Here is a 57,265-nt window from a genome sequence, read left to right as displayed (position 1 = left end):
ATCACGATGCAGCGGTCCGGCCCGAGTGCCGCAAGCGGCGTGTCGTCGGCCAGGAAGCCGTAGACGGCGTCCTCGATGATGGTGAGGTCGAGCTTCTCGGCGACGCGCATGATGTCGGCGCGCCGTGTCGCGTTCATGGTGACGCCGAGCGGGTTCTGGATGATGGGCTGGAGATACAGCGCCGACAGATGTGCCTCGCGATGCGCCTTCTGGATGGCGTCGGGGCGCGCGCCAAATTCGTCGATCGGAATCGGGACCAGCGTCACGCCGAGCCGCGCGGCGATGCTCTTGACGTACGGATAGGTCAGCGCCTCGACGCCGCAGCGGCCGCCGGTGGGGACGAGGGCTGCGAGGGCTGCCGCGAGCGACTGCTTGCCGTTGGCGGTGAAGACGATCTGCTCGGCCTGCGGCGCAAAATCCTTGCGCGCGAGATAGGCGGCGGCTGCATTGCGTGCACTCTTGGTGCCGATGCTGGTGGAGACGCGCAGCGCGGATTCAAGCGCGTCGACGCGCTCGAGTCCCGCAAGGCTCTTGGCGATCATCGCCCATTGCTGCGGCAGCAGCGGGTAATTGACCTCGAAATCGATCCGCGCGTCGCGCGGCTCGCTCAGCGCCTCGACCTCGCGCCTGATGTCGCCTGAGATGAAGGTGCCGCGGCCGACCTCGCCGACGACGAGGCCACGGCGGAGCAACTCCGTATAAACCCGGCTCGCGGTCGAGACCGCGATGCCACGGTCATAGGCAAAATTGCGCTGCGGCGGCAGCCGGTCGCCGGGCCTTAACGTGCCGTTAGAGATATCCGAGGCAATGGCATCGGCAAGCTTCACGTACTCGAACTTGGACATTATTGCACCGAGAGCAATGTTTTACTTGCTCCGAGCAGTGTACTGAAGCATTTAAGTTCCATCAAGGTCCACGATTGAGCCGAGGAGAGCGAGAGCAATCCGACGGCAAAATGAGGTGCAGGCGCTCGGGCGCTTGCGCCAACGGCATCCGCTTCGCCGCGTGGACAACAGGCCGGAGAAGGACAATGACCACGATCTCGCAGACTGCTGCCGGGCGGAGTTTACGCTCATCCTCGTCGGACGGATTTTTCCGCAAGCTGGCCAACGGCGCCTATGCGCTGTTCGACCGCCTGGAGCGCCGCTCCGCCATCAAGACGCTGAACGAGCTCGATGACCACGCCTTGCGCGACATCGGGATCACGCGCAGCCAGATCGAGGACGCGGTCTACGGTCAGGCCAAAGCAGAGCTGACGCGGTATTTGTAGCCGCTTTCGCTCTTGTCCCGGACGCGCTGCAGCGTTCTTACGCTGCTGCGCGGAGCCGGGACCCAGGGTGCCACGGCACTCGCTGACGCGTGGGCCCCGGCTCTGCAGCGCACCGCTGAAGTAGCGCTGCGCTGCGTCCGGGGCACGAGACCGTTGTTCATCGATAGACATAGCTGTTCATCCTCGCGGCTTGTTTCGCCCGAGCTTTGCTCGTCGCCTTGCCCTCTCATGAAAGAAGGCGCAGGGAAGACCGGGTGCCGGCTGGCACCCGCGGTCCACTGTGCGAAGGTTGCGCTACAAAAATCTGCACAGCGGCATACAGGTGAAGCCAAACAACCGGCCTTCCCTGCGCAGCGGTTTTACGGCTTATGCCGTGCTCTCCCCGGGGAGCGATGCACTATTGCCCCCGTCGCCTCACGGATGGCTGATGTGCGGACCCGGTCGGGCCGCGACATCACCGCAAGACTTGGCGCACAGACCCCGGGCGCCAGGACCACACGATTTTGCCGTACGCAGACCGCACCGGTCGTGTGCGCGATGTCTTCGCTCACGGTTGCCCGCCCTGCGAAGCCGTTCGCGCCGGTGTGGCCCAGCGTCCGCCGCCGTCCGGCCCGCGTTCGTGACGATCGCGATACGCCCCTCTTCCTTGGGCCGGGTTGCGGCGACACATACGCCGTTTCCGAATTTCGGTAAAGTGGAATATTTTCAGCGGCACGGATTGACCCAGTGCTCGCGTGTTTTGCCCGACAGGCAACGCCATATCTTGTAGCCCGGATGAGCGAAGCGACATCCGGGATTCGCGGCGCGAGTGGTCCCGGGTATCGCTCGCTCACCCAGGCTACGAGCTGCGCTCGCAATGACGGTGCAACGCTCAGTGCCTGACCACCAGCACCGAGCATTTTGCGTAGCGCACGACATGCCCGGCATTGGAGCCGAGGAAATAGGTGCGCATCGCCGGCCGGTGCGAGGTCATCACGATCAGCTCGGCCTTCATGTGCACGGCTTCCTCCAGGATCTCGTGGTAGATGCCGCCCTGGCGCACCACGCTGGAGATGCGAGAAGGCTCGATGCCGGATTCGCGTGCGACGATGGCGAGGGCTTCTTCCGAGGTCTGGCGCTGCTGTTCGTCGAAATCCGCCGGCACGTATTCGGCCAGCATCACTGGCGTCATCGGCAGCACGTTGAGCAGGCGCACCACGCCGTTCCAGGTCTGCGACAGCGTTGCCGCGGTCGCGATCGCCGGCTTGGCCAGATCGGTGTCGGCGAGGTCGATGGGCACGAGGATGGACTTGAACATCTGCGCCTCCAATCTTCCGGTCAGGAAGTCTTGTGACCAGGCTGGATCAACCGGTCGAGACGGCGCGCCCCGCGCGTCTCATTGCGATCGAAGCAGCCTGGGGCTGACGAACAGCACCAGTTTGCCGCGGCGGTAGGCCACGTCACCCCAATCCATGACGTCAAAGTCGAAGATCGCAAGCCCTGAGGTGGGCAGATTGTCGGCGATCGCCCTGGCTCCGGCCGGATCGCCGCCCCCCGTCAGCATCAAGGCGACCTCATGGAGGCCCGGATTGTGGCCGACCAGCAGCAACTGCTTCGGGTCGGCCGGGACGGTTGCAGTGCGAATGGTCTCCAGGATCTGCGCGGAATCGGCGCCGTAGAGTTCCGGCAGGACCTCGACCTTCGGCGCTGCGACGCGGCCCTTCATCGCCTCCCAGGCGATGTCCCAGGTCTGCCGGGCCCGGACGGCATGCGACACCAGCACGGTCTCGGGGAAGGGCGGACGGGCGGCGATCCAGTCGCCGATCTGCGCAGCATCCCGGCGGCCGCGGTCGTCGAGACGGCGATCCTTGTCACGGCCGCTCGGCGCGTTGGTCTCGGTCTTGGCGTGACGCAGCAGCAGCAAACGGCGCATGGCATTCTCGAATCGTTACGCGTCCAGGATAATGTACAGGCGCCGGTTGAGGACAAGGTGACAAGCGACCGTTCAGTCCTTTAAGGAAACGACATGAGCGAGACTTTCACAAGCGTGTCCCAGGAAGAAGCCGGCTTCCGCGACCGCACGCGGCTGTCGTTCGACCTCGATGCCGACATCTGCGTCATCGGGGCAGGGCTTGCCGGGCTCTCCATCGCGCTGGAGGCGGCCCGGCTCGGCGCCAGCGTCGCGGTGCTCGAGGGCCGCCATATCGGCTGGAACGCCTCGGGCAACCAGCTCGGCACCGTGATGCCGGGCTTCGCCCTGCCGCTCACCGACCTGATCGAGCGCATCGGCTTCGAGGACGCGCGGGAATTGTGGACGCTGTCGAAGGAGGGCGCCGAGTTCGTCCGGGCCAACGCCACGGAAGCGAACATGCCGGGGATCGGCCCGAGCGACGGCGTGCTGGAGGTCTCCAACGTCGATGCCGGCGACCGGCTGATCAGCCGGTTGCAGATGCTCACCGAGGATTTCGACACCGAGGTCGAGGGCTGGCAGGCCGATCGCGTCCGCGAGGTGCTCAAGACCGATCACTACTTCCATGGCGTGTATTATCCGAGAGCGTTCCAGGTCGACGGCCGCAAATATGTGCACGGCCTCGCGGCGCTGGCGCGACGGGCGGGAGCGCGCATTTTCGAGGATACGCCGGTCGTCAGCATCGATCATTCCGGCATCCGCAAGCGCATCGTCACGCCCTCGGCGCGGCTGCGCGCCACCCACATCGTGCTCGCCGGCAACATCCATCTCGGTGCGCCCTTGCGGCGCCTGTCGGAAACGCTGCTGCCGGTCTGGCGCTACGCCGGCATCACCGCGCCGCTCGGCGAGCGCGTGCACGAGATCATCGCCTTCAAGGGATCGGTGATGGATTCCGACGGCGTCGACCATTTCCGGATCGTCGACGGCGACCGCCTGATGTGGGAGAGCCCGGAGACCACCTGGGCGGCGCGACCGCAACGCTTTGCGGGCGCCGTCAGGCGGCGGGTCCGTGCCATCTTCCCCCAGCTCGGCAATGTCGAAATCACCGAAACGTTCGGCGGCGTCACCGGCCAGACCGTGCACGGCATGCCGCAGATCGGCCAGTTGCGCAAAGGCCTGTGGGTGGCAAGCGGATTCGGCCGCCAGGGCATGAATACCTCGGCCATGGCCGGGCAGATGATCGCGCGCAGTATCCTGTGGGGCGACGAGCGCTGGCGGCTGTTCTCGCCGTTCGAGCTGGTCTGGGCGGGCGGCGCCACGGGGCGCGTCGCGGGCCAATTGGTCGGGGTCTGGGGCAGGGCGAGTTCCGCCGCCGCAGGCTCGCTTGCCCGCTACCGTGAACGTGCCAGGGTCAAGGACCGGGAACGCGAGGCGCGTCTCGCCGAAGCCAACCGGGCCGCCGGCACCGGTCCGCGCCGTCCGCCGTCAGGCGTCAGGCCGCGGCTTGCCCAGCCGCCGAAAACTGCGGCCGAAGCCGTGGAACCGGCCTCGCACGACGACGGCGTCTCGCAACAGATCCGAGAAAAATCCCGCCCGGAAGTGTAACGTCGGCCGTTAGAGCCCGTATCTCAGGGCGTGGACGCTCCCGCACGGAGAATGAGATGTTTGATCGCCGCATCCTGTTGACGACTGTCGCCGGCCTGTTCGGCCTTGCGGCCTTCCGCTGGCTCAGAGCATCGCCCGCGGAGGCTGGAGAGAAAGCCGCGCAAAAATTCGAGATCGAGAAGACCGATGCCGAGTGGCGTGCCCAGCTCACGCCGCAGCAATATGAGATCCTGCGCAAGGAAGGCACCGAGCGGCCGGGCTCCAGCCCGCTGCTGAAGGAGCACCGCAAGGGCGTCTTCGCCTGCGCCGGCTGCGACCTGCCGCTGTTCGCCTCCGACACCAAATTCGAGAGCGGCACGGGCTGGCCGAGCTTCTACCAGCCGATCGAGGGCAATGTCGGCAAGACCGAGGACCGCACTTTCGGCATGCTCCGCACCGAGGTGCATTGCCGGCGCTGCGGCGGCCATCTCGGTCACGTCTTCGACGACGGTCCGAAGCCGACCGGATTGCGCTACTGCATTGACGGTTTCGGGCTGGTCTTCCATCCCGCGGCGGCGTCGGCGACGTGAGGCTCGTTATCTGACGCGTTTTCTTCATGCGAACCGGTCGCCACTTCGCTCGAAAACGCCATGAGATCCCGGCAATTGTTGCCGGCCCGGCAATTGTGCCCCGGTCATCCGACCGGGGCATTCCTGTTTAAGTCATTGATTTTCTGACGAAACCCGCATTGGCATAGCCCTTGCGACAGTCTCCTCCGACTGCGGCCATGGTCGACCGGCCGCCGAGATCGGATCTGGAGACAAAGTTATGGGTATCTTCGATGCAATGAACACCTCGGTGGGTGGCCTGCAGGCGCAGTCCTACGCGCTTCAGAACATTTCCGGCAACATCGCGAACTCATCCACCACCGCTTACAAGGGCATCGGGACCAGCTTCGTCGACCTCATTCCCGACTCCTCGGTGCCGAGCAAGCAGGTCGCGGGCGGCGTGACGGCCAACGCCAAGGCCACCATCACCACGCAGGGCACGATCTCGGGCTCCACCGTCGCCACCAACATGGCGATCACCGGCGACGGCTTCTTCTCGATCCAGAAGGCGACCGGCATCGTCGACAACTCGCCGGTGTTCAGCGGCGTCACCTATTACACACGGCGCGGCGACTTCCAGCTCAACGCCAACGGCAATCTGGTCAATGGCGCCGGCTACTATTTGATGGGCGTCACGGTCGACCCGAAGACCGGCAATCCGCAAGGCAACGTCGCGACGGTCCTGAAATTCCAGAACAACTTCATCCCGGCGCAGGCGACCACGTCGATCCAGTATGCGGCGAACCTGCCGACTCAGCCGAACACCGTGGCGAGCACGACTGCGGCGACCGGCACGCTGCTGGCCGCTGGCGGCCTCAATCCCTCCGATTTCGCCGCCAACCCGCTGCCGGTGGGCACACCGCCCGCGCCCTACACCAATGCGACGGTTTCCGGCGCAGCCGCCACCGGCAACATCCGCTCGGCCTATTCGTCGACGACGGGGACGGGCACTGTCCCGCTCCAGAACAACTCGTCCGCGGTGGCATCTGGCACCACTTCGCTCGACAACACGGTGGGCACGCATCTCGCCTCCAGCATCCTCACCGCGCTCAGCGGGCAGACGCTGACCATCAACGGCAACACGATCACGTTCAACGGCGGCACCACCGTCGCGACGGTCGGCAGCAACACCACGATCGGTCTCGGCGCGGGCACGACCGCGACGGTGGCCAGCATCCTGAGCGCGATCCAGACCGCCGGCGGCGCCGGCGTCACGGCCTCACTCTCCGCCAGCGGCAATATCCAGATCTCGAGCGGTACCGGCACCGACGTGGCGGTCAACAGCGGCACCGCAGCCACCGCGCTTGGCATCAGCAGCGTGACGCGCGGCGGCAACGTGCTGTCCTCGCCCGCAATCTCGGGCGCCACGGTGCTGAGCGGCAGTGCAAGCGCCGGCGGCGCCGAGGTGATCTCGTCGGGCTTTGCGGCCGGCGACACCATCACGGTCGACGGACAGACGCTGACCTTCATGGCTTCGGGTGCCTCGACTGCGAACCAGATCAACATCACCGACAACCTCACGACCTTGCTCGGCAAGATCGACGCTCTCTCCGGTGCGTCGGGATCGTCGGTCAGCACCGGCGGTGTGATCACCCTGAACACAGGGACGGTGTCCAACCTGTCGGTATCCAGCTCCAACAGCGCCGCTTTCTCCGCGCTCGGCTTCACCTCGACCATCACCAAGAATCGTGACGGCGGCGGCACCGCCGGTACCGGCGGTGTGATCGGCAACGATATCTCCACCTTCACCAAGGAATCGATCAGCGGTGGCGCCGTGACCGCCTACAACGCCGCCGGCACGCCGGTGAACCTGCAATTGCGCTGGGCCAAGACCGACAGCGCGTCGCTGGGCGCGGGCCATGCCGATACCTGGAACATGTTCTACCAGAGCGATCCGAATGCGACCGGCACGACGGTCGGCTGGGTCAATACCGGCCAGGCCTTCACCTTTGCCGCCGACGGCTCGCTCACTTCGCCGAGCGGCTCGGGCATTACCATCAACAACGTCAACGTCAGCGGCCAGTCGCTCGGCTCGGTCTCCTTCAACATCTCCTCGGGCGGGCTGACGCAATATGCCAGCACCAGCGGCGCGGTGACGATCAACACCATCACCCAGAACGGCTACGCCGCCGGTCAGCTCCGCTCGGTCGCCGTCAACAACAACGGCCTCGTGGTCGGCACCTTCTCCAACGGCCAGAACCTCGACCTCGCACAGGTCTCGTTGTCGCACTTCAACGGCACCAATTACCTCAAGGCGCTCGATGGCGGCGCTTATGCTGCGACCGAACAGTCGGGTGCTGCGATCGACGGCGCGTCGGGCAGCATCAGCGGCTCGTCGCTGGAAGGCTCGAACACCGACATCGCCGACGAGTTCACCAAGCTGATCGTGACCCAGCAGGCCTATTCGGCCAACACCAAGGTGATCACGACGGCGAATTCGATGGTGCAGGACCTCCTGAACGTATTGCGCTGATCGGCGCGTGACGTAACCAAAGGCGGCAAGTCAACATGGGTTTGAGTTCAGCCCTCGCCAGTGCGATGAGCGGTCTGCGTGCCAACCAGGCTGCGCTCTCGATCGTCTCCTCGAACGTCGCCAACTCGCAGACGCCGGGTTACGTCGTCCAGACGCCGAACCAGATCGAGGTCACCACCGGCGACTTCGGCTCGACGGCGATGACGACCGGCGTCAGCCGCGAGCTCGACACCTACGTGCAGAACCAGCTGCGCACCGAGACCGGCGGCAGCGGCTACGCCGACCAGATGGCCAACATCCTGAAGCAGCTTCAGAATGTCTACGGCACGCCCGGCAATAGCGGCACGCTCGAAACCGCGCTGAACAATTTCACCACGGCGTTGCAGGCGCTGTCGACCAGCGCGGGCTCGTCGTCGGCGCAAACGGTCGCTCTCGGCGCGGCGCAGACGCTGGCGCAGCAGCTCAACCTCGCCACCAAGGGCATCCAGTCGCTGCGCTCCAACGTCGAGCAGGATCTCGGCACCTCGGCGCTAGCTGCCAACGCGTCGATGCAGCAGATCGCCGACATCAACACCAGGCTCCAGGGCCTGTCGGCAAACGACCCCTCGGCTGCGACGCTGATGGACCAGCGCGACCAGGCCATCAACACGCTGTCGAAATATGTCGACGTCCGCGTCACCACCGACGGCTCGAACCAGGCCAACATCTACACCACCACCGGCATCCAGCTGGTCGGCGCCGGGCTCGCCTCGCAATTCACCTTTGCGTCCGCCGGCGCGCTGTCGGCGACCTCGCTCTACAACATCGATCCGGCCAAGTCCGGCGTCGGCGCGTTCAACATCAAGCTGCCGAACGGATCGTCGGTCGACGTCGTCGCCAACAACGTGGTGTCTTCGGGCCAGATCGCGGCCGATCTCAAGCTGCGCGACCAGACGCTGGTGCAGGCGCAGAACCAGATCGACCAGCTCGCCGCGACGATGTCGAGCGCGCTGTCGGACAAGACCACGGCCGGCAGCACGGTCTCCGGTCCGCCGGCGGGGTTCGATCTCGACCTCGCCGGGGCAGCGCCGGGCAACAGTGTCAACATCACCTACACCGACACGACCACCAACACGAAGCGCCAGGTCACGCTGGTCAACGTGACCGATCCGGCGGCGCTGCCGCTCCAGAACGCGACCAACGCCAATCCGATGCAGATCGGGGTGAATTTCTCCGGCGGCATGGGCGCGATCGCCTCGGCGCTCAACACCGCGCTTTCCGGCTCGCATCTGTCGTTCGCCGCCGCCCCGTCGCCGGCGACGGCCACCACGCTGCGGGTGACCGACGACAACACCGGCCTTGCCAAGGTCAATTCATCCTCGATCACCAAGACGATCTCGTCGCTGACCTCGGGCAATCCGCAACTGCCGCTGTTCACCGACGGCGGGCAGGCGCTCTACACCGGCGCGATCACGGCATCCGGTTCGCAGATGACCGGCCTTGCCGGGCGCATCGCCGTGAACACGCAGCTGACCACCGACCCGACCAGGCTGTCGGTCTACAGCACCTCGCCGGTGACGCCCGCGGGCGACACCACGCGCTCGGACTATCTCTATTCGCAGCTCACCTCGGCGGTGTTCTCCTATTCGCCGCAGAGCGGTCTCGGCTCGGCCAGCCAGCCCTTCACCGGCAGCGTTTCGAACTATCTGCAGCAGTTCCTGAGCATTCAAGGCAATGCCGCGACCCAGGCGACCCAGCTCCAGCAGGGCCAGAGCGTCGTGGTCTCAACGCTGCAGGCCAAGTTCAACTCGACCTCCAGCGTCAATCTGGACTCGGAAATGTCGAACCTGATCCAGCTCCAGAATGCCTATGCCGCCAACGCTCACGTCATGTCGGTGGTGCAGAGCATGATGAATACGTTGCTCCAGGCTCAAGTGTAACAAGTAACAGGGCTCTGAAACATGTCGATCAGCAGCATCAACTACGCCTCGTCGGTTCTCGGCTCGCAGATCCGCAACATCAACACGCAGCTCACCGACCTGTCGACGCAGCTCTCGACCGGCAAGCTGTCGCAGAACTATTCCGGGATGGGGACCAACGAGGGCTTCGCGATCGCCGGGCGCGCGCAGCTGTCCAACATCGCGGCCTATACCGACACGATCACGAACGTGAACGTGAACATCAACCTCGCCAACACCGCGCTGCAGGCGCTGACCACGATCCGCAACACCGTGCAGACGGGCTCGGCCAACACCGCGCAGGATCTCAACGTCAACGGCCAGACGGTCGCGCAGAACACCGCCGCCGCCCAGTTCGGCTCGATGGTCGGCGTGCTCAACACGCAGTCTGGCAACCGCTATCTGTTCTCCGGAACCGCCGTCAACACGCAGTCGGTCGCGGATGCCGGCGACATCATCAACGGCACCACGACGCAGGCGGGCTTCAAGACCGTCCTGGCGGAGCGCCAGGCCGCCGATCTCGGCGCCAACGGCAAGGGCCGTCTGGTGCAGACGCAACCGACGCCGAGCTCGGTACAGGTGGTGGAGGACAGCGCGACATCGCCGTTCGGGCTGAAGATCAGCGCGGTCTCCTCGACGCTGACGGGGGCGACCGTCACCGGCCCGAGCGGTTCACCGGTGTCGTTCTCAGTCGATCTCAACGGTGTCAATCCGAACAACGGCGACAAGCTGAGCGTCAAGTTCACCCTGCCGGACGGCACGACCGAGCAGATCGACCTGACCGCCTCGAGCGCGACGCCGACACCGCTCGGCAGCTTTGCGATCGATGCAAGTACCCCCGTCAACCCGACCAACACCGCGACGAACCTCAACAACGCGCTGGACACCGCGATCAAGAAGCTCGCCAACACCTCGCTCGTGGCGGCGTCCGCGATCGTCGCCGGCGACAATTTCTTCAACACCGCAAGCTCCGCGATCGGCACGCCCGTCAACAACCAGGCGGCGACGCCGGCGCCCGTGACCGGCGCGACGGCGCTGTCCGGCGCGAGCCCTTCGGACTCGATTTCGCCCGGCTTCGTCGCCGGCGACACCATCACCGTCAACGGCACCACGCTCTCCTTCGTCAGCTCGGGCGCGACCGGCAACCAGCTCAACGTCGGTGACAGCATCCAGACCCTGCTCGGCAAGATCGACCAGATCACGGGGACTTCGAAGCCCTCGACGGTCCATGGCGGCTCGATCACGATCAACACCGACGATGCGGCGAGCCTCGACATCACGAGTTCGAATACGGCAGCGCTGGGTTCGCTTGGCTTCGGTTCGACGCCGGTGACCGCCACGCAACCGCCGCTGCGCGTCGGCTCGTCGCCGGCAAGCTCGGCGACGACGCTGGTCAACGGCTCGGCCACCACCGTGAAATGGTACCTGGGCAATGACGGGCCCGGCTCGCCGCGCTCCACCGCGATGGCGCGGGTCGACGATTCCGTCACGGTGCAGTATGGCGCGCAGGCGAACGAGGACGCGATCCGCAAGGAGCTGCAGGCGGTCGCCGTGTTCGGGACGTTCTCGACCTCGCCGACCGGACAATATTCGGGCGGGCAGGTCGCTGCGCTGAGCCTGCGGGTGACGCAGTCGCTGACGAAGCAGCCCGGCCAGCAGCGCATCGAGGACATCCAGACCGACATCGCGATGGCCCAGAACATGATGAAGGACGCAAGCTCGCGCCAGACCCAGGCCAAGGCGCAGCTCCAGACCATCATCGACCAGGCGGAATCGGCCCCGCCAGACCAGGTCGCGAGCGAGATCCTGTCGCTCCAGAATGCGCTCCAGGCGTCCTACCAGGTGACCTCGAACCTGTCGCAGCTCTCGCTCGTCAAGTTCCTGTAAGCGGACGTTAAGGCGCCGTTAACCATGCCTCTTTACCTCTTGGTGAGGATTGGAGCGGGGCGGAGCTGCCGATGTCGGACAGGATGAAGCTGGTGGTGGCCACGCCATGTTTCGGCGGGCAGGTGACGAGCATCTATGCGAGCTCGATCTTCGCGCTCCAGCGCGCCGTGCACGGCATGGCCAATCTCGAGCTCAAGGTGCTGCTGCGCGACGGCGATGCGCTGATCACGCGTGCGCGGGCCAATCTGGCCGCGATGTTCCTGGACGATCCCGAGGCGACGCATTTCCTGTTCATCGACGCCGACATCGGCTTCAAGCCGGAGCAGGTGTTCCGGCTGATCGAGTGCGGCGCCGATGTCGTCGCCGGCTGCTATCCGATCAAGCGGGTCAACTGGGACAAGGCGAAGCGCGCAATCGAAGCCGGCCGCAGCGACGTGCCGGCCGCATCGCTCGACTACGTGCTCGAGATCGAGGACCCCGACCGCATCGTGGTGGTCAACGGCTTTACCCGCGTGCGCTACGCCGGCACCGGCTTCCTGATGATCCGGCGCCACGTGCTGGAGGCGATGTGCCGCCATCCGGACTACGCGGCCTTGCAATTCTTCCGCGAGCATTCGCACGATACGCTGGCCGCGAGCCAGAACCGGTTTGCCCTGTTCGAATGCATGATCGATCCGGCGACCGGCACCTATCTGTCCGAGGACTTCGCCTTCTGCAAGCGCTGGATCGACATCGGCGGCGAGATCTGGGCCGACATCCAGAGCTCGCTCGATCACGTCGGGCCGTCGGTGTTCCACGGCGACATCACCTCGCAATTCGCACCGGCGCCCGCGGCGGCGGCCGATGCGGCGTGAGCCTTTCGGGATGAGCGCCGGCGCATCCGGTCTGTCAGCCACCGAGCGCGCGCCCGACGGCAGCTCGCGCTACCGCCTGCGCGATCTCTTCACGCCGCTGGATACGCTGCTCGCCTCCGGCGGAGATCCGCGGCTGGCGCTCGATCCGAACGACCGTGTCAACGCCTATGGCTGCGCGGCCTCGCCGGAGCCGGAGCTCTGGAATTTCGCCTCTTCGACCGCGTCGACGATCTCGCAGATGGCGTACGACCGCGCTGCGCTGGCGCGCGAAGAGCTGATGCACAAATGCCTGTTCGACGAGGTCGAAATCGCCTTCGATGCGCGCTGCGAGGACATGCGCGAGGAGCTGCGCGGCCACCTTCAGCTCCCGTCGCGCGTCGAAATCGTGTTCTCGCCGTCCGGCACGGACTCCCAGCTTCACGCCCTGTTCGTGGCGCGTGCGGTGCTCGGCGCGCCAATTGTGACGATCGTGGTCGGCGCCGACCAGACAGGAAGCGGGACGCCGCATACCGCACGCGGCCACCATTTCAGCACGATGACGGCAGGCGGCATTGGTGTGCGCAAAGACGGTGCGGTGACGGGGCTCGCCGGCGACAGCATTGCGGTGCCGCTGATCGACATGGCGGCCGGCATTGCGATGCGTCCGGATGCCGATGCCGCGGTGCTGCGCGCGATCGAGACCAGCCTCGCGCAAGGCCGGCGCGTTTTGTTGCAGATCATGGATTCGTCAAAACTCGGTTGGCGTGCCCCAAGCGAGGCCTGTCTCGATGAGATCGCGCGGCGCTGGCCGCGCAAGGTTCAGGTCGTCGTCGATGCTTGTCAGGCGCGGCTCGGCCGCCGGCGGCTGCGCTGCTATCTCGACCGCGGTTACATGGTGCTGATCACCGGCTCGAAATTCTTCGGCGGACCCGCTTTCAGCGGTGCGCTGCTGGTGCCGAAAGGCCTGTCGCGGTCGATCGACCGGATTGGCGGGATCGCGCCTGGTATCTTCGACTATGCCGGCCGCTGCGACTGGCCGGCGGCGTGGACGGCGCTACGCGCGCGTTTCGAGCGCCGGCCGAATTTCGGCCAATGGCTGCGCTGGGAGGCGGCGCTGGCCGAGATCGGCAACTACTATGCCGTGCCCGGGGCATTCCGCGCAAAAGTGCTGGCCGAGCTTGCCGCCGGCATCGAGAGCATGATCGCGTTGTCGCCGTCGCTTCGCCCCGTTCCAACTGCGATCGAGACAACCGGCGCGGACGACGAGGAATTTGCGCAAGCCACGATCTTTCCGTTCACGCTGCTGCGCGGCGGCAAACCGGTGTCGATCGCCGAGACCGGCGCCGTGCATCGGGCGCTGGCGCGTGACATGAACGAGGAGATCAGCGGCAGCGCGGCAGACCGGCAGGTCGCCGTGCAGCGCTGCCTGATCGGTCAGCCGGTCCGGCTGGAGCGGCAGGACGATGCGCCGCAGGGCGTGTTGCGCTTGTGCGTCGGCGCACGGCTCGTGACCGAGATCTGGTCGCCGGATACAGTGCAGGCGCAACGCAACGTTCAACACGTTCTCGATCGCATCGCCCATGTCCTGGCGAAGATCGAGCTATTGCTTGACCGTGGCGCGGTCGCGGCCGTGCCGGCAAAGTCCGCGTTCGAGGTTTGAGATGCAGCATTCCGTTTCCACGCCGAATTATTCCGACCGCATCGGCTTTGCGCAGTTGACGCGCCGGGCCTTCGAGGGCGGCGATCTGCATCCGTTGCGCGAGCATCTCCTGGGGCGGATCGAGCAGGGAACGGCGGAGGCGGGCGAAGGCCTGGATCTGTCGCTGATCGCCCAGCTTCTCGGCGAAAAGGAAGCCGGGCTCGTGATCCAGACCGAGGTGCTCTCCTTCCATCAATTGTTTCGCACCCCCTGCGCGGCTCCGAAACCGCGCCTGCGTGTGCTCGCGCTCGCGGCCGATATCGACATGGGCGGCAACACCCCGATCGAATTCCTGCTGGAAGGCTCCGACATCGAGCTGCTGACGCTGTACGTGGTCAAGGGCGTCGGCCTTCCCGAGACATTGCCCGATCACGACGTCGCCATCGTGGTCGCCTCCGATTCCGAGGAATGCCGCGAGACGCTCGCCGTCATCGAACAGGCTGCGCCATGCTGGCCGCGGCCGCTGCTCAATCGCCCCGATCTCATCGGCAATCTCGATCGCGACAAGCTGTACCGGTTGCTGGCGGGGATCTCCGGCCTGGACATTCCCGTGACCGCCCACGCGACGCGCACGCAATTGTCGGAGCTTTCGGAAGCGAAGATCGCCTGCGAGAGCATCACGGGCGAGCTGCACTTTCCGATGATCGTGCGGCCACGCGGCACGCATGCCGGCGTCGGGCTCGCGAAGATCGACGACGCTGCGGCGCTCAAAGCCTATCTTGCCGAGCGGCAGGAGCAGGATTTCTTCGTCGCGCGCTTCGTCGACTATGCGAGCCCGGACGGGCTTTACCGCAAATATCGTCTCACCATGGTCGACGGCAAGCCTTACGCCTGCCACATGGCGATCGCCGATCGCTGGGACATCTGGTATCTCAACGCCTACATGGCATTCAGCGAAGAGAAGCGGGCTGAAGAAGCCGCCTTCATGCTCGACTTCGACCATGCTTTCGCTGCGCGCCACAAGGTCGCGCTCGAAGAGATGAGCAAACGCGTCGGCCTCGATTACTTCATCGTCGATTGCGCCGAGAACCAGAACCGCGAGCTGCTGGTCTTCGAAGCCGACAACACCGCCGTCGTGCACAACATGGATCCGCCGGCCGTGTTTCCGTACAAGCCGCCGCAGATGCGCAAGATCTTTGCGGCATTCACGGCGATGCTGTCGCGGCATGCAAGAGCGGACGAGAAGAGTGCAGCATGAACGAGATTATCCGCAACACGCAAAGCTCCGTCACGCACACCTCGCTCGATCCGCAGGACTGGAGCGAACTTCGTGCGCTCGCCCATCGCATGCTTGACGAGACGATCGACGGCATCGCCAACATTCGCGCGCGTCCGGTGTGGCAGCCGATCCCCGACGGCGTCCGTGCGGCATTCAAGGCCGACGTGCCGCGCGAGGCCAGCGATCTCGCCGACGTCTATCGCGACTTCTCCGAACATGTCGCGCCCTATGCGACAGGTAACGTCCATCCCGGTTTCATGGGCTGGGTGCATGGCGGCGGCACCGCGGTCGGCATGCTCGCGGAAATGCTCGCGGCAGGCCTCAACGCCAATCTCGGCGGCCGCGACCACATGCCGATCGAGGTCGAGCGCCAGATCGTCGACTGGATGCGCCGCCTGTTCGCCTTCCCGGAAAGCGCGAGCGGCATCTTCGTCACGGGCACGTCGATGGCCAATCTGATGGCGGTGCTGGTGGCGCGTACGAGCGCCCTCGGCACGTTGGCGCGGCAGTACGGCATCGGCAATGACGGTGCACTCCTTGCCGCCTATACATCGCAGGCCGCGCATGGTTGCGTCTCGAGGGCGATGGACATTGCCGGGCTCGGCACCGATGCGCTGCGCAAGATCGACGTCGATGCCGATCATCGTATCGACGTCGCCGCGCTGCGCGCGCAGATCGCCGTTGACCGCGAGGTCGGCTTCAAGCCGTTCCTCGTCGTCGCCTCCGCCGGCACCGTCGATATCGGCGCGATCGACGATCTCAAGGCGATCGCGGAGCTGTGCCGCGAGGAGGGAATTTGGTTTCACGTCGACGGCGCCTTCGGTGCGCTCGCGATCCTGTCGCCCGAGCTTGCGCCGCTGCTCGGCGGCATCGAGCTTGCGGATTCCATCGCGCTCGACTTCCACAAATGGGGACAGGTGCCTTATGACGCCGGCTTCCTGCTGGTGCGTGACGGCGAGCAGCATCGGCAGGCCTTTGCGCAGCCGGCAGCCTATCTGCGCCGCGAGGCGAGGGGGCTCGCGGCGGGCGCGGTCTGGCCCTGCGATCTCGGCCCCGATCTGTCACGTGGCTTCCGTGCGCTGAAGACGTGGTTCACGCTGAAGACGTTCGGCACTGATCGGCTCGGTGCGGTGATCGCGCGAAGCTGTGCGCTGGCGAAATATCTGGAGACGCGCGTTCTCGCCGAGCCGCGGCTGGAATTGCTGGCACCAGTCAATCTCAACATCGTCTGCTTCCGTTACCGCGCCGCCGATGAGGTCAATCGCGAGATCGTCGCAGACATCCAGGAGTCCGGCGTCGCGGCGCCGTCGAGCACGACGCTGGACGGCAGGTTTGCGATCCGCGCCGCGATCGTCAATCACCGCACCGACGAGAGCGACATCGACGCGCTGGTCGCGGCCGTGCTGGAATTCGGCGGACGACGGAGCGGGGGAGTGATCGAGGTCGAGGCGCCGCCGCTCGCGGCGCAGTCGTATTGATGCAGGCCCGAAACGACAACGGCCCCGGAGGCGATCCGGGGCCGTTGTCGTTGGTGCGGCTTGGTCGTTCGCGCGGCGTGGCCGCGCCAACGCGTATGCTCAGGCGGCGGTGCTAACGTCCTGGTCCGCTTCCGTCTTGGGATGGGTGGCCTCGAACTGGCCCCGCAACTTCTCTTCATAAGCGATCAACTTGCGGGCGTCCTTCAGTGCGCGATAGAGGTCGCCGTTGAGGATGTTGTTGTTGATGCCTTCGATGATCGGCCAGGAGCTCGGCACCGCGGTGACGATGTCGCGCACCAGGTTGAAATAGGTGCCGTGCTGGGTCTGCGGATCCGGCGAGATGTACATGAGCTGGACCGCCAGATAGACGAGCTTGGCGGGCGTGTCGGCTGTCTCCGGCGTGAGGATGTCGCGCTCGCGCAGGATCGGCACGTTGTCGCCGTCGATCAGAAGGCGGGCGCGCTGGTCGGTGTTGGTTATCACGCAGTTGCCGACGATGATGCGTTCGTGCGGTCTGAGCTCGACCTTGAGGGCCATGCCTGGTTCTCCATCAACGCTTTCGTAACCGAGCGTGTGTTGCGGCGGATCAGGGCGCAATACTCCATCAAGACTAGTTAACGAGTTGTAAATCCCGGCCGATGCCGCGGAAAAGCTCAATTATATCAATGCCGAAATCGCCCGGCGGCGCGGCCTCGCGAGTGTGCGGAGCGGCCGAATCGCGCGCCGACTCAGCAAAAGCGCCGATTTCATTTCATGTTTCGTTAGAGGACTCCGCCCCACGGTCCGCCGGTCGCTGGGTCAAGCTCGATCCAAGCAGACGCGTAACAGTAAGCGTCGTTTACCAGAAAGGTAACAGAGTCATGTCCGGTATTGTTCTCTCCTCGTCGGTTCGTCAGAACCTGCTCTCCCTCCAGTCCACCGCTGATCTCCTCGCCACCACGCAGAACCGTCTGTCGACCGGCAAGAGCGTCAATTCGGCCCTGGACAGCCCCACCAACTTCTTCACGGCACAGTCGCTCGACAACCGCGCCAGCGACATCAACAATCTGCTCGACGGCATCGCCAACGGCGTGCAGGTGCTGCAGGCCGCCAACACCGGCATCACCTCGCTGCAGAAGCTGATCGACAGCGCCAAGTCGATCGCCAACCAGGCGCTGCAGACCACCGTCGGCTACTCCACCAAGTCCAACGTCTCCGCCTCGATCGCGGGTGCGACGGCGGCCGACCTGCGCGGCACCACGAGCTTCGCCAGCGCGACCGCGAGCAGCAACGTCGTGTATAACGGCACGGCCGGCGGCACCACGGCGGCGAGCGGCACCACGACCCTCGGCGCCACCATCGGCTCCTTTGCCAGCACTGGCGCAACGGCCGGTGACGGCACCACGGCCCTGACCGGCGCCATCACCCTGATCGCCACCTCGGGCACGACTGCAACCGGCCTGGCCGGCAACGCCCAGCCTGCGGACGGCGACACGCTGACCGTGAACGGCAAGACCATCACCTTCCGCTCGGGCTCCGCGCCGGCGTCGACCGCGGTTGCGTCCGGCTCGGGCGTCAGCGGCAATCTCGTCACCGACGGCAGCGGCAACACCACGGTCTATCTCGGCACCGCCGGTGCCCCGGCTGCGACGGTCAACGATCTGTTGTCCGCAATCGATCTGGCCAGCGGCGTGAAGACGGCATCCATCACCGCGGGTGCTGCGACGATCGCCGTGAGCGCCAGCCAGCCAGGTGCTGCCGTCTCGACCGCTGCCGGCGGCGCCGTCACGCTGAAGAGCTCGACGGGTGCGGATCTCAGCGTCACCGGCAAGGCCGACCTGCTCAAGGCTCTCGCCCTGACGACGGCCGTGGGCGGCGGCAACGCCACCATCAACGTCAACCGGACCACGAGCGCGGGCTCGCTGGGGGCGACCATCGCCGACGGTTCGACGCTGAACGTCGACGGTCACGTCATCACCTTCAAGAACGCGCCGATTCCGGGCTCGACCGGTGCTCCGAGCGTTCCGAGCGGGTATGGTGCGAGCGGTAACGTCCTCACCGACGGCGCCGGCAACTCGACGGTCTATCTGCAGGCCGGCACGATTAACGACGTGCTGAAGGCGATCGATCTCGCCACCGGCGTGCAGACCGCGACGGTCAATGCCAACGGCAGCGCGACGCTTGCGACTGCGACCGGCCAGACCAACTCGTCGATCAACGCATCTGGTCAGCTCAAGCTGTCGACCGGCGTCAACGCCGATCTGTCGATCACCGGCACCGGCAATGCGCTGAACGCGCTCGGTCTTGCCGGCAACACCGGGACTGCGACCGCCTTCACCGCGGCGCGCACCTCGGGTGTCGGCGGCATCACGGGCAAGACCCTGACCTTCTCCGCCTTCAACGGCGGCACGGCGGTCAATGTCACCTTCGGCGACGGCACCAACGGCACGGTCAAGACGCTCGACCAGCTCAACACGAAGCTTCAGGCCAACAACCTGACCGCGACGATCGACGCCAACGGCCTACTGACGGTCTCGACCACCAACGACTACGCGTCCTCGACCATCGGTTCGAGCGCCGCAGGTGGTTCGATCGGCGGCACGTTGACCTCATCACTGACGTTCTCGACGGCTTCCAGCCCCGTCCAGGACACGGTTGCGCAGACCTCGCGTTCGAACCTGGTGTCTCAGTACAACAACATCCTGAACCAGATCGACACGACCTCGCAGGACTCCTCGTTCAACGGCGTCAACCTGCTGAACGGCGATCAGCTCAAGCTGGTGTTCGACGAGACCGGCAAGTCGAACCTGAGCATCACCGGCGTGACCTACAACTCCAAGGGTCTCGGCCTCGCCTCGCTGACCAGCGGTGTCGACTTCATCGACAACTCCGCGACCAACAAGGTGCTGTCGAACCTGAACGCCGCGTCGAGCACGCTGCGCTCGGAAGCGTCGAGCCTCGGTTCGAACCTCTCGGTGGTGCAGGTTCGTCAGGACTTCAACAAGAGCCTGATCAACGTGCTGCAGACCGGTTCGTCCAACCTGACGCTGGCCGACACCAACACCGAAGCGGCCAACAGCCAGGCGCTGTCGACCCGCCAGTCGATCGCGGTCTCCGCGCTGTCGCTGGCCAACCAGTCGCAGCAGAGCGTGCTGCAGCTGCTCCGCTAACAAGCGGCAGACATCTTAAGACGACTACAGCGGCGGGGCTTCGGCTCCGCCGCTTTCTTTTTGCGACGGCATCAGAGTGCCGTTCGGCAAAGCGGAGACGATGCATTCGGATGCAGCCGATTGCTCACTCTGAGTTATGGTTGACAAGTCGCAAACGCCTGGTCGCTGTACGAAAAAGCATCGTCCTATCATGACGATATGGACGAGCCCGATATGGCTCCGATCCCTCGTATGGTGAATCCGCGCAAGGATTGGAGCGACACGCTTCATGCTTTGTTAGCCGTCTGTGTTCACCTTCCCGGCATCGATTAATCCTAATCGAAGTTTGTTGCGTTGCGTACCAGAAGGGTAACACTCAATGTCCGGTATTGTTCTCTCCTCGTCGGTTCGTCAGAACCTGCTCTCCCTCCAGTCCACCGCTGACCTCCTCGCCACCACGCAGAGCCGTCTGTCGACCGGCAAGAGCGTCAATTCGGCCCTGGACAATCCCACCAACTTCTTCACCGCCCAGTCGCTCGACAACCGCGCCAGCGACATCAACAATCTGCTCGACGGCATCGCCAACGGCGTGCAGGTGCTGCAGGCCGCCAACACCGGCATCACCTCGCTGCAGAAGCTGATCGACAGCGCCAAGTCGATCGCCAACCAGACGCTGCAGACCACCGTCGGCTACTCCACCAAGTCCAACGTCTCCACCTCGATCGCGGGTGCGACGGCGGCCGACCTGCGTGGCACCACGAGCTTCGCCAGCGCGACCGCGAGCAGCAACGTCGTGTATAACGGCGCGGCCGGCGGCACCACGGCGGCGAGCGGCACCACGACCCTCGGCGCCACCATCGGCTCCTTTGCCAGCACTGGCGCAACGGCCGGTGACGGCACCACGGCCCTGACCGGCGCCATCACCCTGATCGCCACCTCGGGCACGACTGCAACCGGCCTGGCCGGCAACGCCCAGCCTGCGGACGGCGACACGCTGACCGTGAACGGCAAGACCATCACCTTCCGCTCGGGTTCCGCGCCGGCGTCGACCGCGGTTGCGTCCGGCTCGGGCGTCAGCGGCAATCTCGTCACCGACGGCAGCGGCAACACCACGGTCTATCTCGGCACCGCGGGTGCCCCCGCTGCGACCGTCAACGATCTGTTGTCCGCAATCGATCTCGCCAGCGGCGTGAAGACGGTGTCCATCACCGCGGGTGCTGCGACGATCGCCGTGAGCGCCAGCCAGCCAGGTGCTGCCGTCTCGACCGCTGCTGGCGGCGCCGTCACGCTGAAGAGCTCGACGGGTGCGGATCTGAGCGTCACCGGCAAGGCCGACCTGCTCAAGGCTCTCGCCCTGACGACGGCCGTGGGCGGCGGCAACGCCACCGTCAACGTCAACCGGACCACGAGCTCGGGCTCGCTGGGGGCGACGATCGCCGACGGTTCGACGCTGAATGTCGACGGTCACGTTATCACCTTCAAGAACGCGCCGATTCCGGGCTCGACCGGTGCTCCGAGCGTGCCGAGCGGTTACGGTGCGAGCGGTAACGTCCTCACCGACGGCGCCGGCAACTCGACGGTCTATCTGCAGGCCGGCACGGTCAACGACGTGCTGAAGGCGATCGACCTCGCCACCGGCGTGCAGACCGCGACGGTCAACGCCAACGGCACCGCGACGCTTGCGACTGCGACCGGCCAGACCAACTCGTCGATCAACGCATCGGGTCAGCTCAAGATCTCGACCGGCGTCAATGCCGACCTGTCGATCACGGGCACCGGCAATGCGCTGAACGGGCTCGGCTTTGCCGGCAACACCGGCACTGCGACCGCGTTCACCGCGGCGCGGACCTCGGGCGTTGGCGGCCTCACCGGCAAGACCCTGACCTTCTCCGCCTTCAACGGCGGCACGGCGGTCAATGTCACCTTCGGCGACGGCACCAACGGCTCGGTCAAGACGCTCGACCAGCTCAACTCGAAGCTTCAGGCCAACAACCTGACCGCGACGATCGACGCCAACGGCCTGCTGACGGTCTCGACCACCAACGACTACGCGTCCTCGACCATCGGTTCGAGCGCCGCAGGTGGTTCGATCGGCGGCACGCTCACTTCGGCGCTGACGTTCTCGACGGCTTCCAGCCCCGTCCAGGACACGGTTGCGCAGACGTCGCGTTCGAACCTGGTGTCTCAGTACAACAACATCCTTCAGCAGATCGACTCGACCTCGCAGGACTCCTCGTTCAACGGCGTCAATTTGTTGAACGGTGACCAGCTCAAGCTGGTGTTCGACGAGACCGGCAAGTCGAACCTGAGCATCACCGGCGTGACCTATAACTCCAAGGGTCTGGGCCTCGCTGCGTTGACCGGTGGTGTCGACTTCATCGACAACGCCGCCACCAACAAGGTGCTGACCAATTTGAACACGGCATCGAGCACGCTGCGCTCGGAAGCCTCGAGCCTTGGTTCGAACCTGACGATCGTGCAGGTTCGTCAGGACTTCAACAAGAACCTGATCAACGTGCTGCAGACCGGTTCGTCCAACCTGACGCTGGCCGACACCAACGTCGAAGCGGCCAACAGCCAGGCGCTGTCGACCCGCCAGTCGATCGCGGTCTCCGCGCTGTCGCTGGCCAACCAGTCGCAGCAGAGCGTGCTGCAGCTGCTCCGCTAACAAGCGGAAGACATCTTAAGACGACTAGGGCGGCGGGGCTTCGGCCCCGCCGCTTTTTTTCCTTTGTCGTTCGACATTCGGCAGCGACGCAGCGCCCTGAAAAAGTAACCAGCGGTTATGGTTAATGGAGAGTAAGCGCGGATAAATGCCAATGATTTCAGCCTGATTACCGGCCGCGCCCACGCCTTCCCCGCGCTTATGGTGAACCCGCGCTTACGCAGGCGATGTTCGTTTCACCTTTTGTTAGCCATGTCGCGGCACGCTGTTCCCGTCACTCGATCCGAAGCGATCGAACGAAGACGCGTAAACCAGAAGGGTAAGAGTTATGTCCGGTATTGTTCTCTCTGCGTCGGTTCGTCAGAACCTGCTGTCTCTCCAGTCCACCGCTGATCTGCTCGCCACCACACAGAACCGTCTGTCGACCGGCAAGAGCGTCAATTCGGCCCTGGACAATCCCACCAACTTCTTCACGGCCCAGTCGCTCGACAACCGTGCCAGCGACATCAACAATCTGCTCGACGGCATCGCCAACGGCGTGCAGGTGCTGCAGGCCGCCAACACCGGCCTGACCTCGCTGCAGAAGCTGATCGACAGCGCGAAGTCGATCGCCAACCAGGCGCTGCAGACCACCGTCGGCTACTCGACCAAGTCCAACGTCTCCACCACGATCTCGGGTGCGACCGCCGCCGACCTGCGCGGCACGACGTCCTTTGCCAGCGCCACTGCATCCAGCAACGTGCTCTATACGGGCGCGGCCGGCGGCACCACGGCAGCGAGCGGCACCACGACGCTCGGCGCTACCATCGGCTCCTTTGCCAGCACGGGCGCAACGGCCGGTGACGGCACGACGGCCCTGACCGGCACCATCACCCTGATCGCCACCTCGGGCACGACTGCAACCGGCCTGGCCGGCAACGCCCAGCCTGCGGACGGCGACACGCTGACCGTGAACGGCAAGACCATCACCTTCCGCTCGGGCTCCGCGCCGGCGTCGACCGCGGTTGCGTCCGGCTCGGGCGTCAGCGGCAATCTCGTCACCGACGGCAGCGGCAACACCACGGTCTATCTCGGCACCGCCGGTGCCCCGGCTGCGACCGTCAACGATCTGTTGTCCGCAATCGATCTCGCCAGCGGCGTGAAGACGGTGTCCATCAGTGCGGGCGCCGCGACGATCGCCGTGAGCGCCAGCCAGCCAGGTGCTGCCGTCTCGACCGCTGCCGGCGGCGCCGTCACGCTGAAGAGCTCGACGGGTGCGGATCTCAGCGTCACCGGCAAGGCCGATTTGCTCAAGGCGCTCGGGCTGACGACGTCTACGGGTGCCGGCAATGCCAGCGTCAGCGTCAACCGGACCACGAGCTCGGGCTCGCTGGGGGCGACGATCGCCGACGGTTCGACGCTGAACGTCGACGGTCACGTCATCACCTTCAAGAACGCGCCGATTCCGGGATCGACCGGTGCTCCGAGCGTTCCGAGCGGCTTCGGTTCCACCGGTAACATCCTCACCGACGGCAACGGCAACTCGACCGTCTATCTGCAGGCCGGAACGGTTGCCGACGTGTTGAAGGCGATCGACCTTGCCACCGGCGTGCAGACCGCGACGATCAACGCCAACGGCACCGCGACGCTTGCGACCGCGACAGGCCAGTCGAACTCGACGATCAATACGTCCGGTCAGCTCAAACTCTCGACCGGCGTCAATGCCGACCTCTCGATCACGGGCTCCGGCACTGCGTTGAATGTGTTCGGGCTGGCCGGCAACACCGGCAGCGCGTCGGCGTTCACTGCGGCGCGCACCTCCGGCATCGGCGGCATTGCCGGCAAGACCTTGACCTTCTCCGCCTTCAACAGCGGCACGGCGGTCAACGTCACCTTCGGCGACGGCACCAACGGCACGGTCAAGACGCTCGACCAGCTCAACACGCAGCTTCTGGCCAACAACCTGGCTGCCACGATCGACGCCAACGGCCGGCTGACCATCACGGCGTCCAACGACTACGCGTCCTCGACGCTCGGTTCGACGACCGCCGGCGGTGCGATCGGCGGCACGCTCACTTCGGCGCTGACGTTCTCGACGGCTTCCAGCCCCGTCCAGGATGCGGTTGCACAGACGGCCCGTGCGAACCTGGTCAGCCAGTACAACAACATCCTGAACCAGATCGACACGACCTCGCAGGACTCCTCGTTCAACGGCGTCAACCTGCTGAACGGCGACCAGCTCAAGCTGGTGTTCGACGAGACCGGCAAGTCGAGCCTCAACATCACCGGCGTGACCTACAACTCCAAGGGTCTCGGCCTCGCCGCCTTGACCGTCGGTGTCGACTTCATCGACAACGCCGCGTCCAACCGCGTGCTGACCAATCTGAACGCCGCATCGAGCACGCTGCGCTCGGAAGCCTCAGCGCTCGGTTCGAACCTCTCGGTGGTTCAGGTGCGTCAGGACTTCAACAAGAGCCTGATCAACGTGCTGCAGACCGGCTCGTCCAACCTGACCCTCGCCGACACCAACGTCGAGGCCGCCAACAGCCAGGCGCTGTCGACCCGCCAGTCGATCGCGGTCTCCGCGCTGTCGCTGGCCAACCAGTCGCAGCAGAGCGTGCTTCAGCTGCTCCGCTAAGCAGCTGACATTACGAAATAAACCAGAGCGGCGGGGTCATTTGCCCCGCCGCTTTTTTGCGTCCGGGGGCGGGCAGGGACGTTCATCGGCCATTAACCCTATCGCTTAAACTGGCGTTAACCATACTTTAAAGGAGACCCCCTAAGACTGGACAAAAGCCCGCTTTCCAGACCGCGCGGCCGATTCGAATCCGGTTCAAGAGGAAGACCTGCCAATGTCCAACATCGTTCTCTCGGCGTCAGTTCGCCAGAACCTGTTGTCGCTGCAGTCGACGGCTGACTTGCTGGCCACGACGCAGGAGCGGCTGTCGACCGGCAAGAAGGTCAACACGGCGCTCGACAATCCCACCAACTTCTTCACAGCGCAGGGGCTGGACAACCGGGCGAGCGACATCAGCAACCTGCTCGACGGCATCAATAACGGTGTGCAGGTGCTGCAGGCGGCCAATACCGGCATCACCTCGCTGCAGAAGCTGATCGACAGTGCCAAGTCGATCGCCAACCAGGCGCTGCAGACCACGGTCGGCTATTCCACCAAGTCGAACGTCTCCACCACGATTCCCGGTGCCACGCCCGCCGACCTGCGCGGCACGACCTCCTATGCGAGCGCGACCGCCAACAGCAACGTGCTCTATACCGGCGCACCCGGTGGCGTGACCCCGGTCACGGGAACCGCCGCGCTCGGCGCCTCGCTGGGCTCAACCGCCGGCGCCTTTACCGGCACAGCAGCGATCGCCGCCGACGGCACCACCGCGCTGTCCGGTACCGCCACGCTGCTCGGCACCACGGCATCCGCCACCTTCAGCACGGCGCCCGCGGACGGCGACACCATCACGGTGAACGGCAAGACCATCACTTTCCGCACCGGCATTGCTCCGAGCACGCAACCGACCGGCTGGGGTCTCAACCCCAGCGGACACATCGCCACCGACGGTAACGGCAATTCGATCGTCTATGAGGGAACGGCGGCTGCGCCCGGGGCGACTGTCAACGACGTCCTCAGCGCGATCGACCTCGCCAGCGGCGTCAAGACCGCGGCCATCAGTGCCGGCGCCGCGACCATCACAGTCAGCGGCTCGGCCGGTCCGATCGGCACGCTCCAGGTGGCATCGTCCATCTCGGGAGGCGGCGCGGTTACGCTGAAGAGCTCGACCGGCGCCGATATAAGCGTGACTGGAAAGGCTGATTTCCTCAAGGCGCTCGGTCTGACTTCCGCGACTGGCGCCGGCAATGCCAACGTGACCGCAAATCGGTCGACGACGGCCGGCTCGCTCGGCTCTCTCGTTCAAGACGGCTCGACGCTGAACATCGACGGCCACACCATCACCTTCAAGAACGCCCAGACGCCCCAGTCGGCGGCCAGCGTGATCTCCGGTGGCGTCAACGGCAACGTCGTCACCGACGGCAACGGCAATTCGACCGTCTATATCCAGAGCGCGACGCTCACCGATCTGCTCAACTCGATCGACCTCGCCACCGGCGTCAAGACCGCCAGCATCTTCAACGGCGCGGCGACCCTGTCGACCACCGCGGGCCAGATCCCCTCGTCGGTCAACAGCAGCGGTCAGCTTGCGCTCTCCACCGGCATCAACGCCGACCTGTCGATCACCGGCACCGGCAACGCGCTCAACGCGTTCGGTCTCAGCGGCAATACGGGAACGGCAACCGCTTTCGCCGCGGCGCGCAACTCCGGTGTTGGTGGTGTCAGCGGCAAGACGCTGACCTTCACCTCCTTCAACGGCGGCACGCCGGTGAACGTCACCTTCGGCGACGGCACCAACGGCACCGTCAAGACCCTCGACCAGCTCAATGTGCAGCTTCAGGCCAACCACCTGACGGCGACGATCGATGCCAACGGCGTGCTGACGGTCACCACCGTCAACGAGTACGCGTCCTCGACCCTTGGCTCGACTGCCGCCGGCGGTACGGTCGGCGGTACGCTCACCAGCGTGCTGGCCTTTACCACCGCGCAGCCCCCGATTCAGGATCCCGTCGCGCAGACCGCGCGCTCCGGCCTGGTCAGTCAGTTCAACAACATCCTGGCGCAGATCGACACGACGTCGCAGGACTCGTCCTTCAACGGCGTCAACCTGCTCAACGGCGATACGCTGAAACTGGTCTTCAACGAGAACGGCAGCTCGACGCTCGGCATCAACGGCGTCGTGTTCAACGCGGCCGGCCTCGGTCTCAGCAATCTCGTTCCCGGCACGGACTTCATCGACAATGGTGCCACCAACAAGGTGCTGGCCAGCCTGAATGCCGCCTCGAGCACGCTGCGCTCCGAGGGTTCCTCGCTCGGTTCGAATCTGTCGATCGTGCAGGTGCGTCAGGATTTCTCCAAGAACCTGATCAACGTTCTGCAGACCGGCTCGTCCAACCTGACGCTCGCCGACACCAACGAGGAAGCGGCGAATAGCCAGGCGCTGTCGACCCGCCAGTCGATCGCGGTGTCAGCGCTGTCGCTGGCCAACCAGTCGCAACAGAGCGTGCTGCAGCTGCTTCGCTAATTTCGCGGCGCAAGATCGCTCATCGATTTCACGGCGGGGCTAACGCTCCGCCGTTCATTTTATGGAGATCGCTAAGGCAGGATTAGCTGAGATCGACGCGCACACGCGGGACGTGTTTACAGCGTGCACATGCGCATCTAGCTTCGCGACGACGAAGAGCTCCGAGACCCGTAATAATCCGGAGTGCTTCCAAGCACACACGTAAGCAAATCTTAAGCGGTGCTGCCTAGGGTTGGGAAAGAAATCCTTAAGCCTATTCAACGGGCTAGGAAACCTCCAAGGTGTGATTGATGTCGAATTCCGCTGCCTCGGCCTATGCGCGTGTTGCAACGACCACCGCATCTCCTCGCGACATCGAGGCGCAGACCTTGCTCAAGGCCGCGAACAAGCTCCAGGATGCGGTGAACAACGCCAATCCGCTCAGCGAGCAGACCATGCAGGCCCTGATGTTCAACCGCAAGCTCTGGACGATTTTCCTGAGCGAGGCGATGCGCGAAAACAATCCGCAGCCGCTCGACGTCCGGCAGAAGATCGCCAACATCAGCGTGTTCGTGCTGAGCCAGACCGCCGCGCTGCAGATGAGCCCGCAGTTCGATCACTTCCGTCCGCTGATCGAGATCAACCGCAATATCGCCGCCGGTCTGTCCGGCCGTCCGTGATGGAAGCCTGTCATGGCCGACATCATGAGCATCATGTCGACCGCGTATAAGTCGAACGTCCTGTACCTCGCAATATCAGCAGGTGCTGATCAAGGACGGCTCGTTCCGCTTCGGCAATACCAAGTGCACGCTGACGGATAGCTGCAAGGCGCAGATCAAGAACGTCGTCACCGATCCCGCGACCGGCTCGAGCTATCTCGACACGGCCGTTGCGACGCTCGACGCCTGATCGTCAGGCGCTGCGGTCGGTGCTGGACGGACGCGAGGGTTCGGACTTCAAATCCAGTGCATGGAAATAGGCCCGCCGGCGCAGCATCGCTTCGTCGGGGAACTGGTTGACCACCGCGTCGGTCCTGTCGTTGACGACCTGGAAAACGAAGGACGCGGCCGCCTGGTCGAACACGACCTGGCGTGACACGTTCTCGCTGCCATGCAGATCGTTACGCACCGGCGCGCTGGTATCGCTCGCGGCGACCGTCTGGCTCGCCGGAAGATCAGTTTGCACGGCCTCGTTCGCCGCCGCGTTCGACGTCGTTACGATCTGCACAGGGGCCGGGATCCCCACCGGCCTGATGCTGAAATCTGTACTCATGGCAGCCTCCTGGTTGCCTAGCGTGAGTCAAATCCCAACCCCTCTCAATGCGCAACCTTGGAACACCGGGATTGAAGATCCGGTAAGCAAACGTGCCTAACCGCGCGACGATGTTGCCGCGCGGTTTTTCGTAAAATTGTCGCTTGTTCTTGCGCGCGCTCAGAGTGAGCGGCTGACCGCGAGCGGGGTGATGTGGCGCGGGCCCGGAGTGGCGCGTCGCCCCGCGGCCGTGTAGGTGTTCGGCACGTTGCGCTTCTGGATCTCGGCATTGACGCCGCGCACGACGCTCTCTGAGACCGCGTGAGCGGTTGCGAGCACGGTGAGATTGACCTGGAGCATCGCGCGGAATGCATCGTGGTGGCGATGCAGCGTCGAGATCAGCTCGGGCGCGGATTTCGCGAGCTGGGCCTGGTTCGTCTTCAACTGGCTGACGGCGCCGACATAGTTTCGCGACAGCTCCTGCTTCTTGCTCTCGAGGGTCATCGCCTCGCGGACCTGGCCGGCACGCACGAGCTCGGTCTCGCGCTCGATCAGGCCGAGCAGGGCACTCATCGCATCCATCAACTGCTCGGCGATCTTGCGCGCCTCGGCGCTGCCGGGGGCGGTGTTCGGGCGCTGCGCTTGTACCGGCTGACGCGAGGCGTTGAAGTGGTTCATCTCGTTTGACCTTATGCCGTGCGGATCGTTTTCGCCTGCTGCATGATCAGGGTGCGATAGATTTCGGTGGCGACGCCGACGCCGCCAGCGCTGGCGAAGTTCTTGGAATATTGCTCGGTCAGCATCGAGCGCCACACGCCGGTGCCCGGCGTGTCGCCGAACGGGCCTTCGCCCTTCAGACCCGAGGTCATCTGCGAGAACATGCTGTTGAGGAACATCGCCTCGAAATCGGTGGCGGTCTTCTGCGCCTTGGCCTGCTGCTTCGGCGGGACCTTCTGCAGTGCCGCGGCGAGATCGAAGTCCGGCCGGCCGTTGCGGCTCTCCACCGAGAAGGCGGAGCTCGCGACGCGTGCGGTGTTGACCATGCCGGTCTGCATCATATCACCTCGATGTCGGCTTCGATCGCCCCGGCGGCCTTGATCGCCTGCAGGATGCTGATGAGATCGCGCGGGCCGATGCCGAGGCCGTTGAGGCCGTCGACGAGCTGCTGAAGCGAGACGCCGTCCTTGACGACGGCGAACTTCTTGCCGTCCTCGGTGACACTGACGCTGCTGCGCGGCGCGACCACGGTCCGTCCCCGCGACAGCGGATTGGGCTGGCTGACCTGCGGGCTCTCGGAGATCGTGACGGTGAGGTTGCCCTGTGCGACTGCAACGGTGGCGACGCGGACGTCGCGTCCCATCACGATGATGCCGCTGCGTTCGTCGATGATGATCTTGGCGGCGAGATCCGGATCGACCTGGAGCTGCTCGATCTCGGTGAGAAAGGCGACGACGTTGCCCTTGAACTCCGGCGGGATCGCAAGCTGCACGGTCGATGGGTCGATCGGCTCGGCGGTCTTGACGCCGAGATAGTCGTTGACCGCGGCAGCGATCCGCTTGGCCGTGGTGAAGTCGGCGTTGCGCAGCGCAAGGCGGACGTTCGGCAGGCGGTTGAGGGCGAACTCGATCTCGCGCTCGATGATGGCGCCGTTGGCAATGCGCCCGACGGTCGGCACGCCACGCACGATTTTCGCCGCTTCGCCCTCGGCCTGGAAGCCGGAGATCGCGAGCGAGCCCTGTGCGACCGAGTAGACGTTGCCGTCGGCGCCGAGGAGGGGGGTGACGAGCAGGGTGCCGCCCTGGAGATTCTTGGCGTCGCCGAGCGCGGAGACGGTGACGTCCATACGCGTGCCCTGGGTGGCGAAGGCCGGCAGATTGCCTGTCACCATCACGGCGGCGACGTTGCCGGTGCGGATGGTGGCGCCGCGGATGTTGACGCCCATGCGCTCGAGCATCGCCTGCAGCGACTGCTTGGTGAAGGGGATGTTGTTGAGGGTGTCGCCGGTGCCGTTGAGGCCGACGACCAGGCCGTAGCCGATGAGCTGGTTCTGCCGCACGCCTTCGATGTTGGCGAGATCCTTGATGCGCGAAGTCGCGCTTGCAGACGCGACCGAGAGCACCAGCGCCGACAGCGCGGCGCAGGCCACCCCCACAATTCTCACCCAACGGACGGCTGGCATCCTCTGCTCCCCGAGGCTCCTCAAATCGAAGGACCATCACGACACTCCCATGACGAGCTGGTCCGACGCTGTCCTTGCGAGCGCTGTGCCAACTCGGAGCAGCTGGGATAGGTCCCTGAATAGGTTGAATAAATCTGTTTTCACCGGTCTCAGCCAGTGTTGTCACTGAGGAGCGAAACTGCCGCCTGTCGGCAGATTTTGCCGGGCTGTTTACGGGTCGTTAACCATAAAACGGCGAATGTGGCGCATTGATCACCCGGATTGCTTCCGATGCGCATCTACGGACCGAACGGCACCACGCTTGGAACGCCGGCCAGCCAGGCCAGGCGGACGAGCTCCGGCACCTTCATGCTGCCCGACACCTCGTCGGCCCCGGAGACGCGGGGCGCTGCCGCACCGAAGGCCGCCGCCAACATCGACGGGCTGCTCGCGCTGCAGGGCATCGAGGAGGATCCGGTTGAGCGTCGCAAGCGCTCGGTCGTCCGCGGCAAGACCGCGCTCGACGTGCTCGATGATCTCAAGATGGGGCTTCTCTCCGGCAAACTCGACGCCTCGACCGTGATGCGGCTGCGCGACGCTGCGGCGAACCTGAAATCGTCCTCCGGCGATGCCGGTCTCGATTCGGTGCTGTCCGAGATCGAGCTGCGCGTCGAGGTCGAGCTTGCCAAGGCCGGGCAGGCGTAGCGTCTTACGCCGCTTCATCCTTCAACTGCGCGTCGTAGCGGCGCTGGGCGGCGAGCACGTCTTTCAGATTTTGCTCGGCCCAATCCCGGAGCGGATCGACAGCGGCGGCGAGCGTCACGCCAAGCTGCGTGATCGAATATTCCACGGTCACCGGCACGGTTGCGATGGCGTGACGCTTGATCAATCCGTCGCGTTCGAGCGACTTGAGAACCTGGCTCAGCATCTTCTGTGAAATGCCTTCAATCGTGCGGCGCAACTGATTGAAGCGCATCGGCTCCTCGCGCAGCAGCAGCAGGATCAGCACCGCCCATTTGTCGCCGACGCGGTCGAGGATCTGTCGCGTGGGGCAGTTCGCTGCATAGACGTCTGGCTTCATCGTCGGGTCCTCCGATCCGTTCAGGTCGCTTGCCGGCCCGCCCGCCGGTTCCGCTTGCCGGTTACTTCTGCGTAATCAGGTAGGTACAAAGTGCTCTCTTAACACCAGCGCTCTTTGCGATATCTAGTCACTGCTAGTTACCACAGAAGCAAAGGAGCCTTCCATGAAAATCGCAGTCGCCGGCGCCTCGGGCCGGGCCGGTTCGGAGATCACCAAGGAACTGTCCCGCCGCGGCCACGCCGTCACGGCCATCGCCCGCAACCCAGAGAAGATCGCGGCCCTGCCGAACGTCACCCCCACCAAGGGGGACGTGCTCGACCAGGCCGGCCTCGCCAAGCTGTGGGCCGGGCACGACGTCGCCGTGAGTTCCGTGCACTTCCTGGCCAGCGATGCGCTCAAGCTGATCGGCGCGGCAAAGGACTCCAAGGTCGGTCGCTATCTCGTCGTCGGCGGGGCCGGCAGCCTTGAGGTCGCTCCGGGCGTCAAGCTGGTTACAACTCCCGGTTTTCCGGCTCAGTACAAGGCTGAGGCGGAGGCGGGTTCGGCCTTTCTCGACCTGCTGCGGCAGGAAAAGGACCTGAACTGGAGCTTCATCTCGCCATCGGCCCTTTTCATCGAGGGGGAGCGGACTGGCAAGTTCCGGCTTGGGACCGACCAGCTTCTCGCAGATGCGAACGGGAAGAGCTGGATCACTTTCGCGGACTACGCCATTGCGCTCGCCGACGAGATCGAGCGGCCGGCCCATGTGCGGCAGCGTTTCACGGTCGGCTACTAGGCCTTTGGCCGCCCCCGGGCCCTCCAGGATAAACCTTCCTGTGCAAGGGCTTGGGGGCGCCAATCGGGCGATCAGGGAAACATTGTCTGTCACAGGAGGCCGCTATATAACGCCCCGCTCAGCGGACCCCGTTCCGTTTGCGAGTCGTTGCTTAGACAGATAGGCCGCCCTTGGAAAAGTTGAAAAACTACCGACCGACCGAAAAAGAGCCTTTTATGAACGACAGGCAGAAGGAGTACTTCCGTTTGAAGCTCCTCGCCTGGAAGGATGAGATCCTCAAAGAGTCCAAGCTCACCCTGCAAGCCCTGCAGGAGGAGAATGTGAACCACCCCGATCTCGCCGATCGGGCATCGTCCGAAACCGACCGCGCTATCGAACTCCGTGCCCGTGACCGCCAGCGCAAGTTGATCGCCAAGATCGACGCCGCGCTCCAGCGTATCGAGGATAACACCTACGGCTATTGCGAGGACACCGGCGAGCCGATCTCGTTGAAGCGGCTCGAGGCCCGGCCCATCGCGACGCTCTCGGTGGAGGCGCAGGAGCGCCACGAGAAACGCGAGAAGGTCTATCGCGACGAATAGAGTCCGAGCCGCAGAGATGCGGCTCTTTGTTTTTGGAAGGCGCGTCGTTTTGCGCAGTGGCCAGCATTTTGCCTGTCGCTTGCAACCGCGCGCTGCGGCGCGCGAGCGCAATCGCGAAAAGTGAATCGCGATCAATGGGCTAGACTCAACTCCTCCGACCTCACGTGAGTTCGGATCAGAAACAGCCTTCACTTCAGGTGCGGGACGTTTTGCGAGTCGCATCAACGACATCGACTCGACTGCCGAGACACTGATCCAGCAGCTTCACGCGTCGCTGCAATCAGGCCTGTTGCGACGCCACAAGGCGCGCATCCCCATAAAGCCCGGACCAGCTCAATATCTCCTTAAACGCCGGCAGCAGGCCGTAAGGTTCCTGAGATGTGGCCGATCTGCTTCCGCAAGTCGTCCAGCTTGAACTGGTAGTTTGGACTGGTTGACGTGTTGCCGCGTGGCCCCCGCGCTTGTCACGCCACGGCGGGGATGCTGAAGTGCCGCCCTCGAATGCGTAGCGTGGGAGCCGGCGCCGATGGACACAATTCTCGCAGCCGCAAAGGCGATCGCGCTGGCGCGCCGCAACCATGCGCCGCTCGCGGCGCTCGAAGTTCCCCCGGCCGATGAGGCCGAGGGCTATCAGGTCCAGCGCGCGCTGCATGATCTCCTGCTGAAGAATTTCGGCCCGCTCGTCGGCTACAAGATCGGCTGCACCAGCCAGGTGATGCAGGACTATATCGGCATTTCGCACCCCTGCGGCGGCGGCGTGTTCCAGATGGGCGTGCACGACAGCGGCGTCAAGCTCGCCGCCTCCAACTACGTCCGCGTCGGCGTCGAATGCGAGATCGCGGTGCGGCTGAAGCGCAATCTCGCCGCCGGCGAGGCGCCGTTCACGGCCGAATGGGTCGGCGAGGCGGTCGAGGCCTATCATCCCGCGATCGAGATCGTCGACGACCGCTACGTGAAGTGGGAGACGATGGGCGCGCCGACCTTGATCGCCGACGATTTCTTCGCCGCCGGCTGCGTGCTCGGCGAACTCGTGCAGCGCTCGTCGGTGCCAGACCTGAGGGCCATCAAAGGCCGCGCCATCGTCAACGGCGAAGAGGTCAGCCACGGCACCGGCGCCGACGTGCTCGGCCATCCCCACAACGCACTCGCCTGGCTCGCCAACCATCTCGCCGCCGAGGGCAAGGGGCTGCACGCGGGGCAGCTCGTGCTGACGGGGAGCCTGGTCAAGACACTGTGGCTGAAGGCCGGCGACAAGGTGCGGATGGAGCTGGACGGGCTGGGGACGGTGGAGGCGGAGTTCACGTGAGGGCGCTGCGGTACTCTGCGCAGTCATTCCCCGCGAAGGCGGGGAATCCAGTACGCCGAGGCTTCTCGGTTCATCACTGACGTCTCGAAATACTGGATCGTCGGCGTTGCTATGATTGCGCGGACCTGACGCGCTGTATGCAGCCACCGCAAAATACATGCGGCCCTCGCCAGGGGAGCTAGCGAGGGCCGCGTCGTACATCGTCGTTCGCGCCTAGGTTCGCGAACACGATGTGGGAGCTCGGGAGTGGGCTAGAAGGGCAGCAGCACGTCCATGACTTGCTGGCCGTAGCGCGGTTGCTGCACGTCCATGATCTGGCCGCGGCCGCCGTAGGCGATGCGGGCCTGCGCGATCTTGCTGGAATCGATGGTGTTGTCGCTCTGGATGTCTTCGGGGCGGACGATGCCGGCGACGATGAGCTCGCGGATCTCGTAGTTGACGCGGATCTCCTGCTTGCCTTCGACCACGAGATTGCCGTTCGGCAGCACCTGGGTCACGACCGCGGCGACGTTGGTCTGCAACGCTTCCTGGCGATTGACCGAGCCCTTGCCGTCGGCGGAGGATGTTGAGTCGGTGGTGAGAAGCCGACCGGGCAGGACCTTGAGCGGCTGCGTGACCGTCTGGCTGCCGATAAAATCGGTAATTCCCGAATCTTCCTTGGCGGTGCGGCTGCGCTGGGTCTCGTTGGCGATATTGGCCTTGTCGGTGATGTTCACGGTCACGGTCAGGAGGTCGCCGACATGGGTCGCGCGCTGGTCCTTGAAGAAGGCGCGGCTGCCGTTGCGCCACAGCGAGTTCGGATTGTAGGAGGCGACTTCCGGCTTCGGCATCGGCATCTGCACCGGCTTGTAGCCGGGCTGTGTCGTCGGATTTTCGATCGCCGCCAGCTTCGGTTGCTCGCCGATCTGCGACAGGCGGTCGATCGAGGAGCAGCCGCTCGCCAGCGCGCAAATCGCCAGCAGCAGGGCGGAGATCGCGATGCGACGAGGACGGGAAGCCGAACTGAAACTGGACATGACTTACTCTGACTTGGCTGGAGCTTGCGAGACGCGAACTTGCGGGATCTGGGCTTGTGCGATCTGGGCCGGGGACGCCGGGGTCTGGATCAGGCTCTGGGCGAGGGCCGCGGCCGTAGGGGCGGGGGCGGGCGTTTCGTCACGCTTGAGCGACGAGGTCTGCTCGACCGCGGCCGGCATCGGCGCGGCCTGGCTGGCGCCCTGGACCGTCACCTGGCCGCGGGCGGTGACGACGCCTGTGAGCGTGCGCTTGGTCTGCAGGTTGAGCACGCTGACGGTGTCGCCCTCGGCGCCGCTCTCGATCGCCTTGCCGCGCGTGGTGAGGTAGATCCCGGGAACCTGGTAGATGACGGTGACGCTCTGGTCGCGCTGCACGAAGTCGGGCTTGACGATGTCGGCGACGCGGATCGGCGTCCCCGCCCGCATCGGCCGGCGCAGCTGCATGCCGAGCGTGCGATCGCGCGAGGCGGCCTCACCGGTGACCTCGGCCTTGGGCCGGCGCTCCACGGCGACGTCGGAGGACTTCAGGAGATCGGCGCGGTCGATGTCGCGCGTCAGCACGGCGACTTCCACCGTCTCGATCGCGTTGCCGGTGAAGCGCAGCTTGGTCGGCGCCGGATTGTTGTCGTTGTTGATCTCGAAGGCGATGTCGAACCGGCCGCTGCGGGCGTCATAGCGGGTTGCGACCGGCTGCAGCGCGCCGGTGTTGGAGGCATCCAGCCGCATGTCGGCGATGCCGCGGTCGAACGTGACGGTGATGTTGGCGGCATCGCCAAGCCCGAAGCGGCGCTCGAGCGCCGAGGCGACCGCGGTTTCGAGGTCCTTGTTCACCAGCGTGCGGGCGAGACGGGTGACCTGAACCTCCTTGATGTCGCCGGTCATCACGCCGATCACCTGTTTTGCGCGCAACACCGACAGCACTTGCGCGACCGGCAGCGCGCCGGTGGTGCCGAGATCGGGTGAGCGATAGACCGGGATCAGCGCGGCGGATCCGGCATTGTCGATGAGATCGCCGACCCGCACCACGTCCGAGGTCACGGTGATGCTCGCGCGCAGCGTCGGCGTTGCGATGAAATCGTCGGCGGCCCGTGCGGGCAGCGCCAGCGCGAGAAGAGCGGCGATCGTGGCGAGGGTGGTGCGGATCATCGTCATCACCTCAGCGGAACAGCGCCGTGGTCGATTGCATCATCTGGTCGGCGGCGCTGATCACCTTGGCGTTCATCTCGTAGGCGCGCTGGGCTGCGATCAGGTCGCTCATTTCCGAGACGACATCGACATTGGCCTGCTCGAGGCTGCTCTGGGTGATGTTGCCGAAACCCTCGGCGGTCGCCGTGCCGTCCTGCGGCGGGCCGGAGGAGGGCGTCTCCGTGAACTGATTGTTGCCGACCGGCTGGAGGCCCGCCTTGTTGATGAATCGGGTCAGGCCGATCTGGCCCTGGACGGCCGAGGTCGACGAGCCCGGCAGCGTCACCGAGACCTGGCCCTGCACGTTGATGGTAAGGCCCGAGGCGTTGTTCGGGATCGTGATCGTCGGCTGCACCGGGTTGCCCTGCGCGGTGACGATGCGCCCCTGATTGTCCATCTGGAAGGTGCCGTCGCGGGTGTACTGGTAGCTGCCGTCCGGCATCAGGATCTTGAAGAAGCCTTCGCCCGTGATGGCCATGTCGAGGTCGTTGCCGGTCTGCGACAGCGTGCCCTGGGTCATGCTGCGCGGCGTGCCGACGGTCTTGACGCCGCCGCCGATGTCGACGCCGACCGGCAGGATGGTGCCCTGGTCGGACGACTGCGCGCCGACGCGGCGGACGTGTTCGTAGATCAGGTCCTGGAACGCCGCGGTCTGCTTCTTGAAGCCGGTGGTGCGCAGGTTCGCGATGTTGTTGGAGATCACCTGAACGTTGAGTTCCTGTGCCGCCATTCCGGTCGCTGCGGTGTGAAGCGCCTGCATGTCAGTTCTCCCTCAATCAAGCCGGAACGTCGGCGAGCTTCTCGATCGCCGATTTGTGCATGTCGCTCTGCTGCTGGAGCAGGTTGGCGATGGCGGTGTAGCTGCGCATGACTTCGACCATGCGGCTCATCTCGCCGACCGAGTTCACGTTCGACTTCTCGACGTAGCCCTGCTGCACGGTCGACTTGCTGTCGGCCCGCGGGATCGCGGAGCCGACGCTGTAGAGGTTGGCGCCGAGCTTGGTCAGCTTGGCCGGATCGTCGAACGCGGCCATGCGGACCTTGCCGCGGATCGAGTCGTTCTTGGCCGTGCCCTCGAGCACCGTGACGGTGCCGTCGGGGGCAACGTTGATGTCGTGGTCGGTCGGCTGGAAGGTGATCGGGCCGCCGGTGCCGAGCACGAGGTTGCCGTCGGAGGTGACGAGCTGGCCGGTGCTGTTGAGCGAGAATTTGCCGTCGCGGGTGTAGCGCTCGGCGCCATTGGCCTGCACCGCGAAATAGGCGTCGCCGCTGATCGCCATGTCGAGCGGATTCTTGGTCGGCTCCATCGGCCCCTGGCCGACGTCGCGGAAGGTGCCGCGGTCCTGCACATAGGAGACCCGGCGATCGGAACCGACGAAATTGTCTTCACGCGCGTTCGAGTTGAGGTGCTCCTCGAACAGCGAATGGTCGGCCTTGAAGCCGTTGGTGTTGGCATTGGCGACGTTGTTGGCGATGACATCCATCTGCCGTTCCAACGTCATCTGCCGTGACAAGCCGATCAGAAGCGCGTTCTGCATCGGAAATCTCCCCTGAGTGAGATCCGCCACCTCGCTCTCCCAAGCGCCTTGGCCGATCCCGTGAACGAGACCTCAGGTTCTCCCAAACCTTTGGTCTCGGCCCTTTCTCAGCGAAACTCGTGCCAAGCTGGAAAATTGCGTAATTTCAATGCTTTGTCGTTTTTTCGAGGGTGCGGGGAGGCGGCAGAAAGGTTCTGTTAGCCATGTTTGCCCGGCAGATTTTTCCTAGTGAAGGCCCAATCGAAAGGTTCCGTTAACCATTATTACCGTAGCGTTTGCGCGTAAGAGGAGCGCATCGCGCTGGGGCATTTGTATCGCGTCACTGTCTGCCAGGAGCTTCGCTTTTTCGACCCATTCGAGAGATGAACGAGCGCGGCGACCATGGCAGAGAATGAAGCGGAAGGCGGCGCAGCCACCGAAGGCGCGGAAGCCGCTGCGCCGAAGAACAAGCTCAAGATCATCATCATGGCCGTGGGCTTGCTCGCCGTCCTCGGCGGCGGTGCCGCGACCTGGTTCTTCTTTTTCCGTCACGGCGACGACGAGCATCACGCCGAGGCGGCGCCCCCGCCGAAGCCGCCGGCTTTCGTCGAGGTTCCCGACATCATGGTCAACCTCGCCGGCGCGCCGGGCGAGCGCGTGCAATATCTGAAGCTCAAGATCGTGCTGGAGCTGAAGGAAGAGAAGCAGATCGAGGCGATCAAGCCGACGATGCCGCGCATCACCGACATCTTCCAGACTTATGTGCGCGAGTTGCGCTCCTCCGACCTCAACGGTTCCGCCGGCGTCTTCCGCCTCAAGGAAGAGCTGACCAAGCGCGTCAACGCGGCGGTCGCCCCGGTCCAGGTCAGCGCAGTGCTGTTCAAGGAAGTCGTGATCCAGTGAGCATGACGGGCTAGGGATCATGGCAGGCACCGACCAACCAGACCAGGATGCAATTGCCGCCCAATGGGAGGCCTCGCTCGATTCCGAGGATCCCGCCGAGGCCGCGAAGGCTGCCGCCGAAAACGAACTATCCGAGACCATGGCCCTGCAATGGGCGGCCATGGTCGAGGATGGCAGCCGCGATCTCGGCGCCGGCAAGAATTCCGGCGAGCGGGTGCTGTCGCAGGAGGAGATCGACAACCTCCTCGGCTTCGCGGTCGGCGACGTCACGCTCGACGACCATTCCGGCATTCGCGCCATCATCGATTCGGCGATGGTCTCCTACGAGCGTCTGCCGATGCTCGAAATCGTCTTCGACCGCCTGGTGCGGTTGCTGACGACCTCCTTGCGCAATTTCACCTCCGACAACGTCGAAGTCTCGCTCGACCGCATCACCTCGGTGCGCTTCGGCGACTACATGAACTCGATCCCGCTGCCCGCCGTCCTCACCGTCGTCAAGGCCGAAGAGTGGGACAATTTCGGCATGGCGGTGGTCGATTCCAGCCTGATCTACTCGATGATCGACGTGCTGCTCGGCGGCCGCCGCGGCTCGAGCCAGCTCCGCATCGAGGGCCGGCCCTACACCACGATCGAGACAGAGTTGGTCAAACGGCTGGTCGAGGTCGTCATGGCCGATGCCGAACAGGCGTTCCGGCCGCTGTCGCCGGTGACCTTCACGATCGACCGGCTCGAGACCAACCCGCGTTTCGCCGCGATCAGCCGTCCTGCCAACGCCGCGATACTGGTGCGCCTGCGCATCGACATGGAAGATCGCGGCGGCAACATCGAGCTCTTGCTGCCTTACGCGACCATCGAGCCGATCCGGGGCGTCCTGCTCCAGATGTTCATGGGCGAAAAGTTCGGCCGCGACCAGATCTGGGAAGGCCATTTCGCCACCGAGATCGTCCAGGCCGAGATCTCCGTCGACGCCGTGCTCTACGAAGCCGACATTCCGCTCAAGCAGCTGATGCGGCTGAAGGTCGGCGACACGCTGCCGCTGGACATGCGCGCGGATGCCAACGTCACTGTTCGCTGCGGCGACGTCACTATCACCGAAGGACGCATGGGCCGGGTCGGCGATCGCGTCGCGATTCGGGTGACGAAACCCCTGCGCAAGCCAAGTACGACACTTGCGATGTTCGAAAAGGTCGACGAGCAGAACAAGATGATGGAGGCCCCATGAACCACTCCCTAGGAATGGCGATCGAGACGCTGGTGGCTATCCTGCTGATGCTGACCATCGTCTACTGCGTCACGCTCAACAAGCGGCTGACGCGGCTGAAGGCGGACGAGCATTCGCTGAAGGCGGTGATCGGCGAGCTGATTACCGCAACCGAGATCGCCGAGCGCGCGATCGGCGGGCTGAAGCTCGCGGTGCGCGACGTCAACGAGAACCTCGGCAGCCAGCTTGCGGCGGCGACCCAGATGTCCGAGCAGCTCTACAAGCAGCTCGGCGAAGCCGATAACGTGGTTCGGCGCCTGTCCAAGATCGCGGTCGCCGCGCGCCCCGTGACGAACCCGGAAACGGTCGCCGCGCCCGCAGCCAAGCCCTCGTCGGCGAAGGCGGTGGCGGCTGCGGCCGAAGCCTTCTCCGAACGCCGGAGGTCCAACGGTCTTGCCGCATAAAGTCAGGGTATGAAGTCCTTTCGCAACATCCGCGTCATTCCGGTCGTGCTGGTTGCCGTCGCAGGCCTCGCCACGCTGAAGGTCGCGGGCCTCGTGATCAATGGCGGCTATGTCTTCGACTACAGGCCGAGCCCGACCAAGAAATCCTGGGCGCAGGAGAATCTGAACTTCCCGACCGGCCGCGAGGATCCCGATATCACGGGCTCGACCCATGGCGCGCCGAAGGAGACGCCGAAGCCGGCCGCCCCAGAGACCAAGCCCGAAGGCACCGTGGTCAAGGTCGAGGAAGCCCAGCCGCAGATCTCGGCCTCGGAGCGCGCGATCCTGGAACGCCTGCAGTCGCGCCGCCAGGAGATCGAGGCCCGCCAGCGCGAGATCGACATCCGCGAGAGCCTGTTGAAATCCGCCGAGAAGCGCATCGAAAACAAGGTTGAGGAGATGAAGGCGGTAGAAACCCGTATCTCCGCGACGCAGGCCGAGCAGAAGGCCGCAGAAGCCCAGCGCATGAAGGGCCTCGTGACCATGTATGAGGGCATGAAGCCCAAGGACGCCGCGCGGGTGTTCGACCGCCTGGAAATGGGCGTGCTGATCGAGATCGCCTCGCAGATCGCGCCGAGAAAGATGTCGGACATCATGGGGCTGATGTCGCCGGAGGCGGCCGAGCGGCTGACGGTCGAGATGGCCCGCCGGGCCAATGGCGGCGGCGATCAGTCCGCCTCGGCCGGCGAGCTGCCCAAGATCGACGGCAAGCCGACGCAAAAGCCGAATTGAAGGCTCATACTTAAGAAGTCCTTAATTGGCAAAATCTACAGTCGAGGGCAGGGGCCGGCAGCAATGCCGGCGTGGACCGTCGAACCGGAAGAAATGCCGCCAATGCCGCCAATGGCGCGAGAGGCTGCCGCTGGATTTGTGTCGCGAGCCCGCGCCCTGGCGCGGGGGCTGTCGCGTCATGTCCGCGTGGCGCCGCTGCTGGCAGCCGGCCTGCTGATCGGCTTCAGTGCGCCTGTCCGGGCGGCCGATGCTATCCGGGGCGAGGCGACTTTCTCCGCCGGCGGCGGCTTTGCCCGTCTCGTGATCAAGCTCGGCGAGGACGTCCCCTCCGAGGTGACGACGGCCGGCTCCATTCTCGTCATCCGCTTCGACCGGGCGGTCGACGTTCCCGTCGATCGCGTCCCGGAAGGCGCGCCCGACTACGTCAACTCCGCCCGCCGCGATCCCGACGGCGGCGCCATCCGCCTGTCGCTGGCGCGGCGCGTCACCGTCAACACCATGAATGCCGGCGAACGCACCTTCATCGACCTCCTGCCGGAGGGTTGGAAGGGACCGCCGCCGAGCCTGCCCATGGACGTGGTCAAGGAACTCGCCGAGCGCGCGCGCGTCGCCGAACGCGCCCTGCGCGCCCAGCGCGCCGTGGCCGAGGGCAAGAAGCGTCCGCAGATCCGCGTGCGCGCCTCGGTGCAGCCCACCTTCGTCCGCTTCGTGTTCGAGATGCCCGACGGCGTCGGCGTGTCCTCCGTGCTCAACGAGCAGAAGCTCACGCTCGCCTTCAACGCCAACCTTAATTTCGATCTGGCGGACGCGGTCGTCGCAGCGCCGCCGAACGTCGCCTCGATCAAGCAGAAGGCCGACATCGATCAGACCAGTGTCGAGATCGCGCTGATCGGCGATTCCGACGTGCATTCGTTCCGCGACGAGAAGAACTACGTCGTCGACATCTCCTTCCAGCCGGACAAGGGCAAGATGGCCACGACGGCCGAGGCGGCGATCGCGCAGGCCAAGCCTACCGCTCACGGACCTGCGCCTGCGCCTGAAAAGCCGGCGGCCGAGAAGCCGAAGGACGCGCATCGCGAGATCGCGCCGCCGACGTCCGAGACGATCGCGCGCGAAGCCAGGATCGATGTCAAGCCCGAGGTGAAGCCGGAGGCGCCCGCCGCAATGCCGCCTCCTGAAGCGCCGAAATCGGCGCCGGCTCCCGCGGCCGAAGCCGCGCACGCTGCGGAGGCGCCCAAGGAAGCTTCAAAGACCTTGGCGCCTGCTGCGGAAGCCGCGGTCGCGCCTGCGAAGCCCGTCATGGCCGAAGCGCCCAAAGAGGTCGCGAAGGAAGCTGCGAAGGAGCCGGTCAAGGAAGCTGTCAAGGCTGCGCCAGCAGAGGCGCCCGCCGCGCCGCAGCCCGCTGTTGCCAGCGTCGATGCCCGCCGCGACAGCGACGGCCTGCGCGTGACCTTTCCGCTTCAGGTCGCAACTCCTGCGGCGGCGTTCCGCCGTGGCGATACCGTCTGGCTGGTGTTCGATACGCCGAAGCCGATCGACGTCGAGGCGATCCGCACCAAGGGCGGTGCGATGATCGGCGAAGTCGGCCGCATCCCGCTCGACAAGGGACAGGCGGTGCGCATCCGTCTCACCCGGCCGCTGGTCTATTCGCTGACGAGCGAGGAGGTCGGCAAGGAGACCAACTGGCTCTTGACGCTCGCCGACAAGATCCAGGCGACGCCGCTGCCGCTGATGATGTCGCGCAACATCACCGACCCCGCGCTCGCCAACATCGCGATCCCCTTCGCCAATCCGGGCCTTCTGCACAAGCTCACCGATCCCGACGCCGGCGATACGCTTTATGTCGTCACCGCGCAGCGGCCGGTGCGCGGCTTCATCAAGCGGCAGGACCTCGTCGATCTCGCGCTGCTGGAATCTGCGCATGGGATCGCGATCCGGCCGAATTCCGACGAGGTCGGCGTCGAGGTCGGGTCCGACAAGGTCATCCTCGGCAAGAAGGGCGGGCTGACGCTGTCGCCGGTCGACATCTCGGCCGAGCGCGCCCCGACCGCAGTGCGGCCGATCTTCAGCCCCGAAGGCTGGCGCAAGGGCCAGTCGGAAAACTTCATAGCGCGCCAGAACGAGCTGATCACGGCGATCTCCAACGTCGAACCGGCGCTGCGTTCGCTGCCGCGGCTCGACCTCGCGCAATTCTACATGTCGCGCGCGATGTATCACGAGGCCAAGGCCGTCACCGAATTGATGCTGGCCGATCCCCTCAACAAGGAGGAGAGCGGTGCGCTGATCATGCATGCGATCGCGAGCATCCTGATCGGCCGGCCGGCGCAGGGCCTGAAGGACCTCGCCAACCCCGTGATCGGCAACAGCCACGATTCCCAGCTCTGGAAGGCGCTCGCCTATGCACGCCAGGGCAAATGGGCCGATGCGCGCGAAAAATTCAAGAACGTCGAATTCGCCATCGCCTCGCTGCCGCTCGACATCCAGCGCATCGTGACGATGGAGGCGATGCGCGCTTCGCTCGAGGTGAAGGACTATGCCGGCGCCTCCAAGCGCCGCAGCGAGCTCGAGGTGGTCGGCGTCTCGCCCGAGGCCGCGCCCGGCTTCGCCGTGCTGCGCGGCCGGCTCGCCGAGGCGCTCGGCCACGACAGGGACGCGCTCGACGACTACAAGTTCGCGGTCGGCTCGACCGACCGGCCGGCTGCGGCCGAGGCCAAGCAGCTCGAGGTCGCGCTGCGGCAGAAGCGCGACGAGATCAGCAAGGAAGACGCGCTGCGCGAGCTCGAAACGCTCTCGATGACCTGGCGCGGCGACTCGATCGAGGTCAAGACGCTCCAGATGCTGTCGCAGATGTTTGCCGAGAACGGGCGCTACCGGGACGCGCTCACCGCGGCGCGTACCGCGACAAAGCTGCAGCCGAACGCGGAAGCCTCGCGCCAGGCGCAGGACCTCGCCTCCGACCTGTTCACGCAGATCTTCCTGGGGCCCAAGGGCGACGAGCTGCCGCCGGTCGAAGCGCTCGGGATGTTCTACGAATTCCGCGAGCTGACGCCGATCGGCCGTCGCGGCGACGAACTGATCCGACGCCTCGCCGACCGTCTCGCCTCGATCGATCTGCTCGACCAGGCCGCCGAACTCCTGCAATACCAGGTCGACCACCGCCTCGAAGGCGCGGCGCGCGCGCAGGTGGCCGCGCGCCTTTCCATGATCTATCTCGCCAACCGCAGACCCGACATGGCGATCACGGCGCTGCGCGCGAGCCGTATCAGCGACCTCTCCGGCGAACTCAGGCAGCAGCGCCTGCTGCTGGAGGCGCGCGCGCAGAGCGACGTCGGCCGCCACGATCTCGCGCTCGACATCGTCTCCAACGTCTCGGGGCGCGAGGTGCTGCGCCTGCGCTCCGACATCTTCTGGGCGGCGCGGCGCTGGCGTGAATCCGCCGAGCAGATCGAGCTCTATTACGGCGAGCGTTTCCGCGACTTCAAGCCGCTCAACACGGTGGAGAAGAGCGACATCATCCGCGCCGCCGTCGGCTATGCGCTCGCCGACGACTCGATCGGCCTGTCGCGCTTCCGCGAGAAATATGCGCCCCTGATGAGCGAGAGCGCCGATCGGCTCGCCTTCGACATCGCCAGCAAACCGACCGGCGCCTCCAGCGCCGAATTCGCCGAGATCGCCAAGCTCGCTGCCAGCGTCGACACGCTCGACGGCTTCCTGCGCGAGATGAAGCAGCGCTTCCCTGACGCCACCGCCCGCGCGCCGGCCTCGCCGCAGGCCAAGGACGAGTCCGACCACACCGGCTCGCTGCCCACGATCCCCGTCGTGCGGCAGATCAAGATGTCGCGGTAGGAACCCTGCTACCTCTCGCCTCTCGACAGGTGCCGCACAAGGCGGCAACCTGATGCATCTTCATGCCGGGAGAGCGTCGATATGAGCAAGCCTGCCAAGACCGAAGCCGAACTCATCGCCATGGCGCGGGCCGAATTGAAGGTCCATGCCGATGGCCCCGACGGCCTGATCATCTCGATCGTCCGCGACGGCGACCGCTGGGAGTTCCGCGTCGATGCCGACCAGGCCATGCGAGACCGGCCCGGTTTCCCCGAAAGCGTCGCCATGCTGGTGCAGATCGGCGATCACCTCAGCAAGCAGTATGATGTGAAGGGGTAGGGGCGGACCGTTCCACGTCGCGTCGCCGGCGTGAGCCGCGCTCTCGGTGTCATCGTCCGGCGTGACCGGGCGATCCAGTATCCCAGAGACTTCAGCGATTGGATCGAGAAGCCGCGGCGTACTGGATGCCCCGGTCAAGCCGGGGCATGACCGCGTGCACGGTCGCCGCTAGCCCCCGTAGCTCTGCACCAAGCTCCCCGCCACCAGCGACCAGCCGTCGACCAGCACGAAGAAGATCAGCTTGAAGGGCAGCGAGATGGTTGCCGGCGGCAGCATCATCATTCCCATCGACATCAGCACGGAGGCGACGACGAGGTCGATGATCAGGAAGGGCAGGAACAGCAGGAAGCCGATCTCGAAGGCGCGCTTCAGCTCGGAGATCATGAAGGCGGGGACGAGGATGCGTAAGCCGAGCTCGTCGGGAGTGGCAGGCGGCGGCTCGCCGGACAGATCCAGGAACAGCTTGAGGTCCTTCTCGCGCACGTTCTTCTGCATGAAGCCGCGCAGGGGGACGGCGGCGCGCTGGAGCGCGTCCTCGACGCCGAGTTGGTTGGCGACAAGCGGACGGATGCCTTCGTCATAGGATTTTTGCAGGACCGGTCCCATCACGAAGAAGGTGAGGAACATCGCGAGCGCGATGATCACCGAGTTCGGCGGCGCGGTCGCCGTGCCCATTGCGGTGCGCAGCAGCGACAGCACGACCACGATGCGCGTGAACGACGTCATCATGATCAGGATCGACGGTGCGATCGACAGCACCGTCAGCAGCGCGATCAGCTGGATCGCGCGCTCGGTGACGCCGCCACCGCCTGCGCCGCCGCCGCCGAGATTGATGCTGATGTCCTGCGCATGCGAAGGGCTCGCGAGCGAAGCCGCGCCGATCAGGACAAAAAGAAAAAGGACTCTACGCGGGAGGGCCGGCAGCCTCACGAAGACGGCTTCGGACGGCCGAGCAGCGAGGCCATCTCGTCTTCGAGATTTTCAAAGCTGGTCTTTTCCGGGGCCGGCTTTGCGGGCGGGGCCGGTGGTGCCGGCGGCTCGCTGCGGGCCACACGCGGGGGAGCGGCCGGGGGCTCCGGCGCGACCGGAGGGGCAAGCGTCTCGCCGGCGGGGCGGCGCAGCGCAGCTTCTAGCCGCTGCGCCATCTCGGCGAGATTCTGCTCGGCGCTCGATGGCGCCGCAGGAGCGGGCGCCGGCGGCGGAACGGGCGGAGCCTGCGGCACAGGCGGAGGAGGAGGTGGTGCGGCTGCGCGCTCGGCGCGCACTGGAGGCACCTTCACCGGCTCGCTCTGGCGCGGCGGACGCGGCATCAGAGGGGGTTCGCTGCGCGCAACGCGCGGCGGAATAGGTTCGGGACGCAGTTCGCGCTCGGGGCGCGGCGCGAGCGGCTCGGACGTGAAGCCGGCCAGCGGCGGCTCGTTGCGGCGTTCGGCCAGCGCGGGAGCGGGCCGGCGCACTTCGTCGGCGAAGGACGGGCGCGCGGGCCGCGGTGGCGGCTCGGGCATTTGCGGTTCGGGATGATCGAGCAGCTCGGGCCGCAGTGCTTCTTCGGCCCAGCCGCTGGTATCAGGCATCGGCGCAAGACGCGGCGGCTCGGCGGCATTGGGACGCTGCGGGAGCTGGTCGCGGCCGGGCGCTGCGCGCACGATGTTGGGCTCGACGACGATGTCGGTGGGGCCGCCGATCATCAGGAGATGCTCGACATTGTCACGCCGGACCAGCACCAGACGGCGGCGACCGTCGACCGCGGCGGCATCGATCACGGCGAGCCGGGGCATCCGGCCGCGCTGGGTGTTGGCGCCGAGCCGGCTGGTGGCGAATCGGCGAACCAGCCATGCAGCGACGCCGATCAACGCCAGAACGACGATGAACGCGACGATGAAGGTGATAGGGCTGCCTTGCATACTTGTCCCCGACAAATGGCGCTTTTCTCGTGCCCGTGGTCAGATGTGCCAACCACCGGCGTACGATGCCCCAAACTGCTATCTCTTAACGTCCCACGGCAAGTTTTGCCGTCCCCAACTCTTAATAACCTATGAATCGCTCGATCCAAAACGACTTCTTGGCCTGTGCACGCGCCGCCAAGCGGTTGGGTTAATGCCACTTTTGGAGGCGTAGAATCACGGGCGCCCGCATTTGTGTTCCGGCGGGGGACATCTGCCTGTGACATCTTTAACCAGCTGTTAACCATACAGGCGGCAAATTCTGCCTAGCTTCGGACCTGATCCGAGAGGCGGAAGGAGCCGCAAGATGTCCATCAACGACCTCCCGGTGCTGTCGGCGCTTCGCACCAAGATGCAGTGGCACCAGGAGCGCCAGCGCGTCCTGTCCGAGAACGTCTCCAATTCCGACACGCCCAAATTCCGGCCGCGCGACCTGGTCGAGCCGAAACTGGACAAGGGCGGCGCCGTCACGGGTTCGATGGGCCCTTTGGCGCTCACCCGCACCAGCGGTTCCCACATGGCGCCGTCAGGAGCGGCCTCCGGATTCGACCAGAACAAGAATGCGGGCTTTGAGACCCGTCCCGCGGGCAACGCCGTCAATCTCGAAGAGGAGATGATGAAGGCCGCGAGCAACCAGATGGACTACGCGGCGGCGACCTCGCTTTATTCGAAGAGCCTGCATCTGCTCAAGACCGCGATTGGCAAAGGCTAGAGCATGATCCGGAAAAGTGTGCAGCGGTTTTCCGACCAGATCATGCTCAAAAAAGAGAGCTGGAGGTAGATCATGGCGAATGACAGCAGCGACTTTGCCCGCTCGATGGCAATCGCGACCTCCGGTCTGCGGGCGCAGGCCGGGCGCATGCGGGTGATCTCGGAGAATATCGCGAATGCGGATTCGACGTCGCAGAGTGCCGGCGGCGATCCCTACCGGCGCAAGGTGCCGACCTTCTCCTCGGCGCTCGACCGCACGCTCGACGCGCAGGTCGTCACCCTCGGCAGGATCAAGCCCGACCAGTCCAACTTTCGCACCAAATACGAGCCGAACAATCCGGCGGCGGATGCGACCGGCAACGTCAAATATCCCAACGTGAACTCGGTGGTCGAGATGACCGACATGCGCGACGCGCAGCGGTCCTACGAGGCCAATCTCAACATCATCAGTGCGACGCGCCGGATGATCCAGCGCACCCTCGACATCCTCAAGAGCTGAACAGGACATTTGAGCCATGGCAACACCGACAATTGCCGCCAACGCCTATGCAAACCTCGCCCGCGTGCTGGAGAACAGCGGTGCCGGCAAGGGCAGCGAGCCGAGCGGGCAGTCCTTCGCCTCTCTTCTGAAAGACACTGTCGGCAGCGTCATGGAGTCCGGCCGCAAATCCGATGCGCAGACGGTGGCGATGGCCGCCGGCAAGGCCAACGTAATGGACGTGGTGACGGCGGTCGCAGACACCGATGTTGCGGTGTCCACGCTGGTCTCGGTCCGCGACCGCGTGATCGCGGCCTATGAGGACATCATGAAGATGCCGATCTGATTTCGGCGCTCGCAGTGACGGGGATAGGCCTTCGCATCGCTCGCTAGAGTGGTGGGAGGCGAGGAATAAGACAAAGGAATTGTGCAATGACCGGACCCGAAACCCTCGACGTCGCGCGTGATGCGATCTGGACCATCGTGATCGTGTCGTCGCCCCTGATGGTGGTCGGGCTCGTGGTCGGCGTCGTCGTGTCGCTGTTCCAGGCGCTGACGCAGATCCAGGAGCAGACGCTGATCTACGTGCCGAAGATCTTGGCCATCTTTGCCACAATGCTGCTGGCGTTGCCGTTCATGGCCGACGCACTGCATTCCCACATGCTGCGGATATCGTCGCGAATCATCGGCGGCTGAGGCACAATGCGCCGGTCATGCGCATCGACGTCTCGCTGCTGCCGGCGCTCGCCGCTTCCTTCATGCTCGCCTTCGCCCGGGTCGGTGCGATGGTGATGCTGTTGCCGGGCCTGGGCGAGACCAATATCCCGACGCGGATCAAGCTGTCGATTGCGCTGCTGCTCACGCTGATCATCCTGCCGCTGCATCGCAATGCCTATCACGTCGACATGGGCTCGATCGCGCCGCTGCTGGTCCTGATGCTGCATGAGATCGTGATCGGCATCGTGCTGGGGGCCACCGCGCGCGTGACGCTGTCGGCGCTCCAGGTTGCCGGTGCCGTGATCGCGCAGCAGATGGGGCTCGGTTTCGTCACCTCGGTCGATCCGACGCAGGGACAGCAGGGCGTGCTGGTCGGCAATTTCCTGACGATGCTCGGGGTGACGCTGCTGTTCGCGACCGACAGCCATCATCTGGTGATCGCGGCGCTGAACGACAGCTACACGATCTTCGCGCCGGGCGAGACCGTGTCGAGCGGCGATATCGCTGCGCTGGCGACGCGGGCTTTTGCCGCCGCATTCCGTTTGGGCCTGCAACTTTCCGGACCGTTTCTGGTGTTCGGCCTCGTCTTCAACATCGGCCTCGGCGTGCTGGCGCGGCTGATGCCGCAAATGCAGGTCTATTTCGTCGGCGTGCCGCTGTCGATCTTCGCGGGGTTCCTGGTGCTCGCCGTGGTGCTCACGGCGATGATGGGCACGTATCTCGACTATTTCATCGGTGTCATGCACCAGATGATGCCGCTCAGATAACGAGGGATCGATGGCGGAAGACAACGATCCAGAGAGTCAAACAGAAGACCCGACGCAAAAACGTCTCGAAGAGGCGCTCGAACGCGGTGATGTCGCCAAGAGCCAGGAGATCAACACCTGGTTCATGATCGCGGGCGGCACGCTTGTGGTCTCGACCTTCTCGGGATCGGTCGGCAGCGGGCTGATGACGCCGATGCGCAACCTGCTCGCCAATTCCTGGATGATCAAGACCGACGGCAGGGCTCTGCTCGCCCTGATGCAGCAGATCGAAGTCGCGGTGCTCGCGGCGGTCGGCGTGCCGCTGCTGATGCTGGTGCTGGCGGCAATTGCCGGCAACATGCTGCAGCACCGCCTGGTCTGGTCGGCCGAATCGCTCAAGCCCAAGTTCAGCAAGCTGTCGCCTGCCGAAGGCCTCAAGCGCATCTTCGGCAAGCAAGCGGCGGCGAACTTCCTCAAGGGTCTCGGCAAACTGATCGTGCTCGGCACGGTCATGACCACGATCCTGTGGCCGGAACGGCATCGCATGGAGGCGATGGTCAGGCTCGATCCGGCGGCCATGCTCGGCGCCACCACCAGCCTGACCATTCATCTCCTCGGCGCGGTGGTCGCGGCGCTCGCGATCATCGCCATTGGCGACTATTTCTTCCAGTATCGCAGCTGGTTCCAGCGGCAGAAGATGTCGCTCCAGGAGATCAAGGAAGAGTTCAAGCAGTCCGAAGGCGACCCGCACATCAAGGGCAAGCTCAGGCAGCTGCGCCAGCAGCGGTCCAAGAAGCGCATGATGGCGGCGGTTCCCAAGGCCTCCGTGATCATCACCAACCCGACCCACTATTCGATCGCGCTGTCCTATGAGCGCGGCATGTCGGCGCCGATCTGCGTCGCCAAGGGCGTCGACAACCTCGCTTTCAAGATCCGGGAGATCGCGCGCGAGCACGACATCCCGATCGTCGAGAACGTGCCGCTCGCCCGCGCGCTCTACGCCACCGTCGAGATCGACCAGGAAATCCCGACCGAGCACTACCATGCGGTCGCCGAAGTCATCGGCTACGTCATGCGTCTGAAGAGCGGATTCGGCGCCGGCCGGCAATAAAACCCCCGAGAAGTACCGGAAATGGCCGTAATCTGGGAATCAGCGTACCTTTCGCCCCTGCTGCCCTTGCGCCTGCGGGTCCGATTCAGGCAGGGAGGACCCCACGCGCCCCGTAGCGCGTTGATTCTCTGCCGACAGGCTGTGCCAGCTTGAGATGACTGCCGAGACCGACCACGACCTCACACGCGAGCCCGTTGCGGCGCACGAGCCGTCGCCGCGCTCGGGCAGCATTGCGCTGGTGCTGCTGGTGGCCGCCGGCCTCGTCGCCGTTGCCGTCGGGCTGATGACGCTCGGGCGCGCGCAGGCGCAGCCCTATATCCTCGGCATCCTCGCCGTGCTGGCGATGGTCGGCCTGTTCAACCTGTTCGCCTTCGCCGCCGGCATCATCCGCTTCGTCGATCGCAATCTCGACGATCCCGTGATGGGGCGCATCGCCGATCACGCCTTCGACGGCCTGGCCGTGACCGATCCGCGCGGCCATGTGGTCTATTCCAACGCCGCCTATCTGACGCTGACCGGCGCCACCGGCCCGCAGGAGGTGCGGCCCGTGGAGCGCGTCTTCATCGGCAACCCCGACGTCTCCGAAGCCGTGTTCCGTCTGCTCAAGGCCGCGCGCGAAGGCAAACGGCAGCAGGAAGAGGTGCGAATCTCCGGCCATGACGGCAGCCAGGGCCGCTGGCTGCGCATGCGGGTGCGCCCGCTCGGCACGGGCAAGCGCGAGACGAAATACGCGGTGTGGTCGATCGCCGACATCACCCGCGACCGCGAGCGCCAGGAGGACGTGTTCCAGGAGCTCCAGCACGCGATCGAATATCTCGATCACGCGCCTTGCGGCTTCTTCTCGGTCAATCCGGCCGGCGAGCTCGCTTATGTCAACGCGACGCTGGCGAACTGGCTCGACTACGACCTCGCCGAGATCGGCTCGGGCGGGCTGAAGCTCACCGACATCGTCTCCGGCGACGGCGCTTCGCTGCTCACCGCGATCGTGGCGGTGCCGGGCGAAGTCAAGACGGAAGTCTTCGACATCGACCTGCGCATGCGCACCGGCAAGACCATGCCGGTGCGGCTCTATCACAAGCTCGCCTTCGGCGCCGACGGTGCGCCGGGGCCGTCGCGCACGCTGGTGATCAGCCGTGCCCGGGACGAGCGCAGCGATCCGGACCGCGCCGCCGAAGTCCGCTTCATGCGCTTCTTCGACCATACCCCGATGGCGATCGCGACGGTCGACCGCGGCGGCAACGTCGTGCGCGCCAATGCGCGCTACGGCAAGCTCGGCCAGGCGCTGGGGCTCGACAGTGCCAGCAAGTCGATCTTCCGCGCGGTCAATTCGCGCGACCGGCACCTTTTGATCACGGCCATCAACCAGGCCGCGGAGGGTCAGGCCGACGTCGCGCCGGTCGAAGTGGCGCTCGAAGGAACCAAAGAGCGCTGGGGCCAGTTCTTCGTCACGCCTGTGGACACGGCCGAGAACGACGCGGAAGTCGCCATCGTGCACATGCTCGAGACCACCGAGCGGCGCGCGCTGGAGAACCAGATCAACCAGTCGCAGAAGATGGAGACGGTCGGCCAGCTCGCCGGCGGCATCGCCCACGACTTCAACAATGTGCTCTCCGCCATCATGATGGCGAACGACTTCCTGCTGAACGCGCACAAGCCGACCGATCCGTCGTTCCAGGACATCATGCAGATCAAGCAGAACGCGACGCGCGCCGCCACGCTGGTGCGCCAGTTGCTGGCGTTCTCGCGGCGGCAGACGCTGCGGCCGCAGGTGCTCGACCTCGGCGATGCGCTCTCCGACCTCGCCATGCTGCTGCGCCGCCTGATCGGCGAGAAGGTCAAGCAGGAGACCATCCACGGCCGCGACCTCTGGCCGGTCAAGGTCGACGTCTCCCAGTTCGAGCAGGTCATCGTCAACCTCGCAGTGAACGCGCGCGATGCCATGCCCGACGGCGGCAAGCTGATCATCCGCACCGCCAACGTCACCACTGAGGAAGCGGCCAGGCTCGCCTACAAGGGCATGCCGGCCGCGGACTATGTGCGGATCGAGGTCGCCGACACCGGCACCGGCATTCCCGCCGACATCCGCGACAAGATCTTCGAGCCGTTCTTCTCGACCAAGGAAGTCGGCAAGGGCACCGGCCTCGGTCTCTCCACGGTCTACGGCATCGTCAAGCAGACCGGCGGCTTCATCTATGTCGATTCCGAGCCGGGGCAGGGCACCTCGTTCCACATCTTCCTGCCGCGCCATCATGCCGAGCCGGAGGTGCAGGTCGAGCAGCCGGCGGCGGTCGTTGGCGCCACCAACGGTGCCGCGAAGGAAGCCGGGCCCGCAGCGGACGCCAAGCCCCGCACCGATCTCACCGGACAGGGCACCATCCTCCTGGTCGAGGACGAAGAGGGCCTGCGCGCGCTCAACGCACGCGGCCTGCGCTCGCGCGGCTACACCGTGGTCGAGGCCGAGAACGGCGTCGAGGCGATGGAATTGCTGGAAGAGCAGAGCGGCGGCATCGATCTCGTCGTCTCCGACGTCGTGATGCCGGAGATGGACGGCCCGACCCTGCTCAAGGCGATGCGCGAGAAGAACCCCGACATCAAGTTCATCTTCGTCTCCGGCTACGCCGAGGACGCGTTCGAGAAGAGCCTGCCCGAAGGCCAGCAGTTCGACTTCCTGCCCAAGCCGTTCACGCTCAGCCAGCTCGTGGCGGCCGTGAAGGAGACGATGCAGAAGGCGGGGTGAGGGCTTCAACGCAATAACGAAGGAAAAAGCGAAATTCCGTCGCAAAGCGACGGTAACCCGCGACCGCGGTTCCTGCGCGTCCCCGGCCAAGCTGCCGCCAAACATGGGCTTTTGCCACATCCCCGCGACTGAGGGCCGCAGCCATAAGTTCCGATAGTGGCTTCCTTTTTACGGAAGGCTGCCCATCTTAGGGGCACGCCCCATCCGGGGATTTGGGAAACGCACATGAAGTTCTCGCAACGCTCCCGCAGCCTCTTCAAGACGATTGCCGTCGTGCTGGCGCTTGCGCTGCCGACTGCGCTGGCGATCTCATCCGCCGACGCGCGCGTCGGTGGCGGCATGTCGTCGGGTTCGCGCGGCTCGCGGACCTATTCGGCCCCGCCGTCGACCACGACCGCGCCGGGCTCGACCTCGCAGTTCAACCGCACCTACACCCAGCCGGGCGCAGGCATGAACTCGGCTGCCGCCGCACCCGCGCGTGGCGGCCTGTTCGGCCGCGGCGGCGGTTTCCTGGGCGGCCTTGCGGCCGGCTTCCTCGGCGCGGGCCTGCTCGGCATGCTGTTCGGCGGTGGCCTGTTCGGCGGCCTCGGCGGCCTGTCGTCGATCATCGGCCTGATCATCCAGATCGCGCTCGTGGTGCTCGTGGTTCGGCTGGCGATGTCCTGGTGGCAGCGCCGCCACACCCCGCAGGCGGCCTATGCCAATGCTGACGCCGGTGCCGGTCCGGGACCGCAGGCGAACAATCGTAGTGGTCTTGCTGGTGGTCTTGGCGGCGGCTTCGGCTTCGGCGCCAACAACGCGCCGCTCGAGATCAAGCCGGACGACTATGAGGCGTTCGAGCGCCTGCTCGGCGAGGTCCAGTCCGCGTGGTCGAACGAGGACGTGGCCAAGTTGCACACGCTCGCGACGCCGGAAATGGTCTCCTATTTCGAGCAGGACCTCGGCCAGAACCGCGCCCGCAACGTCGTCAACAAGGTCGGCAATGTGAAGCTGTTGCAGGGCGACCTCGCGGAATCCTGGCGCGAAGGCGAGACCGATTACGCGACGGTGGCGCTGCGCTTCGCGCTCACCGACAAGACGCTCGATCGCAACACCGGCGCGATTGTCGCCGGTAGCGAGCAGCCGGGCGAGGCCACCGAAGTCTGGACCTTTGCCCGCCGTCCGGGCGTCGCCTGGGAATTGTCGGCGATCCAGCAGACCAATTGATCGCAGACGACTTAGAAACCAAGGCGTCGTGCTTATTGCACGGCGCCTTTTTCTTTTGGGACGTCACGGATCGCGGCATCGGAATAAGCGGGCGCGATCGGGTTGAAATCTGGCGGCCAACGAAAAACACAACTGGAGGACAAGATGATCCGTATCGGGAGATCCGTGACAATTTCAGGTCTTGCGTTCGCTGTGGCCTTGCTTGCGGCGCCATCGGCGCAGGCGCTTTTCCGCGGGTGACGACAAGACCTGCAAGAACTGGTCGTCGAGCACGCAAGGCGCGGCGGTCGTCGGCCACGCCGATCGTCAAGGCCTGCGCGATGACGAGCCATCGAAATCGTGGAACAGCTCGCATCCCTCGCGCGGCCCCGACGGCGGCTGCTCGCAGGCCGATCTGAAGAGCACGGGCGGCGACGGCCTGCTGTATTGTTTTGCGGCGAATTGAGGCGCGGAACTCTCTCCGCCGTCATGGAGTTCGTGGTTGCGTGCTACACCTGCCGCAACGCAATCACGGACAGTTTCCATGAAATACGAGCTCTATTATTGGCCCGAGATCCAGGGCCGCGGCGAATATGTGCGGCTGGCGCTGGAGGAGGCGGGCGCGGCTTACGTCGACGTGGCGCGCGGTCCGCGCGGAACCAGCGCGATGATGAAGATGATGGACGCGCACAAGGGGACGCCGCCCTTTGCGCCGCCATTCCTCAAAGCGGGAAAACTCGTCGTCGGCCAGACCGCCAACATCCTGCTCTATCTCGGCGCCCGCCACGCCCTTGCGCCGAAGACGGAAGGCGGAAAACTCTGGGTGCACCAGCTCCAGCTGACGATCACCGATTTTGTGGTCGAGATCCACGACACTCATCATCCGCTCGGGCCCTCGCTCTACTACGAAGATCAGAAGCCGCCGGCGAAGAAGCGCACGGCCGACTTCTGGGGCGAGCGCGTGCCGAAATATCTCGGCTATTTCGAACAGCTCGTTCAGGACAATGGCGGCGCGTATGTCACCGGCCGCAAGCTCACCTATGTCGATCTCTCGCTGTTCCAGATCGTCGACGGGCTGCGCTACGCTTTCCCGAAGCGCATGAAGGCGTTCGAGGCAGATATCCCGGGCCTCGTCCGCCTGCACGATCGCGTCGCCGAGCGGCCGAACATCAAGGCCTATCTCGACAGCGAGCGCCGCATTGCCTTCAACGAGCAGGGCATCTTCCGCCGCTACCGCGAGTTGGATGGCTAACAGTCTGCTGAAAAACTATGAAGTCGAGAGTTTTCTTGTCTTTGTTCGGTCGCTGTCGGGGCGGAGCGCTGGAGGTTGGATGTCGTGTTCGGCTTGGCGCCGGGTTACCCCGGCGCGGGGTGGCTATGTGGCAAGTAGTTTGGGAATGCGGATCAGGTTGTAGGCGATCAGATTGAGCAGGAAGTCGGCGGCGACCCGAGCGATGCCGCGATGTTTGGTCTTGCGCATTGTCCCGTGCTGC

At 65.1% G+C, this 57,265-nt stretch carries 50 protein-coding genes and 1 pseudogene (1 of these 51 cut by a window edge); 36 read left to right on the top strand and 15 right to left on the bottom strand.

The annotated features are described in order from the left end of the window. Positions 1–845: the 5' portion of an aminotransferase-like domain-containing protein gene (locus QCM77_RS02210; protein WP_279681752.1), read on the bottom strand. The gene continues 499 nt to the left of window position 1, outside the view; only the first 845 of its 1,344 coding nucleotides appear in the window; the start codon lies at positions 843–845; its stop codon lies beyond the left edge, outside the window. Between the two features lie 185 nt (positions 846–1,030). Between QCM77_RS02210 and QCM77_RS02205 the strand changes: the two genes are divergently transcribed. Further along, positions 1,031–1,270 (top strand): DUF1127 domain-containing protein, encoded by a 240-nt coding sequence (locus QCM77_RS02205; RefSeq protein WP_279667193.1) that lies wholly within the window; start codon positions 1,031–1,033, stop codon positions 1,268–1,270. An 871-nt stretch (positions 1,271–2,141) separates the two neighbouring features. Here the strand turns inward: QCM77_RS02205 and QCM77_RS02200 are convergent. Next, positions 2,142–2,567, bottom strand: coding sequence for a universal stress protein (locus tag QCM77_RS02200; protein ID WP_279667194.1), 426 nt, complete (start codon positions 2,565–2,567; stop codon positions 2,142–2,144). A 78-nt stretch (positions 2,568–2,645) separates the two neighbouring features. Next, the gene (locus QCM77_RS02195) at positions 2,646–3,182 is read right to left on the bottom strand and encodes a SixA phosphatase family protein (RefSeq protein WP_279681750.1); all 537 of its coding nucleotides are present in this window, start codon (positions 3,180–3,182) and stop codon (positions 2,646–2,648) included. Between the two features lie 93 nt (positions 3,183–3,275). Between QCM77_RS02195 and QCM77_RS02190 the strand changes: the two genes are divergently transcribed. From QCM77_RS02190 to QCM77_RS02150, 9 genes are all read left to right on the top strand, one after another. Next, on the top strand, positions 3,276–4,763 hold the full coding sequence (locus QCM77_RS02190; RefSeq protein ID WP_279681748.1) for an NAD(P)/FAD-dependent oxidoreductase: 1,488 nt from the start codon (positions 3,276–3,278) through the stop codon (positions 4,761–4,763). A gap of 56 nt (positions 4,764–4,819) precedes the next feature. Further along, a complete protein-coding gene (msrB, locus tag QCM77_RS02185) occupies positions 4,820–5,332 on the top strand; it encodes a peptide-methionine (R)-S-oxide reductase MsrB (RefSeq protein ID WP_085357245.1) in 513 nt (170 codons plus the stop codon). Positions 5,333–5,570: 238 nt separating this feature from the next. Next, the gene (locus tag QCM77_RS02180; RefSeq protein ID WP_279667198.1) at positions 5,571–7,823 is read left to right on the top strand and encodes a flagellar hook-basal body complex protein; all 2,253 of its coding nucleotides are present in this window, start codon (positions 5,571–5,573) and stop codon (positions 7,821–7,823) included. A gap of 35 nt (positions 7,824–7,858) precedes the next feature. Then, positions 7,859–9,742 carry a flagellar hook-associated protein FlgK gene (gene flgK, locus QCM77_RS02175; protein ID WP_279667199.1) on the top strand — a complete coding sequence of 628 codons (1,884 nt, stop codon included), beginning with the start codon at positions 7,859–7,861 and terminating at the stop codon, positions 9,740–9,742. A gap of 21 nt (positions 9,743–9,763) precedes the next feature. Further along, positions 9,764–11,647: a flagellar protein gene (locus tag QCM77_RS02170; protein ID WP_279681744.1), complete on the top strand. Its 1,884-nt coding sequence runs from the start codon at positions 9,764–9,766 to the stop codon at positions 11,645–11,647. 71 nt (positions 11,648–11,718) lie between these two features. Then, positions 11,719–12,501 (top strand): hypothetical protein, encoded by a 783-nt coding sequence (locus tag QCM77_RS02165; protein WP_279681742.1) that lies wholly within the window; start codon positions 11,719–11,721, stop codon positions 12,499–12,501. Continuing rightward, on the top strand, positions 12,491–14,140 hold the full coding sequence (locus QCM77_RS02160) for a hypothetical protein (RefSeq protein WP_279681740.1): 1,650 nt from the start codon (positions 12,491–12,493) through the stop codon (positions 14,138–14,140). The genes QCM77_RS02165 and QCM77_RS02160 overlap by 11 nt, the downstream gene beginning before the upstream one ends. 1 nt (position 14,141) lies before the next feature. Then, a complete protein-coding gene (locus QCM77_RS02155; protein WP_279681738.1) occupies positions 14,142–15,377 on the top strand; it encodes an ATP-grasp domain-containing protein in 1,236 nt (411 codons plus the stop codon). Then, on the top strand, positions 15,374–16,876 hold the full coding sequence (locus QCM77_RS02150; protein ID WP_279667204.1) for a pyridoxal phosphate-dependent decarboxylase family protein: 1,503 nt from the start codon (positions 15,374–15,376) through the stop codon (positions 16,874–16,876). The genes QCM77_RS02155 and QCM77_RS02150 overlap by 4 nt, the downstream gene beginning before the upstream one ends. Before the next feature lie 99 nt (positions 16,877–16,975). Here the strand turns inward: QCM77_RS02150 and flbT are convergent, their stop codons facing one another. Then, entirely contained in the window at positions 16,976–17,413 is a 438-nt protein-coding gene (gene flbT, locus QCM77_RS02145; RefSeq protein WP_007612328.1) for a flagellar biosynthesis repressor FlbT, read from the bottom strand. 323 nt (positions 17,414–17,736) lie between these two features. Between flbT and QCM77_RS02140 the strand changes: the two genes are divergently transcribed. From QCM77_RS02140 to QCM77_RS02115, 6 genes are all read left to right on the top strand, one after another. Further along, the gene (locus QCM77_RS02140) at positions 17,737–20,025 is read left to right on the top strand and encodes a DUF1522 domain-containing protein (RefSeq protein ID WP_279681737.1); all 2,289 of its coding nucleotides are present in this window, start codon (positions 17,737–17,739) and stop codon (positions 20,023–20,025) included. A gap of 358 nt (positions 20,026–20,383) precedes the next feature. After that, on the top strand, positions 20,384–22,672 hold the full coding sequence (locus QCM77_RS02135) for a DUF1522 domain-containing protein (protein ID WP_279681736.1): 2,289 nt from the start codon (positions 20,384–20,386) through the stop codon (positions 22,670–22,672). 325 nt (positions 22,673–22,997) lie between these two features. Then, a complete protein-coding gene (locus tag QCM77_RS02130; RefSeq protein WP_279681734.1) occupies positions 22,998–25,286 on the top strand; it encodes a DUF1522 domain-containing protein in 2,289 nt (762 codons plus the stop codon). Between the two features lie 214 nt (positions 25,287–25,500). Further along, the gene (locus tag QCM77_RS02125) at positions 25,501–27,792 is read left to right on the top strand and encodes a DUF1522 domain-containing protein (protein ID WP_279681732.1); all 2,292 of its coding nucleotides are present in this window, start codon (positions 25,501–25,503) and stop codon (positions 27,790–27,792) included. 290 nt (positions 27,793–28,082) lie between these two features. Continuing rightward, a complete protein-coding gene (gene flaF, locus QCM77_RS02120) occupies positions 28,083–28,451 on the top strand; it encodes a flagellar biosynthesis regulator FlaF (protein WP_279660612.1) in 369 nt (122 codons plus the stop codon). A gap of 82 nt (positions 28,452–28,533) precedes the next feature. Next, the gene (locus QCM77_RS02115; RefSeq protein WP_279681730.1) at positions 28,534–28,680 is read left to right on the top strand and encodes a hypothetical protein; all 147 of its coding nucleotides are present in this window, start codon (positions 28,534–28,536) and stop codon (positions 28,678–28,680) included. A gap of 3 nt (positions 28,681–28,683) precedes the next feature. Here the strand turns inward: QCM77_RS02115 and QCM77_RS02110 are convergent, their stop codons facing one another. The 4 genes from QCM77_RS02110 to QCM77_RS02095 form a co-directional block, all read right to left on the bottom strand. Next, positions 28,684–29,043 (bottom strand): hypothetical protein, encoded by a 360-nt coding sequence (locus tag QCM77_RS02110; RefSeq protein WP_279660614.1) that lies wholly within the window; start codon positions 29,041–29,043, stop codon positions 28,684–28,686. Positions 29,044–29,202: 159 nt separating this feature from the next. Further along, positions 29,203–29,700 (bottom strand): hypothetical protein, encoded by a 498-nt coding sequence (locus QCM77_RS02105; RefSeq protein WP_279681729.1) that lies wholly within the window; start codon positions 29,698–29,700, stop codon positions 29,203–29,205. Positions 29,701–29,711: 11 nt separating this feature from the next. After that, positions 29,712–30,077: a flagellar assembly peptidoglycan hydrolase FlgJ gene (flgJ, locus tag QCM77_RS02100; RefSeq protein ID WP_279660616.1), complete on the bottom strand. Its 366-nt coding sequence runs from the start codon at positions 30,075–30,077 to the stop codon at positions 29,712–29,714. Further along, positions 30,077–31,201 carry a flagellar basal body P-ring protein FlgI gene (locus QCM77_RS02095; protein ID WP_279681728.1) on the bottom strand — a complete coding sequence of 375 codons (1,125 nt, stop codon included), beginning with the start codon at positions 31,199–31,201 and terminating at the stop codon, positions 30,077–30,079. Before QCM77_RS02095 ends, flgJ begins: the two co-directional genes overlap by 1 nt. 270 nt (positions 31,202–31,471) lie before the next feature. On the opposite strand from QCM77_RS02095, the gene QCM77_RS02090 reads away from it, so the two are divergent. Continuing rightward, positions 31,472–31,885 (top strand): flagellar assembly protein FliX, encoded by a 414-nt coding sequence (locus QCM77_RS02090; protein WP_279660618.1) that lies wholly within the window; start codon positions 31,472–31,474, stop codon positions 31,883–31,885. A 4-nt stretch (positions 31,886–31,889) separates the two neighbouring features. On the opposite strand, the gene QCM77_RS02085 is transcribed toward QCM77_RS02090, so the two are convergent. Beyond that, a complete protein-coding gene (locus QCM77_RS02085) occupies positions 31,890–32,261 on the bottom strand; it encodes a winged helix-turn-helix transcriptional regulator (RefSeq protein WP_027518927.1) in 372 nt (123 codons plus the stop codon). 163 nt (positions 32,262–32,424) lie between these two features. Between QCM77_RS02085 and QCM77_RS02080 the strand changes: the two genes are divergently transcribed. The 3 genes from QCM77_RS02080 to QCM77_RS02070 all read left to right on the top strand — a co-directional run bounded on the left by QCM77_RS02080 (position 32,425) and on the right by QCM77_RS02070 (position 34,923). Beyond that, positions 32,425–33,036, top strand: coding sequence for an NAD(P)-dependent oxidoreductase (locus tag QCM77_RS02080; RefSeq protein WP_279681726.1), 612 nt, complete (start codon positions 32,425–32,427; stop codon positions 33,034–33,036). A 170-nt stretch (positions 33,037–33,206) separates the two neighbouring features. After that, entirely contained in the window at positions 33,207–33,617 is a 411-nt protein-coding gene (gene dksA, locus QCM77_RS02075; RefSeq protein WP_007602124.1) for an RNA polymerase-binding protein DksA, read from the top strand. A gap of 526 nt (positions 33,618–34,143) precedes the next feature. Further along, positions 34,144–34,923: a 2-keto-4-pentenoate hydratase gene (locus QCM77_RS02070; RefSeq protein ID WP_279681721.1), complete on the top strand. Its 780-nt coding sequence runs from the start codon at positions 34,144–34,146 to the stop codon at positions 34,921–34,923. A 251-nt stretch (positions 34,924–35,174) separates the two neighbouring features. Here QCM77_RS02070 and flgH read toward each other — a convergent pair whose 3' ends face one another. Genes flgH through flgF form a run of 4 tightly spaced genes read right to left on the bottom strand, consistent with a single transcriptional unit; the run spans position 35,175 to position 38,662 of the window. Next, the gene (flgH, locus tag QCM77_RS02065) at positions 35,175–35,939 is read right to left on the bottom strand and encodes a flagellar basal body L-ring protein FlgH (protein ID WP_279660621.1); all 765 of its coding nucleotides are present in this window, start codon (positions 35,937–35,939) and stop codon (positions 35,175–35,177) included. A gap of 3 nt (positions 35,940–35,942) precedes the next feature. Further along, positions 35,943–37,085 carry a flagellar basal body P-ring formation chaperone FlgA gene (gene flgA, locus QCM77_RS02060; protein ID WP_279660622.1) on the bottom strand — a complete coding sequence of 381 codons (1,143 nt, stop codon included), beginning with the start codon at positions 37,083–37,085 and terminating at the stop codon, positions 35,943–35,945. Positions 37,086–37,095: 10 nt separating this feature from the next. After that, positions 37,096–37,884: a flagellar basal-body rod protein FlgG gene (gene flgG / locus QCM77_RS02055; RefSeq protein WP_211397591.1), complete on the bottom strand. Its 789-nt coding sequence runs from the start codon at positions 37,882–37,884 to the stop codon at positions 37,096–37,098. Positions 37,885–37,900: 16 nt separating this feature from the next. Next, complete coding sequence (gene flgF, locus QCM77_RS02050; RefSeq protein WP_279660623.1) at positions 37,901–38,662, bottom strand: flagellar basal-body rod protein FlgF; 762 nt, start codon at positions 38,660–38,662, stop codon at positions 37,901–37,903. Positions 38,663–39,043: 381 nt separating this feature from the next. Between flgF and fliL the strand changes: the two genes are divergently transcribed. The 6 genes from fliL to QCM77_RS02020 all read left to right on the top strand — a co-directional run bounded on the left by fliL (position 39,044) and on the right by QCM77_RS02020 (position 46,144). Further along, positions 39,044–39,544 carry a flagellar basal body-associated protein FliL gene (fliL, locus tag QCM77_RS02045; RefSeq protein ID WP_279681719.1) on the top strand — a complete coding sequence of 167 codons (501 nt, stop codon included), beginning with the start codon at positions 39,044–39,046 and terminating at the stop codon, positions 39,542–39,544. A 19-nt stretch (positions 39,545–39,563) separates the two neighbouring features. Continuing rightward, positions 39,564–40,766 (top strand): flagellar motor switch protein FliM, encoded by a 1,203-nt coding sequence (gene fliM / locus QCM77_RS02040; RefSeq protein ID WP_279681717.1) that lies wholly within the window; start codon positions 39,564–39,566, stop codon positions 40,764–40,766. Beyond that, the gene (locus QCM77_RS02035) at positions 40,763–41,209 is read left to right on the top strand and encodes a DUF6468 domain-containing protein (RefSeq protein WP_247297202.1); all 447 of its coding nucleotides are present in this window, start codon (positions 40,763–40,765) and stop codon (positions 41,207–41,209) included. Before fliM ends, QCM77_RS02035 begins: the two co-directional genes overlap by 4 nt. 9 nt (positions 41,210–41,218) lie before the next feature. Continuing rightward, positions 41,219–41,980, top strand: a complete 762-nt coding sequence (locus tag QCM77_RS02030) for a MotE family protein (protein ID WP_279681714.1) — start codon at positions 41,219–41,221, stop codon at positions 41,978–41,980. Between the two features lie 63 nt (positions 41,981–42,043). After that, positions 42,044–45,826: a tetratricopeptide repeat protein gene (locus QCM77_RS02025; RefSeq protein WP_279681712.1), complete on the top strand. Its 3,783-nt coding sequence runs from the start codon at positions 42,044–42,046 to the stop codon at positions 45,824–45,826. A gap of 81 nt (positions 45,827–45,907) precedes the next feature. After that, a complete protein-coding gene (locus QCM77_RS02020) occupies positions 45,908–46,144 on the top strand; it encodes a hypothetical protein (RefSeq protein ID WP_279660628.1) in 237 nt (78 codons plus the stop codon). 168 nt (positions 46,145–46,312) lie between these two features. Here QCM77_RS02020 and fliP read toward each other — a convergent pair whose 3' ends face one another. Both fliP and QCM77_RS02010 read right to left on the bottom strand, forming a co-directional pair. Continuing rightward, positions 46,313–47,074, bottom strand: coding sequence for a flagellar type III secretion system pore protein FliP (fliP, locus tag QCM77_RS02015; protein WP_279660629.1), 762 nt, complete (start codon positions 47,072–47,074; stop codon positions 46,313–46,315). Further along, positions 47,071–48,048, bottom strand: a complete 978-nt coding sequence (locus QCM77_RS02010; protein WP_279681711.1) for a flagellar biosynthetic protein FliO — start codon at positions 48,046–48,048, stop codon at positions 47,071–47,073. Before QCM77_RS02010 ends, fliP begins: the two co-directional genes overlap by 4 nt. A 346-nt stretch (positions 48,049–48,394) precedes the next feature. On the opposite strand from QCM77_RS02010, the gene flgB reads away from it, so the two are divergent. The 10 genes and pseudogenes from flgB to QCM77_RS01960 all read left to right on the top strand — a co-directional run bounded on the left by flgB (position 48,395) and on the right by QCM77_RS01960 (position 57,024). After that, entirely contained in the window at positions 48,395–48,799 is a 405-nt protein-coding gene (gene flgB, locus QCM77_RS02005) for a flagellar basal body rod protein FlgB (protein ID WP_279660631.1), read from the top strand. 72 nt (positions 48,800–48,871) lie between these two features. Further along, positions 48,872–49,297: a flagellar basal body rod protein FlgC gene (gene flgC, locus QCM77_RS02000; protein WP_027567607.1), complete on the top strand. Its 426-nt coding sequence runs from the start codon at positions 48,872–48,874 to the stop codon at positions 49,295–49,297. 16 nt (positions 49,298–49,313) lie between these two features. Beyond that, the gene (gene fliE / locus QCM77_RS01995) at positions 49,314–49,622 is read left to right on the top strand and encodes a flagellar hook-basal body complex protein FliE (protein WP_247328395.1); all 309 of its coding nucleotides are present in this window, start codon (positions 49,314–49,316) and stop codon (positions 49,620–49,622) included. Between the two features lie 86 nt (positions 49,623–49,708). Further along, positions 49,709–49,972 carry a flagellar biosynthesis protein FliQ gene (gene fliQ, locus QCM77_RS01990; RefSeq protein ID WP_007612284.1) on the top strand — a complete coding sequence of 88 codons (264 nt, stop codon included), beginning with the start codon at positions 49,709–49,711 and terminating at the stop codon, positions 49,970–49,972. Positions 49,973–49,989: 17 nt separating this feature from the next. Next, a complete protein-coding gene (gene fliR / locus QCM77_RS01985) occupies positions 49,990–50,760 on the top strand; it encodes a flagellar biosynthetic protein FliR (protein ID WP_279660632.1) in 771 nt (256 codons plus the stop codon). 10 nt (positions 50,761–50,770) lie between these two features. Further along, positions 50,771–51,850, top strand: coding sequence for a flagellar biosynthesis protein FlhB (gene flhB / locus QCM77_RS01980; RefSeq protein ID WP_279660633.1), 1,080 nt, complete (start codon positions 50,771–50,773; stop codon positions 51,848–51,850). Positions 51,851–52,004: 154 nt separating this feature from the next. Next, positions 52,005–54,587: a cell cycle histidine kinase CckA gene (gene cckA, locus QCM77_RS01975; protein WP_279681710.1), complete on the top strand. Its 2,583-nt coding sequence runs from the start codon at positions 52,005–52,007 to the stop codon at positions 54,585–54,587. A gap of 225 nt (positions 54,588–54,812) precedes the next feature. Beyond that, on the top strand, positions 54,813–55,793 hold the full coding sequence (locus tag QCM77_RS01970; RefSeq protein ID WP_279681709.1) for a Tim44 domain-containing protein: 981 nt from the start codon (positions 54,813–54,815) through the stop codon (positions 55,791–55,793). 226 nt (positions 55,794–56,019) lie between these two features. Next, positions 56,020–56,238, top strand: a pseudogene (locus tag QCM77_RS01965) (lectin); the annotation flags it as partial. A gap of 78 nt (positions 56,239–56,316) precedes the next feature. Next, positions 56,317–57,024, top strand: coding sequence for a glutathione S-transferase (locus QCM77_RS01960; RefSeq protein ID WP_279681707.1), 708 nt, complete (start codon positions 56,317–56,319; stop codon positions 57,022–57,024). Positions 57,025–57,265 lie beyond the last annotated feature (241 nt).

This window comes from Bradyrhizobium nivariense (assembly GCF_029846695.2).
GTDB lineage: Bacteria > Pseudomonadota > Alphaproteobacteria > Rhizobiales > Xanthobacteraceae > Bradyrhizobium.
This window is presented reverse-complemented; position numbering and strand designations above follow the sequence as displayed.

What these genes read in the sequence shown, in the direction of transcription:
- flgC (WP_027567607.1), top strand. Translation starts at nt 48,872, where the DNA reads ATGGCGAATGACAGCAGCGACTTTGCCCGCTCGATGGCAATCGCGACC.
- QCM77_RS02110 (WP_279660614.1), bottom strand. Translation starts at nt 29,043, where the DNA reads ATGAGTACAGATTTCAGCATCAGGCCGGTGGGGATCCCGGCCCCTGTG.
- QCM77_RS02095 (WP_279681728.1), bottom strand. Translation starts at nt 31,201, where the DNA reads ATGCCAGCCGTCCGTTGGGTGAGAATTGTGGGGGTGGCCTGCGCCGCG.
- QCM77_RS02125 (WP_279681732.1), top strand. Translation starts at nt 25,501, where the DNA reads ATGTCCAACATCGTTCTCTCGGCGTCAGTTCGCCAGAACCTGTTGTCG.
- flgH (WP_279660621.1), bottom strand. Translation starts at nt 35,939, where the DNA reads ATGTCCAGTTTCAGTTCGGCTTCCCGTCCTCGTCGCATCGCGATCTCC.
- QCM77_RS02085 (WP_027518927.1), bottom strand. Translation starts at nt 32,261, where the DNA reads ATGAAGCCAGACGTCTATGCAGCGAACTGCCCCACGCGACAGATCCTC.
- fliL (WP_279681719.1), top strand. Translation starts at nt 39,044, where the DNA reads ATGGCAGAGAATGAAGCGGAAGGCGGCGCAGCCACCGAAGGCGCGGAA.
- QCM77_RS02010 (WP_279681711.1), bottom strand. Translation starts at nt 48,048, where the DNA reads ATGCAAGGCAGCCCTATCACCTTCATCGTCGCGTTCATCGTCGTTCTG.
- flgJ (WP_279660616.1), bottom strand. Translation starts at nt 30,077, where the DNA reads ATGCAGACCGGCATGGTCAACACCGCACGCGTCGCGAGCTCCGCCTTC.
- QCM77_RS02080 (WP_279681726.1), top strand. Translation starts at nt 32,425, where the DNA reads ATGAAAATCGCAGTCGCCGGCGCCTCGGGCCGGGCCGGTTCGGAGATC.
- QCM77_RS02030 (WP_279681714.1), top strand. Translation starts at nt 41,219, where the DNA reads ATGAAGTCCTTTCGCAACATCCGCGTCATTCCGGTCGTGCTGGTTGCC.
- flbT (WP_007612328.1), bottom strand. Translation starts at nt 17,413, where the DNA reads ATGGCCCTCAAGGTCGAGCTCAGACCGCACGAACGCATCATCGTCGGC.
- QCM77_RS02180 (WP_279667198.1), top strand. Translation starts at nt 5,571, where the DNA reads ATGGGTATCTTCGATGCAATGAACACCTCGGTGGGTGGCCTGCAGGCG.
- flhB (WP_279660633.1), top strand. Translation starts at nt 50,771, where the DNA reads ATGGCGGAAGACAACGATCCAGAGAGTCAAACAGAAGACCCGACGCAA.
- flgA (WP_279660622.1), bottom strand. Translation starts at nt 37,085, where the DNA reads ATGATCCGCACCACCCTCGCCACGATCGCCGCTCTTCTCGCGCTGGCG.
- QCM77_RS02195 (WP_279681750.1), bottom strand. Translation starts at nt 3,182, where the DNA reads ATGCGCCGTTTGCTGCTGCTGCGTCACGCCAAGACCGAGACCAACGCG.
- QCM77_RS02135 (WP_279681736.1), top strand. Translation starts at nt 20,384, where the DNA reads ATGTCCGGTATTGTTCTCTCCTCGTCGGTTCGTCAGAACCTGCTCTCC.
- QCM77_RS02190 (WP_279681748.1), top strand. Translation starts at nt 3,276, where the DNA reads ATGAGCGAGACTTTCACAAGCGTGTCCCAGGAAGAAGCCGGCTTCCGC.
- QCM77_RS02155 (WP_279681738.1), top strand. Translation starts at nt 14,142, where the DNA reads ATGCAGCATTCCGTTTCCACGCCGAATTATTCCGACCGCATCGGCTTT.
- QCM77_RS02105 (WP_279681729.1), bottom strand. Translation starts at nt 29,700, where the DNA reads ATGAACCACTTCAACGCCTCGCGTCAGCCGGTACAAGCGCAGCGCCCG.
- QCM77_RS01960 (WP_279681707.1), top strand. Translation starts at nt 56,317, where the DNA reads ATGAAATACGAGCTCTATTATTGGCCCGAGATCCAGGGCCGCGGCGAA.
- flgG (WP_211397591.1), bottom strand. Translation starts at nt 37,884, where the DNA reads ATGCAGGCGCTTCACACCGCAGCGACCGGAATGGCGGCACAGGAACTC.
- flaF (WP_279660612.1), top strand. Translation starts at nt 28,083, where the DNA reads ATGTCGAATTCCGCTGCCTCGGCCTATGCGCGTGTTGCAACGACCACC.
- cckA (WP_279681710.1), top strand. Translation starts at nt 52,005, where the DNA reads ATGACTGCCGAGACCGACCACGACCTCACACGCGAGCCCGTTGCGGCG.
- QCM77_RS02205 (WP_279667193.1), top strand. Translation starts at nt 1,031, where the DNA reads ATGACCACGATCTCGCAGACTGCTGCCGGGCGGAGTTTACGCTCATCC.
- QCM77_RS02035 (WP_247297202.1), top strand. Translation starts at nt 40,763, where the DNA reads ATGAACCACTCCCTAGGAATGGCGATCGAGACGCTGGTGGCTATCCTG.
- QCM77_RS02160 (WP_279681740.1), top strand. Translation starts at nt 12,491, where the DNA reads ATGCGGCGTGAGCCTTTCGGGATGAGCGCCGGCGCATCCGGTCTGTCA.
- QCM77_RS02150 (WP_279667204.1), top strand. Translation starts at nt 15,374, where the DNA reads ATGAACGAGATTATCCGCAACACGCAAAGCTCCGTCACGCACACCTCG.
- QCM77_RS02170 (WP_279681744.1), top strand. Translation starts at nt 9,764, where the DNA reads ATGTCGATCAGCAGCATCAACTACGCCTCGTCGGTTCTCGGCTCGCAG.
- flgK (WP_279667199.1), top strand. Translation starts at nt 7,859, where the DNA reads ATGGGTTTGAGTTCAGCCCTCGCCAGTGCGATGAGCGGTCTGCGTGCC.
- fliM (WP_279681717.1), top strand. Translation starts at nt 39,564, where the DNA reads ATGGCAGGCACCGACCAACCAGACCAGGATGCAATTGCCGCCCAATGG.
- fliQ (WP_007612284.1), top strand. Translation starts at nt 49,709, where the DNA reads ATGACCGGACCCGAAACCCTCGACGTCGCGCGTGATGCGATCTGGACC.
- flgB (WP_279660631.1), top strand. Translation starts at nt 48,395, where the DNA reads ATGTCCATCAACGACCTCCCGGTGCTGTCGGCGCTTCGCACCAAGATG.
- QCM77_RS02070 (WP_279681721.1), top strand. Translation starts at nt 34,144, where the DNA reads ATGGACACAATTCTCGCAGCCGCAAAGGCGATCGCGCTGGCGCGCCGC.
- QCM77_RS02090 (WP_279660618.1), top strand. Translation starts at nt 31,472, where the DNA reads ATGCGCATCTACGGACCGAACGGCACCACGCTTGGAACGCCGGCCAGC.
- flgF (WP_279660623.1), bottom strand. Translation starts at nt 38,662, where the DNA reads ATGCAGAACGCGCTTCTGATCGGCTTGTCACGGCAGATGACGTTGGAA.
- msrB (WP_085357245.1), top strand. Translation starts at nt 4,820, where the DNA reads ATGTTTGATCGCCGCATCCTGTTGACGACTGTCGCCGGCCTGTTCGGC.
- fliR (WP_279660632.1), top strand. Translation starts at nt 49,990, where the DNA reads ATGCGCATCGACGTCTCGCTGCTGCCGGCGCTCGCCGCTTCCTTCATG.
- fliE (WP_247328395.1), top strand. Translation starts at nt 49,314, where the DNA reads ATGGCAACACCGACAATTGCCGCCAACGCCTATGCAAACCTCGCCCGC.
- QCM77_RS01970 (WP_279681709.1), top strand. Translation starts at nt 54,813, where the DNA reads ATGAAGTTCTCGCAACGCTCCCGCAGCCTCTTCAAGACGATTGCCGTC.
- QCM77_RS02130 (WP_279681734.1), top strand. Translation starts at nt 22,998, where the DNA reads ATGTCCGGTATTGTTCTCTCTGCGTCGGTTCGTCAGAACCTGCTGTCT.
- QCM77_RS02165 (WP_279681742.1), top strand. Translation starts at nt 11,719, where the DNA reads ATGTCGGACAGGATGAAGCTGGTGGTGGCCACGCCATGTTTCGGCGGG.
- QCM77_RS02200 (WP_279667194.1), bottom strand. Translation starts at nt 2,567, where the DNA reads ATGTTCAAGTCCATCCTCGTGCCCATCGACCTCGCCGACACCGATCTG.
- QCM77_RS02025 (WP_279681712.1), top strand. Translation starts at nt 42,044, where the DNA reads ATGCCGGCGTGGACCGTCGAACCGGAAGAAATGCCGCCAATGCCGCCA.
- QCM77_RS02140 (WP_279681737.1), top strand. Translation starts at nt 17,737, where the DNA reads ATGTCCGGTATTGTTCTCTCCTCGTCGGTTCGTCAGAACCTGCTCTCC.
- QCM77_RS02020 (WP_279660628.1), top strand. Translation starts at nt 45,908, where the DNA reads ATGAGCAAGCCTGCCAAGACCGAAGCCGAACTCATCGCCATGGCGCGG.